Annotated in this window: 37 protein-coding genes and 1 tRNA gene; 15 read left to right on the top strand and 23 right to left on the bottom strand. The window is 49.6% G+C overall.

From position 1 onward, the window contains the following. Positions 1 to 290: 290 nt before the first annotated feature. From F459_RS22620 to F459_RS0119750, 8 genes are all read right to left on the bottom strand, one after another. On the bottom strand, positions 291 to 2,426 hold the full coding sequence (locus tag F459_RS22620; protein WP_020614435.1) for an HAD-IIB family hydrolase: 2,136 nt from the start codon (positions 2,424 to 2,426) through the stop codon (positions 291 to 293). A 9-nt stretch (positions 2,427 to 2,435) separates the two neighbouring features. Beyond that, positions 2,436 to 3,032, bottom strand: coding sequence for a CDP-diacylglycerol--glycerol-3-phosphate 3-phosphatidyltransferase (gene pgsA, locus F459_RS0119780; RefSeq protein WP_026295132.1), 597 nt, complete (start codon positions 3,030 to 3,032; stop codon positions 2,436 to 2,438). A gap of 52 nt (positions 3,033 to 3,084) precedes the next feature. After that, entirely contained in the window at positions 3,085 to 3,372 is a 288-nt protein-coding gene (locus tag F459_RS0119775; protein ID WP_020614433.1) for a hypothetical protein, read from the bottom strand. Positions 3,373 to 3,394: 22 nt separating this feature from the next. Beyond that, on the bottom strand, positions 3,395 to 4,138 hold the full coding sequence (locus F459_RS0119770; protein WP_020614432.1) for a hypothetical protein: 744 nt from the start codon (positions 4,136 to 4,138) through the stop codon (positions 3,395 to 3,397). Then, a complete protein-coding gene (locus F459_RS0119765) occupies positions 4,128 to 5,606 on the bottom strand; it encodes a carboxypeptidase M32 (RefSeq protein WP_020614431.1) in 1,479 nt (492 codons plus the stop codon). Before F459_RS0119765 ends, F459_RS0119770 begins: the two co-directional genes overlap by 11 nt. Next, the gene (gene thrS / locus F459_RS0119760; protein WP_026295131.1) at positions 5,603 to 7,360 is read right to left on the bottom strand and encodes a threonine--tRNA ligase; all 1,758 of its coding nucleotides are present in this window, start codon (positions 7,358 to 7,360) and stop codon (positions 5,603 to 5,605) included. Before thrS ends, F459_RS0119765 begins: the two co-directional genes overlap by 4 nt. A gap of 372 nt (positions 7,361 to 7,732) precedes the next feature. Further along, the gene (locus F459_RS0119755) at positions 7,733 to 8,533 is read right to left on the bottom strand and encodes an alpha/beta fold hydrolase (RefSeq protein WP_026295130.1); all 801 of its coding nucleotides are present in this window, start codon (positions 8,531 to 8,533) and stop codon (positions 7,733 to 7,735) included. Then, positions 8,530 to 8,916, bottom strand: a complete 387-nt coding sequence (locus tag F459_RS0119750; RefSeq protein ID WP_020614428.1) for a hypothetical protein — start codon at positions 8,914 to 8,916, stop codon at positions 8,530 to 8,532. Before F459_RS0119750 ends, F459_RS0119755 begins: the two co-directional genes overlap by 4 nt. Positions 8,917 to 9,028: 112 nt before the next feature. Between F459_RS0119750 and F459_RS0119745 the strand changes: the two genes are divergently transcribed. Next, on the top strand, positions 9,029 to 9,841 hold the full coding sequence (locus tag F459_RS0119745; RefSeq protein WP_020614427.1) for an aspartate/glutamate racemase family protein: 813 nt from the start codon (positions 9,029 to 9,031) through the stop codon (positions 9,839 to 9,841). Positions 9,842 to 9,880: 39 nt separating this feature from the next. Here F459_RS0119745 and F459_RS0119740 read toward each other — a convergent pair whose 3' ends face one another. The 10 genes from F459_RS0119740 to F459_RS0119695 all read right to left on the bottom strand — a co-directional run bounded on the left by F459_RS0119740 (position 9,881) and on the right by F459_RS0119695 (position 19,449). Continuing rightward, complete coding sequence (locus tag F459_RS0119740) at positions 9,881 to 10,690, bottom strand: HAD-IIA family hydrolase (protein WP_020614426.1); 810 nt, start codon at positions 10,688 to 10,690, stop codon at positions 9,881 to 9,883. Then, positions 10,683 to 11,246: a nitroreductase family protein gene (locus F459_RS0119735; protein WP_020614425.1), complete on the bottom strand. Its 564-nt coding sequence runs from the start codon at positions 11,244 to 11,246 to the stop codon at positions 10,683 to 10,685. Before F459_RS0119735 ends, F459_RS0119740 begins: the two co-directional genes overlap by 8 nt. Before the next feature lie 17 nt (positions 11,247 to 11,263). Beyond that, complete coding sequence (gene ispH / locus F459_RS0119730) at positions 11,264 to 12,115, bottom strand: 4-hydroxy-3-methylbut-2-enyl diphosphate reductase (protein WP_020614424.1); 852 nt, start codon at positions 12,113 to 12,115, stop codon at positions 11,264 to 11,266. A gap of 55 nt (positions 12,116 to 12,170) precedes the next feature. Beyond that, positions 12,171 to 13,523 (bottom strand): protein translocase subunit SecF, encoded by a 1,353-nt coding sequence (gene secF, locus F459_RS0119725; protein ID WP_020614423.1) that lies wholly within the window; start codon positions 13,521 to 13,523, stop codon positions 12,171 to 12,173. Continuing rightward, positions 13,520 to 15,247, bottom strand: coding sequence for a protein translocase subunit SecD (secD, locus tag F459_RS0119720; RefSeq protein ID WP_020614422.1), 1,728 nt, complete (start codon positions 15,245 to 15,247; stop codon positions 13,520 to 13,522). Before secD ends, secF begins: the two co-directional genes overlap by 4 nt. Before the next feature lie 45 nt (positions 15,248 to 15,292). Next, positions 15,293 to 15,661: a preprotein translocase subunit YajC gene (yajC, locus tag F459_RS0119715; RefSeq protein ID WP_026295129.1), complete on the bottom strand. Its 369-nt coding sequence runs from the start codon at positions 15,659 to 15,661 to the stop codon at positions 15,293 to 15,295. 79 nt (positions 15,662 to 15,740) lie between these two features. Then, positions 15,741 to 16,034 (bottom strand): hypothetical protein, encoded by a 294-nt coding sequence (locus tag F459_RS0119710; protein WP_013255796.1) that lies wholly within the window; start codon positions 16,032 to 16,034, stop codon positions 15,741 to 15,743. A gap of 116 nt (positions 16,035 to 16,150) precedes the next feature. Next, positions 16,151 to 17,812, bottom strand: coding sequence for a chaperonin GroEL (groL, locus tag F459_RS0119705; RefSeq protein ID WP_026295128.1), 1,662 nt, complete (start codon positions 17,810 to 17,812; stop codon positions 16,151 to 16,153). Positions 17,813 to 17,948: 136 nt separating this feature from the next. Further along, positions 17,949 to 18,533 (bottom strand): HD domain-containing protein, encoded by a 585-nt coding sequence (locus tag F459_RS0119700; RefSeq protein ID WP_020614419.1) that lies wholly within the window; start codon positions 18,531 to 18,533, stop codon positions 17,949 to 17,951. A 115-nt stretch (positions 18,534 to 18,648) separates the two neighbouring features. Then, a complete protein-coding gene (locus F459_RS0119695; protein ID WP_020614418.1) occupies positions 18,649 to 19,449 on the bottom strand; it encodes a biotin--[acetyl-CoA-carboxylase] ligase in 801 nt (266 codons plus the stop codon). A gap of 154 nt (positions 19,450 to 19,603) precedes the next feature. Between F459_RS0119695 and F459_RS0119685 the strand changes: the two genes are divergently transcribed. The 4 genes from F459_RS0119685 (at position 19,604) to F459_RS0119665 (ending at position 25,829) form a co-directional block, all read left to right on the top strand. Further along, positions 19,604 to 20,074 carry an arginine repressor gene (locus F459_RS0119685; protein ID WP_020614416.1) on the top strand — a complete coding sequence of 157 codons (471 nt, stop codon included), beginning with the start codon at positions 19,604 to 19,606 and terminating at the stop codon, positions 20,072 to 20,074. Positions 20,075 to 20,193: 119 nt separating this feature from the next. Then, positions 20,194 to 21,465, top strand: coding sequence for an argininosuccinate synthase (locus tag F459_RS0119680; RefSeq protein WP_020614415.1), 1,272 nt, complete (start codon positions 20,194 to 20,196; stop codon positions 21,463 to 21,465). A gap of 118 nt (positions 21,466 to 21,583) precedes the next feature. After that, positions 21,584 to 23,167, top strand: coding sequence for a glucose-6-phosphate isomerase (locus F459_RS0119675; protein ID WP_020614414.1), 1,584 nt, complete (start codon positions 21,584 to 21,586; stop codon positions 23,165 to 23,167). Positions 23,168 to 23,660: 493 nt separating this feature from the next. Then, a complete protein-coding gene (locus tag F459_RS0119665; RefSeq protein ID WP_020614412.1) occupies positions 23,661 to 25,829 on the top strand; it encodes a methyl-accepting chemotaxis protein in 2,169 nt (722 codons plus the stop codon). Between the two features lie 81 nt (positions 25,830 to 25,910). On the opposite strand, the gene F459_RS0119660 is transcribed toward F459_RS0119665, so the two are convergent. Then, a complete protein-coding gene (locus F459_RS0119660) occupies positions 25,911 to 27,281 on the bottom strand; it encodes an ATP-dependent 6-phosphofructokinase (protein ID WP_020614411.1) in 1,371 nt (456 codons plus the stop codon). A gap of 287 nt (positions 27,282 to 27,568) precedes the next feature. Between F459_RS0119660 and F459_RS0119655 the strand changes: the two genes are divergently transcribed. The 5 genes from F459_RS0119655 (at position 27,569) to F459_RS0119635 (ending at position 33,101) form a co-directional block, all read left to right on the top strand. Continuing rightward, positions 27,569 to 30,073, top strand: coding sequence for an EAL domain-containing protein (locus tag F459_RS0119655; protein ID WP_020614410.1), 2,505 nt, complete (start codon positions 27,569 to 27,571; stop codon positions 30,071 to 30,073). Positions 30,074 to 30,147: 74 nt separating this feature from the next. Further along, positions 30,148 to 31,317: a M20/M25/M40 family metallo-hydrolase gene (locus F459_RS0119650; protein ID WP_020614409.1), complete on the top strand. Its 1,170-nt coding sequence runs from the start codon at positions 30,148 to 30,150 to the stop codon at positions 31,315 to 31,317. Then, positions 31,307 to 32,293: a glucosyl-3-phosphoglycerate synthase gene (locus tag F459_RS0119645; RefSeq protein ID WP_020614408.1), complete on the top strand. Its 987-nt coding sequence runs from the start codon at positions 31,307 to 31,309 to the stop codon at positions 32,291 to 32,293. The genes F459_RS0119650 and F459_RS0119645 overlap by 11 nt, the downstream gene beginning before the upstream one ends. Beyond that, the gene (locus F459_RS0119640) at positions 32,290 to 32,643 is read left to right on the top strand and encodes a lipopolysaccharide assembly protein LapA domain-containing protein (protein WP_020614407.1); all 354 of its coding nucleotides are present in this window, start codon (positions 32,290 to 32,292) and stop codon (positions 32,641 to 32,643) included. The genes F459_RS0119645 and F459_RS0119640 overlap by 4 nt, the downstream gene beginning before the upstream one ends. Before the next feature lie 11 nt (positions 32,644 to 32,654). Beyond that, positions 32,655 to 33,101 carry a divergent PAP2 family protein gene (locus tag F459_RS0119635; protein WP_020614406.1) on the top strand — a complete coding sequence of 149 codons (447 nt, stop codon included), beginning with the start codon at positions 32,655 to 32,657 and terminating at the stop codon, positions 33,099 to 33,101. A 19-nt stretch (positions 33,102 to 33,120) separates the two neighbouring features. Here the strand turns inward: F459_RS0119635 and F459_RS0119630 are convergent, their stop codons facing one another. Genes F459_RS0119630 through F459_RS0119615 form a run of 4 tightly spaced genes read right to left on the bottom strand, consistent with a single transcriptional unit; the run spans position 33,121 to position 38,869 of the window. Continuing rightward, entirely contained in the window at positions 33,121 to 35,400 is a 2,280-nt protein-coding gene (locus tag F459_RS0119630; RefSeq protein ID WP_020614405.1) for an MFS transporter, read from the bottom strand. Positions 35,401 to 35,443: 43 nt separating this feature from the next. Further along, positions 35,444 to 37,363, bottom strand: a complete 1,920-nt coding sequence (gene speA, locus F459_RS0119625) for a biosynthetic arginine decarboxylase (RefSeq protein WP_020614404.1) — start codon at positions 37,361 to 37,363, stop codon at positions 35,444 to 35,446. Positions 37,364 to 37,397: 34 nt separating this feature from the next. Beyond that, the gene (locus F459_RS0119620) at positions 37,398 to 37,739 is read right to left on the bottom strand and encodes an MGMT family protein (RefSeq protein WP_020614403.1); all 342 of its coding nucleotides are present in this window, start codon (positions 37,737 to 37,739) and stop codon (positions 37,398 to 37,400) included. Continuing rightward, positions 37,736 to 38,869, bottom strand: a complete 1,134-nt coding sequence (locus F459_RS0119615; protein ID WP_020614402.1) for an aldo/keto reductase — start codon at positions 38,867 to 38,869, stop codon at positions 37,736 to 37,738. Before F459_RS0119615 ends, F459_RS0119620 begins: the two co-directional genes overlap by 4 nt. A gap of 201 nt (positions 38,870 to 39,070) precedes the next feature. On the opposite strand from F459_RS0119615, the gene F459_RS0119610 reads away from it, so the two are divergent. The 5 genes from F459_RS0119610 (at position 39,071) to F459_RS0119595 (ending at position 42,224) form a co-directional block, all read left to right on the top strand. Then, positions 39,071 to 39,144 (top strand) — tRNA-Pro (locus F459_RS0119610). Positions 39,145 to 39,333: 189 nt separating this feature from the next. Beyond that, a complete protein-coding gene (locus F459_RS0119605; RefSeq protein WP_020614401.1) occupies positions 39,334 to 40,065 on the top strand; it encodes a putative ABC transporter permease in 732 nt (243 codons plus the stop codon). 173 nt (positions 40,066 to 40,238) lie between these two features. Next, positions 40,239 to 40,934: a LacI family DNA-binding transcriptional regulator gene (locus F459_RS23060; RefSeq protein WP_020614400.1), complete on the top strand. Its 696-nt coding sequence runs from the start codon at positions 40,239 to 40,241 to the stop codon at positions 40,932 to 40,934. Beyond that, positions 40,931 to 41,176 (top strand): substrate-binding domain-containing protein, encoded by a 246-nt coding sequence (locus tag F459_RS23740; RefSeq protein ID WP_020614399.1) that lies wholly within the window; start codon positions 40,931 to 40,933, stop codon positions 41,174 to 41,176. The genes F459_RS23060 and F459_RS23740 overlap by 4 nt, the downstream gene beginning before the upstream one ends. A gap of 274 nt (positions 41,177 to 41,450) precedes the next feature. Then, the gene (locus F459_RS0119595; protein WP_020614398.1) at positions 41,451 to 42,224 is read left to right on the top strand and encodes a FadR/GntR family transcriptional regulator; all 774 of its coding nucleotides are present in this window, start codon (positions 41,451 to 41,453) and stop codon (positions 42,222 to 42,224) included. Positions 42,225 to 42,500 lie beyond the last annotated feature (276 nt).

Here is a 42,500-nt window from a genome sequence, read left to right as displayed (position 1 = left end):
ACCTTTATGAGCGTGACGCCAGTTGTACCAAATCCCCTCAACCTTGTCAAGCAACTTTTTCAAGTTTCTTGTCGGTCAGGCATTGAACACAAAGGCAATCGCCACCGATGTTTCGCAAACATCGGAAAGTCAGCATATCAGCTCGTGGTTTCAGTGTCAACTGCAACGAAAGTGATTTACTGTCTTCACCGACCTGATGGTCGGCGCCTTTTGTTTCGGCGACGTTGGCAACTATACCTATCTGAGCTATTTATGTCAACCATTATGTAAAAAGTTCATGAAAAGAAACATTATCGTCCATCTTTTTCCCGAAAAGAGAAACGAACAAAGGCCCGTTCGAGCTTACTCCACAAGGAAGTGTCAAAAGAGAAATCTCGAATGATGGAAATCATGCGATGAAGGGCGAGTTCCGGTCTTTTCGGTAAGGACCCGGCTGCATTACGCATCAGAAGATGGTAATAGCGCATCTCCCACTCACGGATCACACGGGAAAGATAATGCGGGGCAATTATGGCCTCGGGAAAATTCGCCAAAGAACGCCGGAGTTCATCGTCAAGGAGTAGCGACTTCAGACTCTTCGCCATGGCAACCACATTTTCCGAGGGAACGACCATACCGTTTACACCGTCATGGATCAACTCGGGGACGGCCCCCTCATTAACGACGACACAGGGAAGGCGGTTCACCAGGGCCTCCAAAATGGAGATCCCCTGCGTTTCGGTCCGAGAAGGAGAAGCAAAGAGCTCACAGGCGCCAAAAACACCCGAAGAAACAAGCTCCTTTCGCTCCATTTTACCGGTAAAGATGATTGCCGCCGACGAGGGAAGAGAGGCCGCAAGACTCATAAGCTCTTCCCGCTCCGGGCCATCACCGATAATGAGCAATCTGGCATCCTGAACAGCAGGGTAGATTCGATCAAAAGCCTTTATAAGTACCGGTACACTTTTTTCCGTTGCCAGACGGCCAATATAGAGGATGGTTTTCCCCTTCAGACCGAACCGTTTTTTGAATTCATCGGCCCGGCTGTTATCGAAATCCCTCGGATCTATCCCATTGGATATGGTTATGACATCACTCTCGCAACCATTCTCCTGCAATAGCCTTGCGGTGACCCGGGAAGGCGCCACCACGAGATCAGAGGCATTGTTGAAGTAGTTGCAGAACTTCCACACCGTTTTCGCTTCGATCTTTATCAGCCCCTTAAACATATGCTCGTAATAGGCAGGATCACTGATAAGCGTATGAAAGGAAAACACAACAGGTAAGCCCAGGCGCCTTGCAAAACGAATTCCGAGAAAGGAGACAAGCGTCGGTGTCATAGCGTGCACTATATCGATGTTACACTTCCGAAGCATTCGATATACACTGTAGTCGTAGGGCGCCACCCAACGAAAATCTTCATAAAAGTTCGCAGGAATCGACGGAATCAGATGTACATCCACATTTTCATGTGAGTAATCGGGACGCTTTCGATGAGCCGGAGCAAAAAGCAACACATAGTGACCCCGCTCCGCAAGGTTTTCGGCAAGTTTCATGATTGAAGTAACTACGCCATTGACCTGAGGCAAAAAAGAATCGGTAAAAATCGCGATACGGAGCTGGTCGCCGCTTACGGGCACACGTTTTCTTCGCCCGCTGCCTCGCCCCTCCCGCAAAAGTGCTCCGACGATTTCGGCAAAACCTTCTCCACCCCGTTTCGAAGCCGTCCAGGCAGGTAGATGGCGCATCAGATGGGAAAAATCAGTGATATTACCGACCCCAAACGAGTGAGGGAAAAAGGCAAACATCGGTTCATCATTTGGAGAATCCCCACAAAACACAGCAGTCTGCTTTAATTCAGCCTCACCGAGGCCGTACCGGTACTGCATAAAGGCAGTAACCATGGAAAGCTTGTCGTAAGATCCGAACCAACAATTGACATGAATCGAGCTGATCTTCGCGACCGCCCCAAAACGTTCACAGACCTGTTTTATCTGCTCTGCGGTTTCGAGCCCAAGATCGGGAGGATCTTCCCGAAAATCGATGGCGAGATCGTACTTACGGCAAAATTGATCACGGGCGACCCTACTTCCCGGAACCTCTTCCAGCACAGCCTCCCGCACCTCTGCGAGACGTGATGTCAGGTCTTCATCGGCGATCGAAGGATGGGTATAGGTACGGATGGATCCATCTGTGGTACGGTAGTAAACAAAGGCCCCATTTTCGCCGACCACTGCATCTACCGGCCATTGCCGGATAATGAGATCACACCATCCTGCGGGACGGCCGGTAACGGGAATAACGGAAATACCGGCCCTGGAAAGCCTCCAAATCGCCTCATATGCATCGGCTGTCACACGGCCGTCGGTCGTAACCGTATCGTCTATATCGGTAAAAAGGAACCGCAGTGAAATCGATTCGGTGCGAAAAGCAGCAATATTTCGCACAAGTCTTCCTTAGGCTTCTCGCGCCCCGCCGGATCGCTCCGAAACAACGGCCGTCCTCACATAGGTAAGAAAGGAGGCCACCGAAGCAAAGGCGGCAATCAAAAAGACGACAAAGCTGATGTTACGCAGGGTCGGCAGTATTCCCGCAGAGGGAGAAAGTCGTTCGGTAAAGATAGTCGCAAGTCCGATGATCCCTGAAAATGCGTAAAAGACCGCTTTGATTTTCCCCCAAATCGACGCAGCCATCACAAAGCCCTTTTTGATCATGTACATGCGGAGAAAGGTGATGGCAAGTTCCCGATAAATAAGGATGACAAAGATCCACACAGGCATCAAACCTACTGCAGAAAAACAAATAAAGTAGGTCATCCGGCTGAATACATCGGCAAAGGGATCAAGAACCTTACCTATGTCGGTTACAAGATTTCGGGATCGGGCAATATGTCCGTCGAGCACATCGCTGGCTTCAATGCCGAGAAAAATCACAAGAAGTACAAAAGCCGAAACCATTTCCAATCTCCCCGTCCAGACAGGCAGAAAAAAAACGATAAAATAAAGAGGAGAAAGGATAAGCCGAAAAACGGTCAATTTGTTTGGTAAATTCATACATTGACATTAGTTTTTACAAAACGTTTCGTCAATCCCATGGGAACAACAGTTATAAGTTAATCACTTCCTGTCTGAGAAAGCGCCGCTCCTCCGGTTTACGAGAAAAACTGTACAAATGATGATATCCGCTACGAAGGCGCTTTCTAATCCGCGTCCGAATCATCCGCTCCTTATCTTTCCCGCTGGTAAACACGTATTCACGTTCACGCCCTGCGCCGGGAGCATTTCCCCACAGGATCGAAAGTGAGTAGGGAGAAAAAAGGTTCCCCTGCCGATCATGCAGGGTATAATATCGAGTCCTTCCGGACCGGTCGTTTTTATACAAGACAACAATCATTATTTCATCTATCGGCAGGCAGCTATCGGATATCAACCACAAAGCGATCGGCTTTTTTGAAAACATAGACGCCGTACTGCTCTAACGTGCGAGCTTCGGCGGATTCAGAGATCTCGGAGGATAAAGACCATAGTCTCAATCTTGTCATCATCCTGGCAGCGGACGACGAAAAGGGCATAGGGTTGTCGACATCTTGCGAAGCAACAAAACCTGTGGGAGGCAGAAAGAAAAGGCGGGGATCGGGTTTCAATCGACGATAGGGGATATATATCCGCCCATCATCAAGGCGGAAGAGAGCGGAGCGGAGGAAGCCGCCCGACAAGAGGTCAACATCAACAGTTTGTTCCGTAAGACGAATCAGGCGAAATTCGCCAAGCGCCCTTCCATCGGAAAGAGGAAACCAGGCGTCAAGATCATGGTGAAGCTGAAGGCCGAAAATGAGAAGCAGGGCGAGCAGAAGAGGAAGCAGTATCTGCCATCCTATCCGGACAAGCATCCCGAGGGCGAAAACGACAAGGCAGAAGAAGAGCAGAGATTTGCCCCACAGCACCTGGGGGAGAGAAACAAAAAAGATGGCGCCCAGCAACGATACGACGGCAAGGATAAGAAGAAAAAGTGAAAGCGTAATTGAGATGTGCCCGTTTTTCCGTCCCCAAAAGCGTCGTAACAAGGCCGCCGGAAGGATTCCGACGGCGCATCCGAAGAAAAACGAGGCAAAAAAGAGCCAGGTATAAATATTTTCTGCAATAAGCGTGCTATAGCCCATACAAACCAGTATACTTCTCCTCGAGGTATCTGGCAAAATAAGAAGCTTGTACAGGCTCTCCGGTTACAGATGTCATAAGCTCATTCGCCGTACGGGCCGCCCCATGGCGATACACCTTTTCCGTCAACCAGGAAAGCGGCACATGAAAGTGTCCGGCAGCTATCTGCGCATCAAGGTCAGAAACCTCCTTTCGCAGAGCGGCGAAAATCTGGGCACCGTAAAGATTCCCCAGAGCATATGTAGGAAAGTAACCAAAGGCCCCTCCGGACCAATGGGTATCCTGCAGCACACCCACGGCATCTGTTTCGGGACGAAAGCCCAAAAGCTCTTCACTGAGGGCGTTCCACGCCTCGGGAAGATCACGTAAAGGCAGATCTCCGGAAAGCATCTTTCGCTCAAGCCGATAGCGCAGAACAATATGCAATCCGTAGGTGACCTCATCGGCCTCCGTGCGGATATCCGAAGGCTTCACCTTATTCACGGCAAGCAAAAAACGCTCAAAAGGAACGGAAGAGAGATTTTCGGGGAAAATATTCTGTAATCTGGGATAAAAATAACGCCAGAAGGCAGCACCTCTTCCGATGATATTCTCCCAGGTTCGTGACTGCGATTCGTGGATTCCGTGACTGCTGCCCTGCCCCAGGATGGTGCCGACATACGAGGGAGCAACCCCCTGTTCATAGAGGGCATGACCGGTCTCATGGATTGTTCCGAAAATGGCCGTTTTGAATGCCCCCTCGTCGTACTTCGTGGTTATACGAATATCGTCGTCACCGGGACGGATGGTAAAGGGATGTACGGATTCGGCAATCGCACCGCGGGCAAAATCAAAGCCCATCGCTTCGGATACCTCACGGGAAAAAAGGCGCTGTCCCTCCTCGGGATAGTGGAGGAAAAGAAAACTATCGTCGACAGCCTTCTTATCGAGAATCCTGTCCAGTAAAGAGGAAAGAGAGGAGCCCATCTCGTCGAAAAGGCGGTCAACTGTGGAGCTTTTCATCCAGGGCTCATACTCATCCAAAAGCGCATCGTATCGATCATCTTCCCAGCCGATGGCGTCGGCCTTTTCCCGCGTCAGCTTCAAGAGCTCTTCAAGATAGGGTCGGAAGGCCTCATAGTTGTTCTCCTGCTTGGCATGGCGCCAGGCGAGCTGGCCCGTGGTCTGCTGCCTGGCCAGTTCCGTTACCAGCCGCCGGGGAAGCTTCACTGCCCGATCGTGCTCCCGCCGCAGCATTCTGATCAGAGGGTCGGAGGTATCAGCCCCTTCGAGAAGCGAAGCCATTTCCTCTCCGGCCACCCTGTCGTGAACCATTCCTTCGATAAGCGATATCTGCTCGGCACGACCGGTGACCGCCTTTGGCGGCATACCGGTCTCCTGGTCCCAGGATAGAAGCTGAGCAATCGAATCAAGGTTTCTGATCTCTCGATCAAGGTTTTGTAACTGTGCAGATGGTTCATTATGGGTCATACATTTTCCTTTGAAGCAACAATCTTCAGGGTCTGAGCGATAAACTCATCAAGGGCAAGGCCATTGACCTGTTCGCCGTTTCGTTTTCTAAGCGATACGCTTCGGCTTTCCTGTTCCTTTTCGCCAAGGATCAGCATGTAGGGGATCTTCTCTTTCTGGGCATTACGTATCTTTGCATTCATTCTGCTGTCCGAAAGATCGACATCCGCACGAAGGTTATGGCGACGAAGCTCGGTTTCAACCGATTTTGCATACGCTTCAAAGGCAGGAGCCACGGGAATCACCTGGACCTGAACAGGAGAAAGCCAGACAGGGAAGGCACCGCCATAGTGCTCAATCAGCACCCCAAAAAAGCGCTCAATGGAGCCAAGTAAGGCACGATGCACCATGTAGGGCTGCTTTTCCTTGCCGTCATGATCGACAAAGGTCATGCCGAAGCGCTTGGGTTCGTTGAAGTCGAACTGAACCGTTGAGAGTTGCCACGAACGGCCGAGGGCATCTTTTACCTTCAGATCGATCTTCGGACCATAGAAGGCACCGCCTCCTTCATCAACCTCGTATTCAAGCCCCTCGGCCTCAATCGCCTTTTGCAGTGACGCTTCGGCCAGTTTCCACTGTTCCGGATCGCCTACAGCCTTTTCGGGCCTGGTGGAGAGATAGGCCTGAATATCGCTAAACCCGAAGGCCCGCAGCATATGAAGACTGAAGCGCAGCACCTCCAGGATTTCATCCTCCACCTGTTCAGGGGTGCAAAAGATGTGGGCATCGTCCTGGGTAAAACCCCTTACCCGCATGAGACCGTGAAGGGTTCCGGACTTTTCATAACGATAGACCGTACCGAGTTCCGCCCAGCGAAAGGGCAGTTCACGATAGGAGTGCTTGTTGGTTTTATAGATCATGATATGGAAGGGACAGTTCATCGGCTTGGCATAGTAGTTGGCCTTATCCATCACCATCTCGGGATACATCCCCTCGGCATAAAAATCGAGGTGTCCAGAGGTCTCCCATAGCCAGGATTTTCCGACATGAGGGGTATAGAGCAGCTCATAACCGTTCTTAAAGTGCTCATCCTTCCAAAAGGTTTCGATCTGGTGCCTGATTCTGGCCCCCTTGGGGTGCCAGTAGACCAATCCAGGACCAGCCTCCTCGTGAAGGCTGAAAAGATCGAGTTCCCTTCCCAGTTTTCGATGGTCCCGCTTTTCCATCTCTTCCAAATGCTTCAGATAGAGACGAAGGTCCTTGGGACTCTCCCAGGCGGTCCCGTAGATACGGGTAAGCATGGGGTTGGTTTCCTTCCCGCGCCAATAAGCCCCGGCAATGGAGAGAAGCTTAAAAGCCTCGGCATTGAGATCGGCGGTATTTTCCACATGGGGCCCCCGGCAAAGATCGGTAAAGCTATCCTGCGAATAGAGGGACACCTCTTCACCTTCGGGAATCGCCTTCAAAAGTTCGACCTTGTACTGCTCGCCCTTGCCGCTGAAGAGTTTTTCAGCCTCTTCCCGACTAATGACCTTTCGCTGGAAGGGGTGCTTTCCCTTGATGATATCCTTCATTTTGGCTGATATCCTTTCAAGATCATCGTTTGCCAAAGGTTTCGGAAGGTCGAAATCATAGTAAAAGCCGTTTTCAATGGCAGGACCGATGGCCACTTTTGTTCCGGGGAAAAGGTCCACGACAGCCTCGGCCATAACATGGGCCATAGAGTGGCGAATTCTGTGCAGCTTTTCTTCCTGGGATAATCCTTGCAACGACATATAATCCTCCTGTATAGCGAAAAAAACCCCGAACTTCACGCCCTTCCTGCATGCAGGTAAGGACGAAAAGCCCGGGGCCCTTCGCGGTTCCACCTTACTTCCGTTTCGATCTTTTTCATTTCGATCAAAACGGCACTTCATTGATCCGTTTACGCCGGAGATACGGCAGAGCATACTTGAAGAGAATCAACAGACCTCTTCGTTCCGTCTGCGGCTCAGGAGGGGTTTTCGCGAAGGACCGACAGGAACCTTTCAGCCGGCGGGCAATAACAATATACCCGACAGGGTCCCCTCTCTCAGGGTCAAGCCGCTTTCGCTACTCGTCTCCATCAATGCCTTATGTATAGAATATGCTGTTTTCTCAGCAGGCTGTCAAGGAGAAGGATCGAGGGAGGCGAGAAAGGGGCTCACAAAGCGAAAAAAGGCATCGGGATTGTCGACCTGGACCCAATGGCCGGCATTGGGGACTTCGGCAAAACGCGCCAACGGGAAAAGCGCCAGGGCCGCTTTTCGCTGCTCGCTGTTCAGATACGAAGAGTGTTCTCCAGCGAGAAAAAGCGCAGGTAGTGGAGAGGGGGCCGTACCCTCCCCTACCGAAGCGGCGATATCATCGAGATGAGCCCTGATCGAAGCAAGGTTCAAGCGCCAGAAAAAATGCCCATCTTTGTCCCGACGCAGATTCTGAAGAAGAAAGGTACGTACCCGCCGGTCCTCAATGGAGGCGGCAAGCCTTTGATCAGCCTCTCCCCTGCCGCGTATGCCCGAAAGATCCAGAGAGCCCAGGGCCTCAACAATGGTGGTAAAACGATGCGGGTAAGCGTCGGGGCCGATATCCGCGACAACAAGTCCACGAACGAGAGAGGAATAATCGAAGGCCAGCTGCATAACAACCTTGCCCCCCATGGAGTGGCCGAGAAACACGGCCTGGTCGATTCTCAGGGCCGTACAGGTTTCAGCAACATCGGCCGCCATGACCTGATAATCGAGGGCATCTTCATGGTCGCTCTCTCCGTGATTACGGAGATCCAGGGTATAAACATCACGCAGCTCAGAAAGCTGTTCTGCCATCCGTCTCCAGTTTATCCCCGCGCCAAAAAGTCCGTGCACAATAATCAAAGCGCAACGAGCACAAGGAGAACCTGAGCAAGGATACTGTACATGAGAGAGGATCACGGATTGCCAGCCTTTCGGGACCAGACAGCGGCAAAGAGGTTGGGAGCATTACGATTCATGTTCGATATCCGTTCATCCTTTCCTTCCAGTCGAAGAAGAAGCGATCCAAACAATAGCCCCTTTTTCGGCACCAGCTGCAGGACGGCATCATCGGAAAAGCTTAACAACTCAAGACCGGTAATCGGATTGGCACTCACAAAGAACCATCCACCGGACATAAGGAAAATAAGCCACCGCTTTCCCCTGAATACACCGCCGGAAGCAGCGAGAAGTTCACCATCGGAAGGAAGTACCCGGGTAAGATGCCGATATTCCAATCGATGCCTGAAAGAGTCGTAGAGCCCAAGCTGGCCCAAACGTTCCGCAAGATAGGATCCATCCATCTTCTCATCCTACGATTCATCGTTCACAGGGTCAAGCAAAAGAGGCACTTGTATCGCTTTACCGTTGGCGATATCCTTCTTCCCAGAGGAAGAAACGGAAAGGAGAGCCGTCATGCAGGAAGAATCAGCAAACAAACGAGGAGCCATCATCGTAGGGGGAGGCGTCGGCCCCATGGCCGGCGTGAAGCTACACGAAAAGATCATTGCTTTCACCATCACGGACGGAAGCGACCAGGGCCATCTGGATCTGATCCACACCTCACGATCACGACTCATTCCCGACCGTACCCGGTTTCTTCAGGATCCCCAGGGGCACAATCCCGGCACGGTTATGGCAGAGCTTGTGGCAGCTACGGCAGCAGCATTCCAGTGTCCGGAGGATCAAATCCCTGCGCCTCTGGCAGCAGGGGTTCCCTGTAACACCTTCCATGCCCCACTCGTTTGGAACGCCTTCACAAAACAACTTAAGCAGCTAAACGCTGCCGTGAGGCCAGTTCACATGCTCGACGAGACGGTTGAAGAGCTTAGACAGCGGTTTGCCCCGGGGGCACATGTCGGCATTCTCTCGACCATCGGAACAAAGGAAAGCGGGGTGTGGAGAAATGCGATCCAAGAGGCCGGCTTCATTCCCCTCGAAACCGACCGGATCTGGACAGAGAAGGTCCATGGGGCGATCTACGACCACGGCTGGGGTCTTAAGGCAAAGAGTCCGGCCTCCGGGAAGGCAAAGGCCATGCTACAGGAAGCGGCAGAATACCTTATTACTAAAGGAGCCGATGCCATTATCCTCGGTTGTACCGAAATTCCCCTTGCACTCCGGGAAGGGCCTTTTCGAGACGTGATGCTGGTGGACCCGGTCAGCTCCCTTGCTCGGGCGCTTATCAGGACGGCAGGAGCAAAGAGCGCTCCCTGCCCGGCCGGTTAGTACACATAGTGTCCGGAATCCTGGTGGTAAACAAAGAGATCAGGAAGCTATGGCTCCCACCCCCTCCAAAATATGGTGCGGGCGATAGGCAAAGCTTTCGGCCCTTGAAAGATCGGTCACTCCGCTAAGCACCAGAACCGTCTCTATTTCGCTCTCAAGCCCCGATTTGATGTCGGTATCCATTCTGTCCCCTATAATGACCGTCTCTTCCCTGCGTGATTCAAGCCGTTTAAGTGCACTACGCATCATCAGAGGGTTGGGTTTTCCGATAAAATAGGGCTCCGCCTCGGCTGCGAGAGCAATAGGGGTAATGAGAGCACCTGTGGCCGGCGCGATTCCCCGCTCGGTAGGCCCGGTTAAATCGGGATTTGTGCCGATCAATCGAGCTCCGCCCCGCACCAAAGAAACCGCATGAAACAATGTCTCGGTGTTGTAGTTCCGGCTCTCACCAACGACAACATAATCGGGATTAATATCATTCATGGCATAACCGACCTCGTAAAGCGCATTGATCAGTCCCGCTTCTCCAATCACATAAGCGGAACCTTCGGGCTTCTGCGAGGCAAGAAAGCTTGCGGTTGCCAGAGCGCTGGTATAAAAATGCCCAGGATCAACATCGACCCCCATCCTTGCAAGCTTCTGATGCAACTCTCTGGGGGAACGTTCACTCGAATTGGTAAGGAAAAGAAAGCGTTTATTCTCCCGCTGCAACCAGGTAATAAAGCGATCGGCTCCATCGAGAAGCCTGTTCCCATGATACAAAACACCATCCATATCACAAATAAAGGCAGATTTATTTCGAATCCGTTCAAGCCTATCCTGCAGCTTGTCAATCGCCTCGTCACTCATCGAAATACCATCCGTTTTTTGAAACAAGATCCTCCACAGCCCTTCGCTCCTGCCTGCTTGACTCCAAAACAAGATGTTTTTCCGAAAGATGGCTGTTGTCACCGGGATACCCCACAACCACAATGGTGATCAAAATGTGTGGTTCGGGTATCTTGAGCCCCTTTTTCAGCTGTGTATCGGAGAACCCCGCTATGGGATGGGCCACAAGCCCCTCGGCCACAGCCTGGAGCTGCATATTCATGACGGCCATTCCCGTATCAAAGAGAGCATAGCTTCTTCGATCTTCCAGATCACAATCAAAGACAGGGTCCGTCACAGCAAGAAGATACAAGGGAGCCTTCTTTGCCCAGTAGTTTCCGCCCGAAAGAGCGTCCCTCACGACAGATAGTGCAGGCTCTTCGTCAACGACAACAAAACGCCAGGGCTGTTTATTGGCGCAGGAGGGAGCAAGTAGTGCGGCCCTCGAAATCCGTTGCTTCACATCCTCGGGAACGCCCTGTTCACCGATGGCACGAAACGCCCGCCTCTTTTCAATTTCGCTAATGATCTCTGCCATGACATCCATCCTTCCCTTTAGAGAGCCTTCAAAGCGGCCTCTACGCCAAAAATGATATCATCCGGAGTAGAAGCCCCGGCTGTAATTCCGATGCTTCGGTAATCCGCCATTTCGGACACGATCCCACGGGCATCCTCAATATGCCACGCCCGAGAGACAAGCCGCAAGGCGGCCTCATATAATCGTCGAGTATTTGAACTGTTTTTTCCACCGACGACTACAATTGCCTCCACCTCGGAGGCAAGTTCCTCCAAAGCCTTTTGTCGCGCGGCAGTAGCAGGACAAATTGTGTTGTATCGGGCGAAAGGAAATCCTCGCTCATCACAACGCTTCTCAAGAAAAGAAGATATTTCTTCAAAAAGAGGCAGGGAAAAGGTAGTCTGGCTTATCAAAAGCACAGGCCCTGAGGGTTCAAAGGATTCCGCATCCTTTCGGTTGTTGAGAACCGAAACACCCTCTCCATAGCTGCTTACCGCTATCACTTCCCCGTGTTCCCGGTCACCGGTCATACAGACCGCTTCTCCTTTTTTGCAATAGTCGTGGACGATCTTCTGGGATTTTCCGACGCGGGGACAGGTACCATCGTACACGACATATCCGGCTTGCTTTACCTGGTCGGAAACACTCTTGGGCACACCGTGGGCCCGAAAAACCACCCGATCACCATCCTGTAGTTCCTCAAGGCTGTGAACAACGACGACACCGCGTCTTGCCAAAGAATCAAGCACGATGGAATTATGAATAATAGGGCCGAAGGTAACGACACGACCACCGTCCTTTTCGACAAGGGCCTTTTCAACAAGATCAAGAGCGCGACGTACACCAAAACAGAAACCCATTGTTTTTGAAAGTACAATCTTACGATTCATCGTTTTCAATATACAAAAAAAAGCCCGCCCCGACAGGGGCGGACCATCATTTACGCTATTTTTTCCGTTTTTGCTGTCGTTTGCCTTTCAACTTTCTATCGGCCTTTGGAATTTCAACCGGACCTGAAACAGCATCGGGCGATTCCTCACCCGAAACCGAAGAGTCGGTCGATAGTGCGGCACCCTTCGGACCGGTACTCTGAGTATGAACGTGAAGCTTCTTTGCCTTTCGCTTATCCGAAGCCCGGGTGATTCCGAGTAACACAGGACTGGCGATAAAGATGGAAGAATAGGTACCGACCACAATACCGACAATCAAATTGAGGGCAAAATCCTTAATTGCGCCCGTACCGAAAAAGTAAAGGGCGAGAACAGCCAACAAGGTTGTGAGGCTGGTCATTAAGGTTCTGCTCAAGGACTGTGTAATACTGGTATCGATAATCACATCCATGGGCCGGTCCTTCATCAAGCCCATATTTTCACGAATTCGGTCGAAAACAACGATCGTATCGTTAAGAGAGTAACCAACAATGGTAAGAACCGCCGCTATGGTGGTCGTCGAGACCTCCAGCCTGAACACACCGATAAAACCAAGCATGATCAAAACATCATGGACCAAGGCGGTAATCGACGAGATGGCGAATCCGAACCGAAACCTGACCCAGATGTAGATGAGAATAAGCACCAGGGCAAGGATGGTCAACGTAACAGACTGGCTTGCAAGGTCCTGACTGAACCGAGGGCCGACATAATCGGACTGCTTTACCACGGCAGTACCATCGCCAAAGGCATTTTCAAGGTCGGAAACAATCTTCTTTTCGTAGGCATCCTTATTTCCACCCGCAGGATCGGCGATTCTCAGTAGGAATTCCTGACGGGCAGGATCCCCTACTACCTGGACCTGAGGATTTTCAAAGGCGGCTAAAGCATCTCGAATCTGATTAATTTCAACGGCCGACTCAGTGCCATCCGGGGAAACATTGACCCCCTGTGCCTCAGTCGAAAGCGAAAGGGGAAAATCAAGACCCGTAGCAATGGATGAGGGCCTGGCAGAGGGCCTCTGCGCAGAGGCGGTAATGCCGTCTATGCCGTTCAGCGCATCCGCAAGGGCCTTAATCGTCGAATAATCGGCGAGAGCGAATCGATGCTTTGTGACCCCCTCATCACCACGAACCTCCAGAACAGCGGTACCGTTGTTGATATCGAGGGTGGCCGCTCCGGATCCGGTATACGAAAGGGTAAACCCCACAGGAGCAATCTGTACCCGCTGGCTTAATCCCGCCTGAAAATCAATACCAAGATTAAAACCGCCCAGGGAAATCGTGCCGACAATACCGGCAAGAATCAGGGACAGGGAGATTGCAAACATGAGGTACCGTATTTTGGTAAATCGTACTACTTTGGTCATCTGATCCTCCAGCCGATACTCAGTTTTTTCACCTTCAGTTGCTCAATGCCGAAGTCGAAGATGAGTCTGGAGACGAACAAAGCGGTAAACATGGAACTGACAATACCAACAGCCAAGGTATTTGCAAAACCCTGAACAGGCCCGCTGCCGAGCTGACTAAGAACCAATGCAGCGATAAAGGTCGTAATATTGGCATCCATGATGGTCCAGAACGCCTTCCTGAAACCCGCTTTGGCCGAAGCCTCCGGCGTCTTTCCAAGACGATACTCTTCTTTGATACGCTCAAAGATAATAACATTGGCGTCGACCGCCATACCAACCGTCAGAATCAAACCGGCGATACTGGTAAGGGTAAGGGTAAGGTTAAAGGCCGAAAGAATCGACACCATGATGACCAGGTTCAAAATCAAGGCAATATCGGAAACAATCCCGGCAACCTGATAATACAGAAGCATGAAAATAATAACCAGGATAAAACTCAAGGTAATGGCCTTCAAACCCTGACGAACCGAATCCTCACCAAGACTTGCACCGACGGCCTGCTGGTTGTTGATTTTCAAATCAACCGGCATTGCCGCTGTTCTCAGAACCAGGGCGAGATCGTTCGCCTCTTTTCGGTCAAAGCCGCTCATCTGGACACGTTCACGAATCGGCTCGTTGATTACCGCCATCGATTTGACCTTGTCATCCATTAAAATGGCAAGCGTCCCTTTCTGGTTTGTGCTTGTCAACTGGAAGAAGATCTCGCCACCCTCCTGATCAAGGGTAAAATTGATGACAGGCTTGCCTGTAACGGGATGATTTCCAACGGTCGCATTCTGGATGTGACTTCCGTCAAGGCCGACCTCTTCCCGAACCACGACCCAGCGCCTCAGCTGATCGATGCCGTAACTATCCTTTTCATAGAATCCGCGGACAACATAACCGGCCGGAACAAAATCGGGAGTAATGACATGCCCCTGATCATCGTAGGCCTTTGTGGGATTCTGCTGAAAGTACTGCACGACCTTCTGGCTCAGTTCCTGATCGACAATATGAAAACTCAAGGAGCCCTTACCCATAAGAAACGAGTTTACTCGCTCGGGATCGGCCGCACCGGGAATATCGATATTGATCTGGTTCGTTCCCTGCTGACGAATCTGAGGCTCGGTCACACCAAATTTGTCGATTCGGTTGTTGAGGATCTCCATGGCCCGCTGTACAGCCTGGTTTTGATCATCCACAGTCGGGGGATGACCGAGACGCTTCTCAAGGCTGTCGAGATCGGCTTCGAGCAGGATACTCATACCGCCGGAAAGGTCGAGACCGAGTTGCAGTACCGACCCACCCTCATCTTTCAGATCAAACAACTTTGTCCGATAGTATCCTTCAATTGCCGAGAAAGCCGCCTCTTCGGTATTAAACCCCTTCAAAAGGGTTGAGACTGTCCATTTAGAAGGAAGGTCCCTGCCGTCGAGCTTGTAGTGCTCCTTAGCAATCGGTATCAGATAAGCATATTTCTCGGGAACAGCGTCCGAACCGGACGCCGCGACCAGGGATTTCAATTCTCCAACAGCTTTTGCCGCCTGGCCTCTGGCATAAGCCTGAATCTGCTGCTTGCTTCCGGCTGCGAGCTCTTTCTGCGCCTGCGGAACCATAAAGTACCACTCGAACGTGGGGTACAGAAAGACCCCGCATACGACAAGTACCAGCAGCACAATGAATAAACGTGAACGTTTGCTCATACGTTAAACTCCGGTAGGGATTTGTCTTTTTGACAAGGAAAGGTCTTAGGCGTCTTTCTTGGATGAAGAGGCCTCTTCCTTACCCTGTTCAACTACTGTAGATATCGCACTCTTGGTAAACTCGAGCTTGGTATTATCGTCCACCTTCAAAACAACGGTCTGGTCCTTGACGGAAACAACAGTTCCGCGAATTCCGCCGATACTGACCACCCGGTCGCCCTTCTTTAAGGCTTCAAGCATCTTCTTCGCATCTTTTTGCTTTTTATTCTGAGGACGAATGATCAGAAAGTAAAAAATCAGAATAACGAGCCCAAAAGTGACGAACGTCGTCATCATCTGTCCGGAACCACCGCTGCCCGCGGCACCCTCCGGAGCTCCCATCAATATGGGTAAATTAGCTAACATCTCCATCATAGAAAACGCACCTTTTCATGTTGATTTCGAAAAAACGTACCACGGATACTCGGCCGCGTCAAGAATGGCCTACGAGAACTCATATTCTTGAGACCTTCGTCACCCCTTCCGGGACCGAAAAAACCCCGAGCAAGCGCTTCATATCGTCGATTCCCTCAAGATGAGCCCCGCTGACCCGGTTATAAGCATCCACGACCAGCTTCATCGAATCCCGGTCGTCGTCATACAGAGCCATGCGAAAAGCCGCACGGAACAATCCCTGTTCGCTAAGCTGGGCTGCGGAAAGCTTCGAATAGTGTCTGGCAGTCCTGGAATCGATCAAAGCGGTATCGCCCTGATATCCGATGGAAAACACAAAATCATCTCTTTTCATTGTTCTCTGTGTCCTCTACTAAACACAAAAGGCCCCCGCGCACCTTGGCACAGGGGCCCTACATAGTCAAGACAGAAAACCGTGAAACGGTATACTGCCATCGCCTAACAGCGATGTTACATCATACCGCCCATGCCTCCCATTCCGCCCATGCCTCCCATTCCGGCACCAGGAGCACCGGCAGCGGGCTCATTCTTCTCGGGCAGATCGGTAATGGAGCACTCGGTGGTAAGCAGAAGCGCTGCAATGGAAGCGGCGTTCTGAAGAGCACTGCGGGTAACCTTGGCAGGATCAATAATCCCAGCCTTGAGCATATCGGTCCATTCCATCTTTCCGGCGTCGAAACCGATGCCCTTCTTCTCGTGCTTTGCCTTGTCCGCAATGATCGCACCGTCGAGACCGGCATTGATGGCGATCTGGCGGATCGGTTCTTCCAAGGCGCGGCGGACGATCCTGTATCCTACCTGCTCCTCATCACCAAAGGAGGAAATATCCTTTTTCTCGAGGGCGTGTACTGCCTGGATCAGGGTAAGACCACCGCCGGGGATAACCCCTTCTTCGATGGCGGCCCTGGTAGCGGAAAGAGCATCCTCAACCCGGTGCTTCTTCTCCTTCAATTCAACCTCGGTTGCCGCACCGACATTGATCACGGCGACACCGCCGGCCAATTTGGCAAGTCGCTCCTGGAGCTTCTCGCGGTCGTAATCGCTGGTGGTATCCTCGATCTGGGCCTTGATCTGAGCAATTCGGTCCTTAAGATCGGAAGCCTTACCCTCACCATTGATGATGGTGGTGTTTTCTTTCTCAACCTTGACGGTCTTTGCCTGACCGAGCTGAGTGAGATCGGTGCTTTCGAGCTTCATTCCAAGCTCTTCGCTAATCACCTGCCCACCGGTAAGAATAGCGATATCTTCGAGCATAGCCTTTCGGCGATCACCGAAACCCGGGGCCTTAACCGCAACGGCATTCAGGGTTCCGCGGATGCTGTTGACAACCAGGGTGGCAAGAGCCTCACCATCCACATCCTCGGCAATGATAAGAATCGGCTTATTGGCCTGGGCAACCTTCTCAAGAATGGGAAGAAGATCCTTCATGTTGGAAATCTTCTTGTCGTGAATCAAGATATAAGGGCTTTCAAGAACGGCAGTCATGGTCTCGCGGTTGGTTGCGAAATAGGGAGAGAGATAACCGCGATCGAACTGCATACCCTCGACGAAGTCGGTTGAAGTGTCGATGTTCTTCGACTCCTCAACGGTGATGACACCGTCCTTTCCGACCTTTTCCATTGCATTGGCGATCTCATCACCAATCTCACGATCGTTGTTGGCGGAAATGGTTGCAACCTGAGCGATCTCTTCCTTGTCCTTGATCTCTTTTGCATTTTTCTTGATTTCCGCAATCGCATCTTCAACAGCCTTGTCGATTCCGCGCTTGATACCCATGGGGTTGATTCCGGCGGCAACGCTCTTCATCCCCTCTTTAATAATGGAGTAGGCAAGAACCGTCGCAGTGGTGGTTCCGTCACCGGCAACATCATTGGTTTTGGTCGCCACCTCTTTCAGCAGCTGAGCACCCATGTTCTCAAAAGGATCTTCGAGCTCAACCTCTTTCGCGACGGAAACACCGTCCTTGGTGACTGTAGGAGCACCGAATTTCTTGTCAATCAGAACATTTCGTCCCTTGGGCCCAAGGGTAACCTTTACCGCGTTGGAAATCTTCTCAACGCCCCTGGTCAGTGATCTGCGGGCCTCTTCGTTAAAACTGAGCTGTTTCGCCATCGTCATAACCTCGCTTCTCTATTAGTGTTATTAATGTGTTTAATAATGAAGAGCTAATGCTATTTCTGAAGCTAAGATACAAATATTTCGGGCAAACGCCAAGAAAAAATTTGTACTTTTTCAGCTTTCTTCTCTTTTAGCCCTCTTCTCCGACCGTGCCCTTCAAGCCGATCTCTTCGGCGACCGTCCGCATTCCCTCGATAGTATCGGTGATAAGATCGCTCACCTCGACGCCGAGCATAGCGGCCCCCTTCTCGATAATCGAACGGTCGACACCGGCGGCAAAACCCGCCGACTTCCATTTTTTCTTTACCGATTTCGCCTTCATATCCAAAACGCTTCGGGAGGGACGAACCAAGGCAGTGGCAGTCACTAAACCTGTCAATTCATCAACGGCAAAAAGGCTCTTTTCCATTACGCTTTGCGGCTCTACATCGACGCAAATTCCCCAGCCGTGACTTTGGACCGCACGAATATACTCCTCGGGCCAGTGGTCGGCCTCCATCAGCTCCCTCACCTTGACGCAGTGCTCTTCCGGATACTTCTCATAATCGACATCGTGAATCAAACCGACGATGCCCCACTTCTCTTCATCCTCACCCGCCTTTCGGGCAAGATGCCGCATCACCGCTTCGACGGACAATGCGTGTTTGATCAGAGCCTCTGATTCCGTCCACTTTGTTAAAAGAGCCCATGCATCTTCCCGCGTCGGCTTTTCCATGATTCTGCTCCTCCTCTATCGTTTCTATCTTTTTTGTATCTATTCCGGGCGCCCCCCAGCCGCTACGCGGCCGGGTCGGGCCTCTGCGGGGTACGCTCATCGCTCCCGTCCTTCGCTATCGCTCAGGACCGCCTTCGGCGCCCTCCGAGTCCCTGGCGCGGGGAAAGAGTATCTCAGCACTAAAAAAAGCATCGGGCTCACCGGCTCCGGTGTCAAGCAAGAGTTCGCCGCGCTCTCCAATCCCCACAAGACGACCGCGCACCTTCCTACCGTCATTCGGGTCACCGTCAAGCAAGGTAATCTCCCGGTCCCGGAGGTAGAGTATGTCGCTGCAGCGCCGGTGCCAAAGCGAATCGGAAAGCGCAGCATCAAGGGCCGTAAGAAGCTCGGGCAGAAGGCTGAGAGGGTCGAATAGCATCCCCGACTCCAGTAAGAGGCTGGTAGCCCCGAAAGCGGAGGTGTTGCCTTCCCGTCCCTCAAGCGGCAGGGATTTCTGGGCAACATTCAAGCCGATCCCCACGGCGGCAACCGAACCGTAGCGCTCACAAAGGATACCGCTTACCTTTTTGCCGTCGAGCAAAAGGTCGTTCGGCCACTTTAAAAGAGGGTGTAACGTCGTTTTCCGCTCTATAAGGGTCGCAAGAGCAAGGGCCGCAATCATGGGCAAGGGCGCCCCCCGTCCCTCGACACGATCCTTCGGAAGAGCGACGGTGAACATCAGACTTTCTCCGGGAGCCGATTCCCAGCGCCTTCCGGATACCCGGCAGCGGCCGGATTGCTGAAATCCCGCAGCCACCACAAAACCGGGTTTTCGGCCCTCGGAAACCAGCATTCGAACCCGATGCATGGTGGAATCGACGACAGGTTCGTAGTAAACGGCACCCCCGAAGGGGTTTGAACAGCCCAAAACATCCATTTCCAAACTCTACCCGAGGCGGGCTCTTTTGACAATCACGTATAATCATGTGAAAAAGCACTTTTTTTTAAAAAACCACTTGCAAAAAAAGGTAATTCATCATAATTTTTATACAAATTTTCGGTATAAATATTCATTTTTACAGGAAGAAACAATGAAGGAACGTAGCCAACGCCTTCGTAAGATACGGGAACTGATTCGGGAAAACAGGATAGAAAGCCAGGAAGCGCTTTTGGAGCGGCTTCATGATGAGAATTACAAGGTTACCCAGGCGACCTTGAGTCGCGACCTTAAATTTCTCAAGGTGGGTAAGATTTCCGACGGCTGGTCGGGCTACTACTACGCCCTTCCGGAGGATGAAAACTCCAATGAGTCGGAAAAGGGACTTGTCCAGGACATGCATCGGGGGGTGGTTTCCATGGAGTTCTCCGGAAACCTGGGGGTTATCAAAACCCGTCAGGGCCATGCGGACAGTGTCGCCTTTGCCCTGGACAAGCTCAACCTTCCTGAGGTCCTTGGAAGTGTCGCGGGAGACGATACCATCTTTGTCGTGCTCCGGGAAGGTGTGACGAAGGAAGACCTTCTTCAGACCTTCCGGGAACGCATTCCCGAAATAGGAGCCTAACGATGCATAATCACGCAACATTTCTGATCGAAATTCAGATGAAGGGACGCTTCCTCCGTCGAGGCTAAGCTTCGGAACCCCCGCAGAAACATACTACTACACAAAACAAGGAGAACCTAATGAGTTCGGAAATTAAAAAGATTGCCCTCGCTTATTCGGGTGGGCTGGACACCAGCATCATTATTCCATGGTTGAAAGAGCACTATCCCGGCAGCGAAATTGTCGGTGTCTGTGTCAATGTCGGACAGGACGAAGAGTGGGACAACATGGAACAAAAGGCCCTCGATTCCGGGGCAAGTAAACTCTACATCAGAGATGTTCGGGATGAGTTCTGTGATGATTATCTCTACCCCCTCATCAGATCAGGCGGAATCTACGAAGGAAAGTATTATCTGGGAACCGCCATCGCACGCCCCCTGCAGGCAAAGCATATTGCGGAAATTGCCATGGCGGAGGGGGCCCAGGCTGTTGCCCACGGCTGTACCGGAAAGGGAAACGATCAGGTTCGCTTCGAATTGAGCTTCAAGGCCCTTGCTCCCCAACTGAAGGTCATCGCCCCCTGGAGGGTCTGGGACATCACCAGCCGTGAGGAGGCCATCGACTATGCCACCGCACACCACGTTCCCCTCGGAAACATCAGCAAGAAAAATATCTACAGCCGTGACTGGAATATCTGGCATATGAGCCACGAGGGTGGAGATCTTGAGGACCCCTACAACAGGCCGCAGGAACCCATGTTCCAGCTTACCAAAAGTCCCCAAAACGCACCGGATAAGGAGACCGAAATCATCCTCCAGTTCGATAAGAGCAAGCCCGTTGCCCTGAACGGTAAAAAGATGAGTTTCCTGGAGATTCTTGAAGAGCTTAACAGGCTTGGGGCCGAAAACGGTATCGGCCGGTCGGATGTGGTGGAGACAAGACTCGTCGGAATGAAGAGCCGGGGAGTCTACGAAACCCCGGGAGGAACGATCCTCTTTGCGGCCCTGAAAGAGCTCGAGATGATCACCATCGATCCCGATGTGCTTTCGATGAAACAGCAGATGGCCCTGAAGTATTCAGAGGTGGTTTACAGCGGAAAGTGGTTCACCTCCATCAGAAGGTCTCTCGATGCCTTCATGGCCGAAGCATGCAAGTATGTAACCGGTGAGGTTCGGCTTGTACTTTATAAGGGGAACATCATCGTCGGAGGCAGACGTTCACCCTATTCGCTTTACATGGCGGATCTCGCCTCTTTCGGCGCGACAAGCTATAATCACGCCGATGCGACCGGATTCATCAACCTCTACGGCCTCTCTACGGGCGTGGCGGCGATGGTCCACAAAAAAATGGATGCGGAAACAGGGCAGGCTCCCGCCATGCTCGGAACCGCTGCAACCTTTCACGATAAATAGCGGCTTTCATCTTTCTTTGTGGTAACATTGGGGCCGTCGATTCCTCATATGGATCGGCGGCCTTTTTTCTTACATAGTCGCGCTTGACAATACGTCCGGGAAGCAACATCCTGTTCCCATGGAGAAAACAAACATATCATATATTGACCTCGATCAGGCAAAGGCTTTCAAAGCCCTTGAAACACTTTCGCCTCTTTCTCTGGAAAAGCTGCTTACCACTTCCGCAATCGACGAGAAAACAGCCGCCTCGGGGGCTGGTCTCAGCTACAATTATGCAGCCATGCCAGTCGGAGAGAAGCAGCTCGAACTGCTCGAACAACTGACCAAAGAGATGCAGCTCATCGAAAAATTCCGCCTTCTTGCCTGCGGCGGGGTGATGAATACCGGCGAAAGGCGTAAGGTGCTCCATCACCTTTGCAGGGGAGAACTGGCCGGCACGGTGATTGCTGAAGACGGCCAGGACATTGGAGCCTTTTATCGCGAACAGCAGAGACGATTTTCCGACTTTGCCGGCAAGGTGCACGCCGGGGAGATCACCGGCTCCACGGGAAAGGCTTTTACCACGGTGCTCCAGATCGGCATCGGAGGCTCTGACCTCGGCCCGCGTGCCCTCTACCTCGCCCTGGAGGGAGCCGTGGAAGCCAAAATGAAGGGGTTGTTCATCAGCAATGTCGATCCCGACGACGCTGCGGCCGTGCTTTCGGGCATCGACCCCGAACGTACCCTCTTCATTCTGGTTTCCAAGAGCGGGACCACCCAGGAGACCCTTACGAACCGGGATCTGGTACTTTCATGGCTGGAATCAAAGGGAATTCCCGGTCTGAAACCTGGAAAGCAGATGGTGGCCGTTACCAGCGCAACCAGTCCCCTTGCAGGCTCCGATACGCTTCTGGATAGTTTTTATATCGATGATTTCATCGGAGGACGCTACTCTTCAACCAGCGCCGTCGGAGGAGTCATCCTTTCCCTCGCCTTTGGTTCCGAAGTCTTTGATAGACTGCTCAAAGGGGCGGCTGAAACCGATGCAATCGCTCTAAACGCCCCATTTCGGGAAAATGCGCCCCTTCTGGACGCAGCAATCGGCCTCTATCTTAGAAACATCCTTCACTATCCGGTTACCGCAGTGCTTCCTTACAGTCAGGCCCTTAGCCGATTTCCTGCCCATCTTCAGCAGTTGGATATGGAAAGTAACGGTAAAAGGGTGAATCGAGACGGGAAATCGCTGGGCTACTCCACCGGACCTGTGGTTTTCGGAGAACCGGGAACCAACGGACAACACAGCTTCTACCAGCTTCTTCATCAGGGAACCGACATAATTCCTCTCCAGTTTATCGGATTCAAAAAAAGTCAGCGTGGAGAGGACCGAAACGACGAGGCGGGAATCAGCAGCCAAAGGAAATTGAACGCGAACCTCGCCGCACAAATCATCGCCTTCGCAAAGGGCAAAGAAGATGAGAATCCGAACAAAAGCTTTCCGGGAGGACGCCCCTCAAGCCTGTTGGTCGGCGACCGCTTGTCTCCCGAAGTGTTAGGAGCTCTGTTGGCCCACTTTGAAAACAAGGTCATGTTTCAGGGCTTCCTCTGGAATATCAACTCTTTCGACCAGGAAGGGGTCCAGTTGGGTAAGATTCTAACGAAAAAGCTCCTTTCGGGAGAAACAAAAGACCAGGAACTCTTGGCCTTCGACACACTACTTCGCTAAACATAACGAAAACCACGTATGATAGCTCATCTTTGTAATAGGTGACGGACAAAAAAACCCCCCAGGGAAAAGGAGGTACAAAACCCTGGGGGGAACATCTAAAAGGAGGTCGATGAAAAAAGATTTCATGCTCTCTGCAATAAAGCAAACCATTCTGGCTGGAAATGGTTACAAGCTTTATCACAAAAAAGCCATTTCGATCTCCGGTTCTATGAACCATTGATCACATCAATTTTCTCCAGTAACGTAATCAAACAAATCGGAATGGTCAAGTCTTTTTCGCACTTTTTTTCACAATTTTAAAGAAAAAAAATGATGGTTTCCTAAATTTCTCAAAAATCATACAAATTTGTAGGTAGCGCTCGAAATCATGAAAAGAGAAGGCTAAAAGCGACCTTTTCCAAGTTAAACATGGACATCCCTCCCTGCCGGTTGACCATAGATGATTACGTCGATTATCATTAGATGTAATTTTCTTCCCAAGGAGCCTTCGATGGCACATACGTCGTTTCCTACACTGCGTTCCAGTGAACGTTTTCAGGCATTCAGGGTGAGAATCCTCATAAACATCACACTCGTTATCTTTGTCAGTGTATTTGCAACCCAACTCTTAAAGATGGTGGTAGAGGGAATGACCTATGGGGTCAACGCCTTTTCGATCATCGTGGAGAGGATCGGTACACTTATGTTGTTCACCGTTCTTCCCCAGATTCTTGTTCTTGATTTACTGCTCTTTTTCTATCTCAAGCCCCTTCATAAAACAGTGCTCAACAAATTCAAGGGAGAGCACGTTGATAGCGACGAGCAGCAGCGCGCCAGGAAAATTCTCTCCCGCCTTCCCCGTATTGTGCTCCTTGCAAATATTTTCTGCATGCAATTGGGATCAATTCATGAGATTGCGAAACAGCATCTTTCTTCAACGGAAATACTATTTCTTGTTCTTGAAAATCTGGCCAGCGGCGGTGTGTTCGGAATGCTGCAGAATAGTTTCAACACCATCATTCTTCAACGCCCCAGGGAGATACTTGGATTTCATTCGGTGGAAAAGGGAACCAGAGAGCAAAGTTTGATTCTTAGGCAAACACTGGTAGTGGTTTTTCTGGCCTCTTTTCTCATGTTAACCTTCATTGATGTCGGTAGTACGGTGATACAAGGCAGCTCACAATTTACCGATCTTATTGAAAAGGTCGTTAAAGGCGACATTGATCTGAATGAAGCGAGAACAGAGTACAAAAATGGCGTCTCGGCCAAACTGAATGTGCCGGCGGACCGCATTGATTTTCCTTTGGACAATGCACAGACGGAGCGACTCAATCCCGAAAAGATTTTCCAGATTGTATTTATTACCATGCTGATCATCGCCTTTCTCATTCAGTTTATTGCTTCCCGGGCCCAAACCCGGCAACTAAAAAGCCTGTCGCGTAAGCTTGAAGAATTGTCAACCGGAAACGCAGATCTAACGAGACGAATTACCATCACGCAATTCGATGAGATAGGGGATGTGGCTGATCGTCTCAATGTTTTTCTCGAAAAGCTTCGCTTGATGCTCAAAGATATCGTACAGGCAAGTTTGGAAGTTAACGACTCGAGTAAGACCCTTGAAGAAGTGCTTCAGAACACCGTCAGCGCAACCAATGAAATGGCTGCGGCTGTTAAGCAGGTAAGCGTCAATGCGACTCGTCAGTCCTCGGTTGTAAACGATACAAAGCTGAGTCTCGAGGGCATGCTCGGCAGCCTTGATACCATTAGTGAAAACGTCAATACCCAGGCAAGCTTTGTCGAGCAAACCTCAAGTGCCATGAACGAAATAGCCGCCAGCATAAAATCCGTCAGCCAGGCCACAGGCAGGGCCAACGACCTTGCAGATACCCTCATGCAGGTTGCCGACGAGGGACGATCGGCAGTGGATAACTCTGTGCAGGCTGTAAAAGAGGTAGAGGTCTCTTCAGAAGAGGTAAACAATATTGTCGGGGTTATTACCAAAATAGCGGCACAGACCAATATGCTGGCGATGAACGCAGCCATCGAGGCGGCACATGCAGGTGATGCAGGTAAGGGCTTTGCGGTTGTTGCCGAAGAGGTTCGTTCTCTTGCCGAAAACAGCTCTACGAGTGCAAAGAAGATCACCTCGCTGATCAACGAAATGGTCGAACGGGTCAATAAGGGGGTTACACTCTCCGAACAAGCCGGCGTTTCGCTCCAAAGAGTAACGGCAGACATCAACAAAACCACGAATCTGATAAATGAGATTGCTGCTGCAATGGATGAGCAGAACTCAGGAGCCGAGGAAATTCTTGAGGCGATCAACTCCTTGGTCGATGCAACGAGTCAAATTAGATCAATCGCCCATGAGCAAAAAGAAAAAAATCGCATTATCAGATCTTCAATATCAACCTTGGTCCAGATTTTCTCCGAAATTCAGCAGGCGACTATGGATCAGGCGGAGGGCAACGAAAATATCGTTGAGGAAGTTTCCCACCTAAAGGAAGTCGCCACCCAAAACAGAGAAGTAGTAACAATGCTGTCGAGCCTGCTCTCCGGCTTTGTGTTGGATACGGAGAAAGAAAAGGGAAAAAGTAAGCAGATAGAGAAAAAAGAGACGCAAAGGGAAGTTGCCGAAACGGAAACCGGCATTCGGCATGCCGATATGATAAACCGATAAAAGGGTAAAGACATAAAAAAACTTCCGATCAGACGGTCGGAAGTTTTTTTATCTTCGAATGGAGATGGGGAATCAATATCGTTACTTCTTCCCTTCCTGCTTCATACCCTTTTCATGTGTTTTTTCGCCCTTGTCACACATATTAACCGGCTGCCGAGTATTTTCAACCACATCACGCCACAGACTTCCTTCGGTATTGACGTGTTTACGCTTAGAAACCGCAACCCGCATGGGAAGATGGACAAAAGTATTGTTCACCATGCTCATCAACGTTTTCGTCTTACCGGCCATGGCCGCATGGACCGCGTGGGCGCCCAGCCTGCTGCAGTAAATCGAATCGTTGGGGTTTGCCGGAGAACTCCGAATAATGTAACTGGGATCGATATACTTAATATTTACTTCCATGTCGATGGATTTAAAGTATGCTTTGATTTTTTCCTTCAAAAACACCCCGATATCGGCAAGACGCTTATTACCGGAGAGATCTGTCTCTCCCGTTTCCGAAACAAGCTCCTGCCCGGCTCCCTCTGCAACCAAAATGACCGCATGATTTCGATCAAGCAGGCGTTTTCGCAGGCTTTCCAATAGGCCGTTCGGACCATCCAGATCAAAGGGACTCTCGGGAATAAGGCAAAAATTAACATCACTCATGGCAAGCGCGGCATAGGCTGCAATAAACCCACTTTCCCGCCCCATCACTTTTACCAAGCCGATACCATTGATGGTATCATGTGCTTCGACATGGGCACCTCGAACAACATCGACAGCCTTTTCCACCGCTGTTTCAAACCCGAAAGAACGCTGAATAAAGGAGAGGTCATTATCGATAGTCTTCGGAATGCCAATCACGGAAACCCGCAGAGCTCGCCGTTCCAATTCTTCGGCAATCTCAAGTGCCCCCCGTTGGGTACCGTCGCCTCCAATAGTAAAAAGCATATTAATATTCAGGCGTTCGATTGCATCGGCAATTTCCCCGACCCTGTCTCCACCACCCCGGGCCGAGCCAAGAACGGTACCGCCTCGGGCCTGAATATCATCGACATACTCGGGATCGAGCTCCAGGGTACTGAAATTACTTTCGGAAAGAAAACCGCGATACCCGTTTTTGATGCCGGTAATACGCTTTATACCATAGCTGTACCAAAGGCACCGGACGATGGCCCTGACCACATTGTTCAAGCCGGGGCATAAACCTCCACAGGTGACAACAGCGGCATGGACATGTGCAGGATTAAAGTAAACCTTCTCCCGCGGTCCTGCACGCTCCAGAAGCTCTTCGGTCTTAAAAGGCCCCCTGGTGTCACCGGCGGCCGCATCAATCTCAAAGAGGATCCGCTCGGAATCACTGACATAGTTGGCAATGGAATCACCTTTGACCGTCGACATTTTAATCGGCGACTGTATATTGGGTTCACCAAGCGAGGGAACGGAAAAATCAAAATTATCTGGCATTGGAACCTCCTGCCTGCACTCCAAGTTGCTGATAAAATAATAGTAAACCCGCTCTATCCTTGCAAGGAGGAGGGGCGGCTTTCTCTTCGATACTTTTTTAGCGTTTAAAGCGGGGACAGGAGAATGCCGATAAAAAGAAGGTAGTGTCCGGAATCCTGGTGATGACGCTATCCCGATAGTCGGGATAGCACCACTATTCGGAACACTAGGTAAACGCTCAAAGTAGATACTATTGTATATGTAAGAGTTTTTATCTTGAATAGTTTCTCAGGGGTTGATACGTAACCATGATAGTACTTATTTCCGGGTGGTCTCTTATAACCTTTGTGTCATTGCTTATTGTTGTCGTACTCACTTCCGGGATTTACTTTCAACGAGAAAGCAGCCTCCTGGGAAACATGATCTTCATGCCGGGAGCCGTTGCTTCGTTCTGGATGCTTTTTGAAGCCCTCACCCTCTTATCGTCACACCGAAGTGAGGCAATCTTCTGGGCCACCGGTTGGTTCCTGGGTTTTCTCCTCTACCAGCCAGCTCTTCTTTTTTACTTTGCAAGCTTCGATGAAGATCGCCCAACGAAGCAAAGACGGATTACCGCCGTTGTTGATTTATTCTTTGTGATAGCAGGGATCACCTACTTCATCTTTATGGTGAGGACAACCACGCTTAAAGCTACGGAAAACAGTCTGACAATCACTCCCGCCGGCTTTCTCCCAAAGCCTAATTACCATTTTTCCTGGTATATTCTCTATTTTGTCCTTCGTATAACCGTACAACTGCGTAAAATGGGTAAGCAACTATTCGCCAACGTAAGTAGTGCCCAATGGCGCAGAATTCTCTGGTTTCCCCTTACGGTAGCCTGCATGGCTCTCCTTTTAACGGATTATCTTTCAATGTGTGGTTTGCCGCTGCTTCCCATTGGACAGGTCGCTTCGGCCGCTTTTTTCTTTCTCCTCTTTGCGGGAGTACGATACCGTTTTTTCTTTCGGCCGTCGGCACGTTTTGCTGCCGATGAAATTCTTCAGACCATGCCAGATCCCTTGCTTGTTTGTGATACGGAAGGCCACATTCAGGTAATCAATAATGCATTTTGTGAGGTTTTCGATTATCGTCCGGAAGAAATTATAGGGAAGAACCTTTTTTTCACCGAAAACCGCGAAAATAGAAGGGTCGTGCTCGAAGCGGTACGGGAGGAGCAGATAAACGGCTTGGAACGCATCCTCTATGACCGTAATGGAAATCCTGTTCACACAAGCCTTTCTCTTTCATGGCTCCACGATCGGGACAAGGCCAGGGCGGGGGCTATCGTTGCCGTTCAGGACATCAGAAACTATCATCATGCATTGGACAGACTTGAAGATCTCTATCGCAGGACGGAGGCAATGGTGCAGGAACGGACAAAAGAGCTTCAGGAGACAAATCTCGCTTTGAAAAGTGAAATTGCTTCCAGACGCCAGGCCCAGGAACGGCTTCACCACGCAGCCTATCATGACAGCCTGACGGGATTGCCGAATAGGGAGATGTTTACAGAGCGTTTACAGCTGGTTTTCAGCAAGTATATGCACAGGAACGGTGCCGCTTTCGCCCTTTTATACATCGACCTTGATCGCTTTAAGATGATTAATGATTCGCTGGGGCACCTTTCGGGAGATATGGTGCTCCAGGAAACCGCAGTTCGCCTGGGAAATTGCCTCAGGGATGTCGATACCATCGGAAGAATGGGAGGAGATGAATTTGTCGTCCTGATGGAAGACATTGGAGAAAGTCGAGCGGTGATCGCAGCGGCTGAGCGTATCATCGAAAGCATGAAAACCCCCTTTTGTATTTGTATCGAAAATCGCGTACACGAGATCAGCACCAGTGCCAGCGTCGGCATTACCATTGCCAATCCACGATATATCAACGCCGAGGAGATGTTGCGGGACGCCGATCTTGCCCTTTACCGGGCAAAAGAGCTGGGAAAGAACTGCTACGAAATCTTCAATGAGGATATTCAGGCAGGGGCCCTGGCACATATGGATATAGAACGGGGGCTTAGAAATGCCCTGCAACATGATGAATTCGAGCTCCACTATCAACCAATCATTAACCTTGCCACAAAAAGCCTTGCAGGTTTTGAGGCCTTGATTCGCTGGCATCATCCGGAAAAAGGGCTTTTGCCTCCCGCGTCTTTCATTCCCGTAGCAGAAGAGAGCGATCTTATCGTCGAAATCGATAGGTGGGTACTTCAAAGATCATGCAGCGAATTTTCACAATGGCACAAGTCCCTCTCCTCCTTTCAAAACCTTCCATCGGTGAGTATCAACATCTCTGCCCGCCACCTTGCCGCCGGCAGAAAACTCATTGAGGATATAAAAGAGACCCTTAAGCAAAGCGGGCTATCTCCTGAAACGCTGATCATAGAGATAACCGAAAGCGCAATCATCAAAAGTATGGATACGGCAAAAACGATCTTGAATCAGATAAAAGGTCTGGGGGTCGGGTTACATTTGGACGATTTTGGAGAGGGTTATTCCTCGGTAAACCTCCTCAGGAATGTGCCTTTCGATGCCATGAAAATCGATCGCGCTTATGTCACGGGCATGAAAAGGGAAAATCCGGGGAGCAGACTTCTGAGAACCATCGTTGAACTGGGCCATTCCATGGATAAATCGGTCATAGCAGAGGGGATAGAGGACCCAGGAGAGGCAACACTGTTGGAATCCTTCCACTGTGAGCATGGACAAGGTTTTCTGTTCAGTAAGCCGATAAAAAGCGAAGATATCGGCAGCTATATGGAGCAATTTCTGATATAGCTGCTGCACTCCTTCCTTAATGGTAATGGTTGCAAGAGCAGCTCCTCTCGCGTACACTATGGAAGGAGATACCTATGGAAAAACAGATAAATAATCTCATTGAAGGCCTTTCGGAGTATCCGGTCAAGCTAAGGTCTTTGCGGGATATCGTCCTTGCGAACCTCGTGATGTTGGGAGAAATTCCGGCTCCGACCTTCCGGGAACAGGCACGAATGGACTACTTCGTTCACCGCCTCACCGAAAATCAGCTCCTCAATTGTTCGACCGATGAGGTAGGAAATGGTTTGGGCATTCTCCCGGGAGAAAACGGTGATCGAAATATCCTCATAGTCGCTCATCTTGATACGGTCTTCGACGAGAAGATCGATCATACAATTTCCATTCATCCCAATCGTGTCGTGGGACCGGCTGTCGGCGACAATGCACTGGGTGTCGCAACATTAGTCTCCCTCCCCTCCCTTATGGAGGAGCTCGACATCAAGCTCAGCAGTAATTTAATTCTGATGGGATCGGCCAGAAGTCTCGGCCGAGGCAATATCGAGGGATTACGCTTTTTCCTCGACAATACCGATATGCCGATTTCGGCGGGGGTGTGTGTGGAAGGAGTAAAGCTTGGGCGGATAAGCTATTCTTCCATCGGTATGGTCCGCTGCGAGATTGCCTTTCGCGTTCCTGAAGAGTACGACTGGACCCGCTTCGGTGCTGTTGGTTCGATCGTAACGGTAAATGAACTGATAGACAGGATTCTCGAGATTCCTCTTCCCAAACGGCCGAAGACAAGTATCGTTCTCGGTTCCATCAACAGCGGAAGGGGATTTAATACCATTGCAACCGATGCGGTATTGCGCCTGGAAATCAGGAGCGAATCGGGAGAGATGGTTCAGCAACTCAAAACCCAAATCCAGAATATTGCCGAAGAGGTATCAAGCCACAACGGCTCCGAAGTGAATATCCATTTTCTCGGGCAAAGAAAGCCCGGCGGTATCTCCTTCTCCCATCCTCTTGCCGAAAATGCCAGGCTCATCATGAACAGTCTGGGAATCACCCCCAGAATAAGCCCCAGCACATCGGAATTGTCGGCCTTTATCGATAAAAACATTCCGGCGGTCACCCTCGGGATCACCGACGGAGAGAACCTAAATAAACGAAATGAGTCCATCGAAATCGAACCAATCTATACTGGGATAGCCCAGCTCCTCGGCTTGATTCTAGCCATCGACAGGGGGTACTGTAATGAATCTTAACAACTGGATCAGAAAGAATACCTATCACCATACCGATTTTTCCGACCTGTCAGCACTGGTCGCAGAGAAGCAGCGCCGGGAGCTCACCATTTCGTTGTGTATCCCAACCCTGAACGAGGAAAAAACCATTGGCAAAGAGGTCGTCCTTTTCCGATCGGAGCTGATGAATCACTACCCGCTCATCGACGAAATTGCAATCATCGATTCGGGGTCTACGGACAAAACCATCGAGGTGGCAAAATCCTTTGGAGCCGACACCTACCTTGCTTCCGATATTCTGCCTCGTCTTGAGCCAAAGCGGGGCAAGGGGGAAAACCTTTGGAAGGCGATCTACCAGCTTCGAGGAGATATCATTGTGTATATCGATGCCGATATCAAGAATATACATCCACGTTTTGCTTACGGTTTGATAGGCCCCCTTGTTTATCGGCCCGAAGTCCAGTATGTAAAGGCCTTCTACGACAGACCTCTGGCCTTTAGCCAGGGGGTTCGTCCTTCAGGAGGGGGAAGAGTGACCGAGATTCTTGTACGGCCACTTTTCAGCCTCTTTTTTCCTGAATTATCGGCAATTATACAGCCCTTGTCGGGCGAATATGCCGTGAGGCGAGCGGTCCTTGAGCAGATTCCGTTTCCCATCGGCTACGGAGTTGAAACCAGCCACCTCATCGATATCTATCAGCTTTTGGGAATGGAGGCCTTTGCACAAACAGACCTCGACCAACGGGTCCATCGGAATCAGGATACCAGGAGCCTTGGGAAAATGTCGTTTGGTATCCTGCAAACCTTCTTTAATAGACTTCAGAGCTTGAATATCATCGGTGACGACCTTGAGCTTGAAACGGTGCTCAGACAGTTTCAGGTTAAAGAGGATCAATTCGAATCGATCGAGTTCAACATCATCGAAGAAGAACGGCCCCCGATGCAAGGCATCGAGGAGTATGCAGCAAAAATGAAGAAAAGGGGCGAAAAAAGATGATTTCTCTGATCATAGATATCTTGTTACTCATCGTTTTAGCCGTTTTTGTGGCTCTCAATGTCCCATATACCACCGATGTCAATCTTTTCGGACATGTCACACAAGGGGTTTCCTCTGTCGCGGTCATCCTCATCAGCATTGTTGTGGGAGTACTATTCTCTTTTTTCTTTTATCTCGGCGAGAGTATGAGGAAATCGAGAAAGACAAAGGAGAAGCGTCGCTTGAAGGAATTAAAAGAAAAAGAGAAATTAATTGCGAAAGTTCCTCAACGTGATGAAAGTAAGGCAGACGACCAAAAACAGATACAAAAGCAGCCCCGGCTGTTTGACCGTTTCGGCAAAAGGGGATAACAATAGTCGCAATGGAAGCACTTCTTCAAAATAGAATTTTATGGCTTACCCTTGCCGTCACCATGACGGCACAGGCTCTGAAAGTCCTTATAGAATTGTTGATAGAGAAAAAGCTCGATCTCAGGCGAATGGGAGAAACCGGGGGGATGCCATCGAGCCATTCCGCTGCTGTCTCCTGTCTTGCGGTCTCCATGGGTTTGACCAAGGGCTTTGGAAGCCCCTTTTTTACCATCTCTGCGGTTCTTGCCGTTGTGGTAATCTACGATTCGACAGGCATTAGGCAGGCGGCAGGAAAGCACGCGGAAATCATCAACGAAATGAGCAACGAGCTGGCGGACCTTATCGAACACGGCTATCAACCCCAAAAGCTGAAAACCCTTCTTGGACATACCTACCCGCAGGCGGTCGCAGGAATCGCTCTTGGTATAGTGGCAGCGCTTATGTTCGCGCGGCAGTAAAATGAAAGAGTGATATTATTCACAGATCGATAGGATCATCCTTTCGTCGATAGAGTCGCTTGCCATGTTTTCGTGAGCGCTTTTTATGGTCGCTTCCGCCGCCGAGCAGAAATCGAACCGACATCGCCGCAAGGAAAAAACGAAGCCGTTCAAAGCGCAGGAGCTCGGGATCGGAAGCAAGCTGTACCAAGAGTTCGGATTCAAGCCCATGAGGCAAAGGAAGCCTCTTGAAAACCGGGATCAGTGTTTCCGAAAAACGCTCCGGCTGTTTCAGGATAAGCGAGCAAGCCAGATGCAGATCGGCAAATTCATCCTTTTGTTCTTTTCCAAGCCCCGAATTGAAGCGATCGAGTAGCTCATCGACACCATCCATTCTTTTCGCCTGAAAAAGGGAGTAGAGGGGGTAAAACCAGCGTTCCATGGAAAGAAGAGCAGCCATGGAAAGGATGATCTCATCCCGCAAAAAGGAAGGAGGATCCTTTCGCTTCAGGAGCCCCGCCAAGGCGGGCAACGCTGCTATGTCGCCGAGCAGCTGAAGAGCGACTGCACCATGCATAATGACCATCGGGTTATGACTGCGCTCAAGGGTTCCTTCGATGAGAGACCGCTTATCGCTTCCGCCGATTCTGGCCAGGGCTATCATGGCATTCGCTTTCAGCAGATAATCGGGGGAGCGTAAAGCAGAGATAAGAACAGCTTCTCCGTCCTTCAGTCGCTTTCGGCCGATGATTCTTGCCGCAATATGTGCGGTCGTATAGGTTCGCTTTTTTACCTCCCGGATCAACACCTTGGTAATTTCCTGATTCACTGGCACGGCTTCCAAAGCCCTGAGGGCCCTTGCCCTTACATAGAACCGGGGACTTTTCAGTTTACCGAGTAACTCATCAACGGCAACGGGACTTCCGACCTCGGCAATATCGTCCAAAACCTTCATTTCCTGCTGGACATCTTCCGACCGGTCGAGCTTATCAAGAAGAACGACGGCCCGAAGGTCACGGGGACTGAAAATTATGGAAAGAGCGTTTCCCACCGTATAGCGTCCCGCATCCTTGATAAAAAGAGCCGTCGCCATCATTACCAGAAAGAAAAAAAGTAAAGCACCAAAATAGATTCGGTAAGCATCTACCGGGGTAAACGTCGGAAGGGCCAATAAACGGCCGAGCAGGGCTCCTCCTGTCAGGGCTCCGACAGCATTCCCCACTCCCATCATCATCTGATAGACAATCCCGAGGTTCAGATGTTCGGTTTTATCGGTAATGGCGTAAAAATAGTTTTTACTTGCGACCTGACCGCCGAGCTGCCCTGCATAGTAGAAAAAGAAAACGACGGCAAGGAGAAAAAAGATCATTCCTCCGTCGAGGTCCGGAGCAATTACCAATGGAACAAGCGAAACGGTAAAAAGCATGGTATAGAGCATATAAAGCGGTTTTGCTCCAATACGATCCAGGAGAAGTCGGGAAAGGAGCCCCATAGCGATGGCACCCAATCCTCCCACGACGGTAAGCAGCATCACCGTTTGATCACTTCTCAGGTACACCTCTTTTGCATAGACGATGATGAAGGGAACGGCCATGCCGGTGACAAGCGACAGGAGAAAAAAGTGGATAATGAAGCGACGAAAATCACTGCGCTTCAATGCCGTTCGAATGCCGACCCAAAAGCCATCGTCCTTTTCTCCGCCTGTTAGGACGGGATCAGGGAACTTGGTAATGATAGCACCAGCCAAAAGCCCGAGTGCTATGCCAAGCCCGATAAAGAAGGCATAACGCCATAACGGAGCACTTTTTCCTATGCTGAGGGCGACAATCAGCGAAAAAACAAGAGTCGCGGTCTGGTTGACAATCTGAAGACGGCTCAGAAACGAACCCATGGTTCGCTGCTCCGTCACCATCCCCAGAATGGGATTGAATCCGATGATCGCAATGCCACGAAAAATATGAAATCCTAAAAGCGCAAGGGCAATAAGAAGAAGGCCAATCTCTTTATGTCCTGCAGCGGCAAAAAAGGGAGCAAAAAGGACAGGAACAAGTAAAAGGCTGCGAAGTATCCAGAATCTGAACATCATCTTCCTTAGGCCCATGTGTCCAACCACCGCCCGACCTATCAGCATAAAGAAGAAGGCAATATATTGAAAAGAACTGACGAGGCCGACGAAAAAATTGTCAGCCCCCAGCCTGAGCGCAAGGAGAATAATCATCTGTCCGCTGATGAGAATGTAGGAAGCAGCGTTAGTACCTTCAAAGCAGGTCAGATATTTTCTGGCGTCACGTTTTTCGGAAGAAGCAAGCTCTTGTACCATTTTCTAAAAGTATTGCATGTTCCTCCGATAGCTTCAAGCGGGCTTATACTTCGTAATATGTATAGCCCTGCATGCCGTCGATGTAGGCCTTCATGATCTCTTTTCGGTCGTAAGGGGTGATCGATTTCTTGCGGACCGCATCTTCGGCAAGACGACGAAACCCCTCGATCAAACGCTTGGGATCATATTCTACATAGCTAAGCACATCCGAGACCGAATCACCTTCGACCTCACGGGTACAGGCAATTTCCCCCTCTTCGTCCAAGGCCACGCTCACAATGTTCGTGTCGCCAAAAAGGTTATGGAGATCGCCAAGGGTCTCCTGATAGGCCCCAACGAGAAAGGTTCCTATGACATATCGGGAATCAGGGGAAAAGCTGTGCAACGGCAGATACTCCTGCATACCGTAGAGATCAATGAAGTGATCGATCTTTCCGTCGCAGTCGCAGGTGATGTCGGCAAGGACCCCCCGGCGATCAGGTTCTTCATTGAGTCGATGAATCGGCATAATGGGAAAAAGCTGATCAATGGCCCAATTATCGGGAACGCTTTGAAAGAGGCTGAAATTGCCGTAATAGATATCAGCCAGCATCGATTCCACCTTCTGAAGCTCATCGGGGACAAAACGCATCTTTCTGCTCAACTGGACAATCCGGTCCAGGGCGAGCCAGAAAATTGAGTCACCGACACTTCTGTCCCTCAGGCTCGCATTGCCCACCATGAAAAGATTACGCAATTCATCACGATAATAGATGATATCATGGTAGCTCTCCTGAAGGTTCTTGATGCTGATCCCCTTATAGGCCTCAAGCATGTTTGTCAAAGCCTCCGGGGCCTCTTCCGGAATGGCATCGGGCAATGCTTTGTCGTGGAGGCTATTGACATCGAGAATATTGAAAAGCAGGACCGAATAGTAGGCAACGGTCGCCCTCCCCGATTCGGTAACGACCGTCGGATGGTCGACACCGGCCTCATCCATGACCATTTTGATGACATCCACAACATCGGAACAGTACTCATCAAGGCTGTAGTTTTTACTACTTACAAAGGTGGTTCGAGAACCGTCGTAATCGACCCCTAATCCGCCGCCGATATCCAGGTAGCCCATGGGAGCACCCTCATGTACCAAAGCGGTGTAATAGCGGCTTGCTTCATGAACAGCACTTCTGATGTCGCGAATATTGGGTATTTGACTTCCGAGGTGATAATGAAGCAGCCGCAGGGTGCCAAGCATATCCGCCCGGGATAGTTCCTCAACCGCGTCGACCAACTGGCCCGCGGTGAGGCCGAACACCGAATGATCACCGGCCGACTCAGCCCATTTTCCTCCGACCGTGGAGGAAAGCTTGACCCGCAGCCCCAAGGTCGGTTCAATCCCGAGTTTTTTCGAACGTCGGATAATGGTGGATATCTCCCCGGGCTGTTCAATCACGAGAATCACCTGGAGCCCCATTTTTACCCCGTAGAGGGCAAGGTCGACAAACTCTTCGTCTTTATACCCATTACAGATGATGGGGGTTTCAGGATCCCGAACCATTCCCAGGGCAATGAGAAGCTCCGGCTTACTGCCCGCCTCAAGGCCGTGATGATACGCTTGGCCGAAACGAACAACTTCTTCGATTACCTGTTGCTGCTGGTTCACCTTGATGGGGAAGACACCACGGTAGGTACCACGATACTCGTATTGCTTCATGGTTTTGGCAAATGATTCGTTGAGGATACGGATCCGCTCGCCCAGAATATCGGGAAAACGAAGGAGAACGGGCAAGCCATAGCCACGAGCCTCAATGCCGTCCACGATATCAAGCAGGCTGACACGCTTTTCACCACCGCCCCAGGGCAGTTTAACACGCACCTCTCCCTTTTCCGAGAGATCAAAGAATCCGTGACCCCAATTGTCGATTCCGTACATTTCGGCGGCATCAGCCGTCGACCAATTTCGTATTCCGTTCTTAAGATCCATGAAGCATGATAGTATCGAAATTTACGAAAATCGTCTATTGGGATACAGGCTGCCAAAGGCCGGGAACCGGGGCGTCAACACCAAATTGTAGGAAATCGACACGCCAGGAGCTTGAGACCTCCACCCCTTCTCCGGCCAGCAAGGCCGCCTGTTCTTCTCGCCCGCCCCCCTCCGGCAATCTAATCGTGCCATCGGCCCCGATCACCCGATACCAGGGCAGGTGCCTGGAGGATGAAGAAGAGTGAAGAAGACGAGCAACCTGACGAGCCGCTCCTGGAGGTCCTCCGGCCCAAAGAGCGACACCCGAATACGAGGCCACTGTGCCAACGGGTATCGAACGAATGGCATCGATAATCCGCTCACTAAACGGGGTCATCCCAGAACCTCCACTGCCTCCTGCATGAGATCCGCTATGGGCAGATGCTGGGGACAGGATCGCTCACATACCTTGCAGGATATGCAAAGCTGGGCTCCTTTTCCTTCCCTGATGGTTCTGTGATATAAATCGGCGGCGCCTTCCGGATTTCGAAACATACATGCTTCGTTGAGGTATCGAAGAATCTCGGGAATGGCTACCCCCTGTGCACAGGGCATACAATAGCGACACCCGGAACAAAGAGCCTTTTGCCGCTGTTCATAAAATCTGGATACGCGAATATAGCGCTCAAAATCCTCTTCCCCCAAGGAGCCGGTACGAACTGTCGAGGCTATACGGACATTTTCTTCGACTTCTTCCAGCGTCCGCATACCGCTGAGAACCACCTGGATCCTACTATCATCCCAGACATACCGCAGAGCCCATTCCGCAGGAGAATAGGCAGCTCCTTCGTTCCAGATCGCCATGATCTCCGGAGGAACCTGCCGTGTGATGCATCCTCCCCGCAGAGGTTCGCTGACAACGACACCAATATCCTTTGAAGCAGCAAGTTTCAGGCCCCGCAATCCAGCCTGATAATTGGTATCAAGAAAATTGTACTGAATCTGGCAAAAATCCCAGGGATAGCTTTCCAGAATTTCCCGAAAAAGGGGATATTCGTCGTGAAAGGAAAATCCGACCATCTTTGCGTGACCTCTCCCCTGGATCTCATCGAGAAAATCAAAGATCCCCAATTTGATTAGATGATTCCAAGTATGAGAATTCAACGAATGAAGCAAATAGTGATCAACATGGTCGGTACGGAGGCGCTCAAGCTGTTGCAGGAAAAAAGACATAGGATCTTCTTTTCTGCGGATAAGCCAGCTGGGTAGCTTCGTAGCTATGTTAACCCGATTGCGAGCCTTTCGCTCTTCCAGAAAACGCCCCAGAAAGGGTTCGCTTTCTCCGTCGTGGTAGGGCCAGGCAGTGTCAAAATAGTTGACACCCTTCTCAAGTGCATAATCAAGCATCTCTTCAGCCCGTTGCCTATCGATTCCGGAACCTTCGGTGAGCGTCGGAAACCGCATGCAGCCGAATCCCAAAATCGGATAGCGCTCATCGCCTGATGGAAAGTTTCTGTACTGCAACATTTCACCTCTTTTCGCATATATTATATATTCTATCAGATATCTGCCAGTTTTTGACTTTTTCTTACTGTTCCGAATATTGGTGGTATATCACTCGCTTTTCCTATGCTGTATATAGAAATAGGTATCACAAAAGGAGAATGAGGTGAAAAATGACGCTCCTTGACATAAAATCTGCCATGTGGTATTTTTGTCGCGCTATATCGGGCTGTAGCGCAGGGGTTTAGCGTACATGTCTGGGGGACATGGGGTCGGCGGTTCAAATCCGCCCAGCCCGAAATAATTATTTATCCCATAAAGAATTATTCTTTATGGGATTTTTTTTCGGGTTTATGTGACCACATGTGTGACCACAAGCTTATCCACCGATAACGTTTCGATGGCCACGTCCAGTGATCAAATCACTACACAGCAAGTGCATAAAATCCTATTATTTACTTTTCCCATTTCGAAGGATAAAGTAACCTATGGAATTGATAATAAAGATGACATTCTTATTTATGTGCGGAACAATTTTCGGTTGGTGTATAGAACTTTTGTGGCGAAGATATTTCGGTTTGGCCAAAAGATGGATAAACCCAGGTTTTCTTAACGGGCCATGGCTTCCTTTATATGGTTTTGGTACAATTGTTCTCTATTTCCTATCTTCTTTGAAGATAACCATTGTATGTCTGATTCCCATTTTTATCGTTTCGCTTACTGCACTTGAGTTTTTTACAGGACTCTTCTTTATAAATTTCTTTAAAATACGATTGTGGGATTACCGACAAAATAAACTAAACATAATGGGGCTTGTTTGTCCATTTTACACCCTTCTCTGGACTCTTATAGGAGTAGCTTTTTATTATCTTATCTATCCTATGCTAAAAGAAAATCTCATTTCTTTACTATTTCGTTATGATTTAGTCTTCTTTGTAGGAATCTTTTTTGGCGTTTTCAATGTTGATGTAGTTGTATCATTCAACCTTGCAAATCGAATTAAGATGTCTGTCATTGACAGCGGACAGAAGTGGCACGTAGAGTATGAGAAATTTAAAATTGAACTACGCGACCGCTTCGAACAAGGCATCAAGAACAGGACTCATTTCTTATTACCCTTTAATGGTGAAAGTGATTTATTGCTGAACAAAAGATTAAACGAACATAGAGAGAAGATTCTAAAACCAATAAAACGCATAAAAAGTAAGATTAGGAAGTAACGTATCGTTGCTATTCTGAACGAGAATTCGTGATATCGATTTTCATTTGATTTCTCTTGATATATTTTTGGCTGGGGTTATGGTGCCAGGTGTTACGTAACACCTTCATATTAAAGAAAGCACATCAGAGCCCCACTACTGTTTCTAATGTACTCCACGGACGTACTTCCAAAATGGTAGAAGGGACAAGAAAGAAAGTACAACAGGTCATAGAAGATGCGCATCATTCCACTAATATGGGAGCATTGATACTGGCGCATAAAAATTCTCAAATGATAGGAGTAATTCTGAATTATACGGAAAGAGACAACGAAAATGTACTTCAAGACCCCTTTGAGGGAATGATCATAGGTACTTTGGAAAAAGAAATACGTGTTAATAACTATTTTATGATGTTCTATGTATCAGAAAAAGCTGAAGAGGTTTTACGTCTGGCACAAAGCTGGAAAATTGATGGATTAGTCATAATAGGACTGCAGGCTGAAGGAAGTAAAGAATTAAAGAACAGGACTGATACCCCTATTGTTTTTATTGATAGTTACTTCAACGACGACAAAACGACTTACCATAATGTAGGGTTGAATGATTATTCTGGAGGTCGAAAAATGACGGAATATCTAATCCAATCAGGACACAGACATATCCTTTTTTTGGCTGATAATGTAACTCCCACGGGAGTTGACCTTATGAGATTGAAGGGTTTTCAGGCCGTGCGGGAGGAACAGGGAATCCCTTGGAAGGATGAATACTTTTTTCCTATATCTCGAAATCAATCAGAGCGTCACCTGCAATATCAGCATATTCTGGAAAACTTAGAAACGTGGACGGCCTTATTTTTGCATCCGACTATTATGCCGCTGATGCCGTGAAATTCTTAACCCAAAAGGGTGTTAAAATTCCTGAAGATATCTCTTTAGTCGGATTCGATGATAACCTATACGCCAAAATGACCAGTCCTGCATTGACCACCATGCGACAAGATGTTAGGGAAAAAGGACAATTAGCCATTCAGAAGTTGCTACGTTTGATAAAAAACAAAGAAATAACTGATTTGGACACCCGTCTGGAATCTGAGTTAATAATAAGAGACTCTGTGAAAAAAAGAAATTAAAATGATAAATACATTCTCTCGGAAAACCCGTTACCTTTGCAACTGTGTCGCCTCCGGCAATTGCCTCAAGGGTTCTTTCATTTCTGTGAAGCATTCTCCATACAGAAGATGTGTATCCTGATTGATCTAAGCAGGTATTTTTTGCTACATTGAAAACTGCTGATGCAATTCCTGAAAATTGACAAATAAACTGATAGAGTATAACATACATCTTATCAAATATGCTTCTTCAATACTGGTATTCAACAGAAGTGAAAAGGTCTCTTAACTATATATGGATAAAGTAAATAGTAAGTCTAGAATTAGTCGGGTCTCGGTTGTTGATCAAGTGTGCGATGCTATCAAACATGACATGTTTGATCATGTGTGGGAGACTGGTGACAAGTTACCATCAGAGAGTGAATTTGCACAATCATTCGGTGTTAATAGGCTTAGTGTACGCATGGCACTGCAAAAGCTCAGTACATTGGGTTTGATCGAGACACGAGTAGGCGAAGGATCGTTTGTTAAAGATTTCTCTTTGAAACCTATCTTACGTGAAATAGCGGCGGTCTATAGCGAAAAAGAACGTCGTAAGGATGTGGAACAACTTCGTAATCTTTTAGAAGGTGAATGCCAATCCTTGGCTATCATAAAAGCTACTGATGAAGAGAAGGCACATTTACGAGAGTTGCTTGACGAATACTATGAAAAATCAGCTGTTTTTTTTCAGGATATAGATAATCGTCAATATCTGGAGCAGTTAGTCGAAGCAGATTTTGCATTTCACTATGGGATTATTAAATTAAGTCACAATCGCCTGTATATAGACATCTATTACATGGTGCAGCAACTTATCAGAGACCATATCATGCAACTTATATCAACGCGAGCCCATCGTCGACGCGCAGCTGGATTAAACACCGTTCTTACTTCAGACACTCATGAGCAGATGTATGAAAGTATTGTTAACGGAAATGTGGAAGAGGCGAGAAGGTCTAGAGAACAAATTCTAGGTATCATTCCGATTCATGGGATGGATTATTTTGATGATCCTGATATTGGATAAGAACTTTTAAACAACTAACTTAATTCCTGTGATTCGTTGTCGCCACCGGAGGTAAATTGCAGGAAAACACCGGAGGTAAATTGCAGACTCCGGCTTGAAAAAAGGGCAGTACTGCCTTGTAATGGTTGTAGCCAAACAATCATGAAAACAAGGAGTACGCCCTACAATGCTGGAGTTACTGATGCATGAAGCACAGATGTTGAAACGACAGGGCAAGAAGATCAGAGAAATCGCTGAATCACTCGGGAAAAGTGAACGTATGGTTCACTACTATCT

Origin of the sequence: Sediminispirochaeta bajacaliforniensis DSM 16054 (genome assembly GCF_000378205.1) — a bacterium.
In the GTDB taxonomy this organism is placed as follows: Bacteria; Spirochaetota; Spirochaetia; order DSM-16054; family Sediminispirochaetaceae; genus Sediminispirochaeta; species Sediminispirochaeta bajacaliforniensis.
The sequence above is the reverse complement of the archived record's forward strand: the minus strand, read 5'-3'. Positions and strand labels throughout refer to the sequence as shown.

What these genes read in the sequence shown, in the direction of transcription:
- F459_RS0119770 (WP_020614432.1), bottom strand. Translation starts at nt 4,138, where the DNA reads ATGGGCTATAGCACGCTTATTGCAGAAAATATTTATACCTGGCTCTTT.
- F459_RS0119700 (WP_020614419.1), bottom strand. Translation starts at nt 18,533, where the DNA reads ATGGAAAAGCCGACGCGGGAAGATGCATGGGCTCTTTTAACAAAGTGG.
- secF (WP_020614423.1), bottom strand. Translation starts at nt 13,523, where the DNA reads ATGACCAAAGTAGTACGATTTACCAAAATACGGTACCTCATGTTTGCA.
- F459_RS0119615 (WP_020614402.1), bottom strand. Translation starts at nt 38,869, where the DNA reads ATGTTGCAGTACAGAAACTTTCCATCAGGCGATGAGCGCTATCCGATT.
- pgsA (WP_026295132.1), bottom strand. Translation starts at nt 3,032, where the DNA reads ATGAATTTACCAAACAAATTGACCGTTTTTCGGCTTATCCTTTCTCCT.
- F459_RS0119650 (WP_020614409.1), top strand. Translation starts at nt 30,148, where the DNA reads ATGGAAAAACAGATAAATAATCTCATTGAAGGCCTTTCGGAGTATCCG.
- F459_RS0119605 (WP_020614401.1), top strand. Translation starts at nt 39,334, where the DNA reads ATGGAATTGATAATAAAGATGACATTCTTATTTATGTGCGGAACAATT.
- secD (WP_020614422.1), bottom strand. Translation starts at nt 15,247, where the DNA reads ATGAGCAAACGTTCACGTTTATTCATTGTGCTGCTGGTACTTGTCGTA.
- F459_RS0119710 (WP_013255796.1), bottom strand. Translation starts at nt 16,034, where the DNA reads ATGAAAAGAGATGATTTTGTGTTTTCCATCGGATATCAGGGCGATACC.
- F459_RS0119750 (WP_020614428.1), bottom strand. Translation starts at nt 8,916, where the DNA reads ATGGATGGATCCTATCTTGCGGAACGTTTGGGCCAGCTTGGGCTCTAC.
- F459_RS0119745 (WP_020614427.1), top strand. Translation starts at nt 9,029, where the DNA reads ATGCAGGAAGAATCAGCAAACAAACGAGGAGCCATCATCGTAGGGGGA.
- F459_RS23060 (WP_020614400.1), top strand. Translation starts at nt 40,239, where the DNA reads ATGGTAGAAGGGACAAGAAAGAAAGTACAACAGGTCATAGAAGATGCG.
- F459_RS0119630 (WP_020614405.1), bottom strand. Translation starts at nt 35,400, where the DNA reads ATGGTACAAGAGCTTGCTTCTTCCGAAAAACGTGACGCCAGAAAATAT.
- F459_RS0119640 (WP_020614407.1), top strand. Translation starts at nt 32,290, where the DNA reads ATGATTTCTCTGATCATAGATATCTTGTTACTCATCGTTTTAGCCGTT.
- F459_RS0119735 (WP_020614425.1), bottom strand. Translation starts at nt 11,246, where the DNA reads ATGGCAGAGATCATTAGCGAAATTGAAAAGAGGCGGGCGTTTCGTGCC.
- F459_RS0119675 (WP_020614414.1), top strand. Translation starts at nt 21,584, where the DNA reads ATGGAGAAAACAAACATATCATATATTGACCTCGATCAGGCAAAGGCT.
- F459_RS0119775 (WP_020614433.1), bottom strand. Translation starts at nt 3,372, where the DNA reads ATGATTGTTGTCTTGTATAAAAACGACCGGTCCGGAAGGACTCGATAT.
- thrS (WP_026295131.1), bottom strand. Translation starts at nt 7,360, where the DNA reads ATGTCGTTGCAAGGATTATCCCAGGAAGAAAAGCTGCACAGAATTCGC.
- F459_RS0119765 (WP_020614431.1), bottom strand. Translation starts at nt 5,606, where the DNA reads ATGACCCATAATGAACCATCTGCACAGTTACAAAACCTTGATCGAGAG.
- F459_RS0119740 (WP_020614426.1), bottom strand. Translation starts at nt 10,690, where the DNA reads ATGAGTGACGAGGCGATTGACAAGCTGCAGGATAGGCTTGAACGGATT.
- yajC (WP_026295129.1), bottom strand. Translation starts at nt 15,661, where the DNA reads ATGATGGAGATGTTAGCTAATTTACCCATATTGATGGGAGCTCCGGAG.
- F459_RS0119695 (WP_020614418.1), bottom strand. Translation starts at nt 19,449, where the DNA reads ATGGATGTTTTGGGCTGTTCAAACCCCTTCGGGGGTGCCGTTTACTAC.
- F459_RS0119595 (WP_020614398.1), top strand. Translation starts at nt 41,451, where the DNA reads ATGGATAAAGTAAATAGTAAGTCTAGAATTAGTCGGGTCTCGGTTGTT.
- F459_RS0119680 (WP_020614415.1), top strand. Translation starts at nt 20,194, where the DNA reads ATGAGTTCGGAAATTAAAAAGATTGCCCTCGCTTATTCGGGTGGGCTG.
- F459_RS0119635 (WP_020614406.1), top strand. Translation starts at nt 32,655, where the DNA reads ATGGAAGCACTTCTTCAAAATAGAATTTTATGGCTTACCCTTGCCGTC.
- F459_RS0119645 (WP_020614408.1), top strand. Translation starts at nt 31,307, where the DNA reads ATGAATCTTAACAACTGGATCAGAAAGAATACCTATCACCATACCGAT.
- F459_RS0119685 (WP_020614416.1), top strand. Translation starts at nt 19,604, where the DNA reads ATGAAGGAACGTAGCCAACGCCTTCGTAAGATACGGGAACTGATTCGG.
- groL (WP_026295128.1), bottom strand. Translation starts at nt 17,812, where the DNA reads ATGGCGAAACAGCTCAGTTTTAACGAAGAGGCCCGCAGATCACTGACC.
- F459_RS0119655 (WP_020614410.1), top strand. Translation starts at nt 27,569, where the DNA reads ATGATAGTACTTATTTCCGGGTGGTCTCTTATAACCTTTGTGTCATTG.
- ispH (WP_020614424.1), bottom strand. Translation starts at nt 12,115, where the DNA reads ATGAATCGTAAGATTGTACTTTCAAAAACAATGGGTTTCTGTTTTGGT.
- F459_RS0119660 (WP_020614411.1), bottom strand. Translation starts at nt 27,281, where the DNA reads ATGCCAGATAATTTTGATTTTTCCGTTCCCTCGCTTGGTGAACCCAAT.
- speA (WP_020614404.1), bottom strand. Translation starts at nt 37,363, where the DNA reads ATGGATCTTAAGAACGGAATACGAAATTGGTCGACGGCTGATGCCGCC.
- F459_RS0119620 (WP_020614403.1), bottom strand. Translation starts at nt 37,739, where the DNA reads ATGACCCCGTTTAGTGAGCGGATTATCGATGCCATTCGTTCGATACCC.
- F459_RS0119665 (WP_020614412.1), top strand. Translation starts at nt 23,661, where the DNA reads ATGGCACATACGTCGTTTCCTACACTGCGTTCCAGTGAACGTTTTCAG.